Annotated in this window: 34 protein-coding genes (2 of these 34 cut by a window edge); 6 read left to right on the top strand and 28 right to left on the bottom strand. The window is 42.9% G+C overall.

Translation table 11 applies throughout. From position 1 onward, the window contains the following. From HUJ21_RS24030 to HUJ21_RS24010, 5 genes are all read right to left on the bottom strand, one after another. Nucleotides 1-939: the 5' end (the start) of a PVC-type heme-binding CxxCH protein gene (locus tag HUJ21_RS24030; protein WP_291373511.1), read on the bottom strand. It extends 2178 nt beyond the left edge of the window; only the first 939 of its 3117 coding nucleotides appear in the window; the start codon lies at nt 937-939; its stop codon lies off the left edge, out of view. Beyond that, entirely contained in the window at nt 893-2476 is a 1584-nt protein-coding gene (locus tag HUJ21_RS24025) for a SusD/RagB family nutrient-binding outer membrane lipoprotein (protein ID WP_291373509.1), read from the bottom strand. The genes HUJ21_RS24030 and HUJ21_RS24025 overlap by 47 nt, the downstream gene beginning before the upstream one ends. Nucleotides 2477-2539: 63 nt before the next feature. Continuing rightward, on the bottom strand, nt 2540-5848 hold the full coding sequence (locus HUJ21_RS24020) for a SusC/RagA family TonB-linked outer membrane protein (protein WP_291373508.1): 3309 nt from the start codon (nt 5846-5848) through the stop codon (nt 2540-2542). A gap of 193 nt (nt 5849-6041) precedes the next feature. Continuing rightward, nucleotides 6042-7037, bottom strand: coding sequence for a FecR domain-containing protein (locus tag HUJ21_RS24015; RefSeq protein ID WP_291373507.1), 996 nt, complete (start codon nt 7035-7037; stop codon nt 6042-6044). 264 nt (nt 7038-7301) lie between these two features. Then, the gene (locus HUJ21_RS24010) at nt 7302-8048 is read right to left on the bottom strand and encodes an RNA polymerase sigma-70 factor (protein ID WP_291373505.1); all 747 of its coding nucleotides are present in this window, start codon (nt 8046-8048) and stop codon (nt 7302-7304) included. 310 nt (nt 8049-8358) lie between these two features. Between HUJ21_RS24010 and HUJ21_RS24005 the strand changes: the two genes are divergently transcribed. The 5 genes from HUJ21_RS24005 (at nt 8359) to HUJ21_RS23985 (ending at nt 13171) form a co-directional block, all read left to right on the top strand. After that, nucleotides 8359-10110, top strand: coding sequence for a histidine kinase (locus HUJ21_RS24005; protein ID WP_291373503.1), 1752 nt, complete (start codon nt 8359-8361; stop codon nt 10108-10110). Then, entirely contained in the window at nt 10107-10880 is a 774-nt protein-coding gene (locus HUJ21_RS24000; RefSeq protein WP_291373502.1) for a LytTR family transcriptional regulator DNA-binding domain-containing protein, read from the top strand. Before HUJ21_RS24005 ends, HUJ21_RS24000 begins: the two co-directional genes overlap by 4 nt. Before the next feature lie 73 nt (nt 10881-10953). Then, nucleotides 10954-11280: a hypothetical protein gene (locus HUJ21_RS23995; RefSeq protein WP_291373501.1), complete on the top strand. Its 327-nt coding sequence runs from the start codon at nt 10954-10956 to the stop codon at nt 11278-11280. A 343-nt stretch (nt 11281-11623) separates the two neighbouring features. Beyond that, the gene (locus HUJ21_RS23990) at nt 11624-12760 is read left to right on the top strand and encodes a DUF4221 family protein (protein ID WP_291373499.1); all 1137 of its coding nucleotides are present in this window, start codon (nt 11624-11626) and stop codon (nt 12758-12760) included. Nucleotides 12761-12961: 201 nt separating this feature from the next. Next, nucleotides 12962-13171, top strand: a complete 210-nt coding sequence (locus tag HUJ21_RS23985; protein ID WP_291373497.1) for a hypothetical protein — start codon at nt 12962-12964, stop codon at nt 13169-13171. Between the two features lie 401 nt (nt 13172-13572). Here HUJ21_RS23985 and HUJ21_RS23980 read toward each other — a convergent pair whose 3' ends face one another. Continuing rightward, the gene (locus HUJ21_RS23980) at nt 13573-15354 is read right to left on the bottom strand and encodes an arylsulfatase (protein WP_291373496.1); all 1782 of its coding nucleotides are present in this window, start codon (nt 15352-15354) and stop codon (nt 13573-13575) included. Nucleotides 15355-15418: 64 nt separating this feature from the next. Next, nucleotides 15419-16870, bottom strand: coding sequence for a sulfatase (locus HUJ21_RS23975; RefSeq protein WP_291373495.1), 1452 nt, complete (start codon nt 16868-16870; stop codon nt 15419-15421). A 602-nt stretch (nt 16871-17472) separates the two neighbouring features. On the opposite strand from HUJ21_RS23975, the gene HUJ21_RS23970 reads away from it, so the two are divergent. Beyond that, on the top strand, nt 17473-18834 hold the full coding sequence (locus tag HUJ21_RS23970; RefSeq protein WP_291373494.1) for an arylsulfatase: 1362 nt from the start codon (nt 17473-17475) through the stop codon (nt 18832-18834). Nucleotides 18835-18919: 85 nt separating this feature from the next. Here HUJ21_RS23970 and HUJ21_RS23965 read toward each other — a convergent pair whose 3' ends face one another. From HUJ21_RS23965 to HUJ21_RS23865, 21 genes are all read right to left on the bottom strand, one after another. Then, nucleotides 18920-20323, bottom strand: a complete 1404-nt coding sequence (locus HUJ21_RS23965) for a sulfatase (protein ID WP_291373492.1) — start codon at nt 20321-20323, stop codon at nt 18920-18922. A gap of 86 nt (nt 20324-20409) precedes the next feature. Further along, a complete protein-coding gene (locus HUJ21_RS23960) occupies nt 20410-21777 on the bottom strand; it encodes a Gfo/Idh/MocA family oxidoreductase (RefSeq protein WP_291373490.1) in 1368 nt (455 codons plus the stop codon). 90 nt (nt 21778-21867) lie between these two features. Beyond that, nucleotides 21868-23427, bottom strand: coding sequence for a RagB/SusD family nutrient uptake outer membrane protein (locus HUJ21_RS23955; protein WP_291373488.1), 1560 nt, complete (start codon nt 23425-23427; stop codon nt 21868-21870). Nucleotides 23428-23455: 28 nt separating this feature from the next. Next, nucleotides 23456-26662, bottom strand: a complete 3207-nt coding sequence (locus HUJ21_RS23950; protein WP_291373487.1) for a TonB-dependent receptor — start codon at nt 26660-26662, stop codon at nt 23456-23458. A 963-nt stretch (nt 26663-27625) separates the two neighbouring features. Beyond that, entirely contained in the window at nt 27626-29953 is a 2328-nt protein-coding gene (locus HUJ21_RS23945; protein WP_291373486.1) for a PSD1 and planctomycete cytochrome C domain-containing protein, read from the bottom strand. 281 nt (nt 29954-30234) lie between these two features. After that, nucleotides 30235-31770, bottom strand: coding sequence for an arylsulfatase (locus HUJ21_RS23940; protein WP_291373484.1), 1536 nt, complete (start codon nt 31768-31770; stop codon nt 30235-30237). Nucleotides 31771-31793: 23 nt separating this feature from the next. After that, entirely contained in the window at nt 31794-34400 is a 2607-nt protein-coding gene (locus HUJ21_RS23935; RefSeq protein ID WP_291373482.1) for an alkaline phosphatase D family protein, read from the bottom strand. Nucleotides 34401-34405: 5 nt separating this feature from the next. Then, the gene (locus HUJ21_RS23930) at nt 34406-36040 is read right to left on the bottom strand and encodes a RagB/SusD family nutrient uptake outer membrane protein (RefSeq protein WP_291373481.1); all 1635 of its coding nucleotides are present in this window, start codon (nt 36038-36040) and stop codon (nt 34406-34408) included. Nucleotides 36041-36076: 36 nt separating this feature from the next. Continuing rightward, on the bottom strand, nt 36077-39457 hold the full coding sequence (locus HUJ21_RS23925; RefSeq protein ID WP_291373479.1) for a TonB-dependent receptor: 3381 nt from the start codon (nt 39455-39457) through the stop codon (nt 36077-36079). 106 nt (nt 39458-39563) lie between these two features. Further along, complete coding sequence (locus tag HUJ21_RS23920) at nt 39564-40553, bottom strand: FecR domain-containing protein (RefSeq protein ID WP_291373477.1); 990 nt, start codon at nt 40551-40553, stop codon at nt 39564-39566. A gap of 280 nt (nt 40554-40833) precedes the next feature. After that, nucleotides 40834-42201 carry a sulfatase-like hydrolase/transferase gene (locus HUJ21_RS23915; protein ID WP_291373475.1) on the bottom strand — a complete coding sequence of 456 codons (1368 nt, stop codon included), beginning with the start codon at nt 42199-42201 and terminating at the stop codon, nt 40834-40836. Between the two features lie 21 nt (nt 42202-42222). Further along, nucleotides 42223-42411 carry a hypothetical protein gene (locus tag HUJ21_RS23910; protein ID WP_291373473.1) on the bottom strand — a complete coding sequence of 63 codons (189 nt, stop codon included), beginning with the start codon at nt 42409-42411 and terminating at the stop codon, nt 42223-42225. Between the two features lie 99 nt (nt 42412-42510). Continuing rightward, the gene (locus tag HUJ21_RS23905; RefSeq protein WP_291373471.1) at nt 42511-43101 is read right to left on the bottom strand and encodes an RNA polymerase sigma-70 factor; all 591 of its coding nucleotides are present in this window, start codon (nt 43099-43101) and stop codon (nt 42511-42513) included. Between the two features lie 260 nt (nt 43102-43361). Then, nucleotides 43362-44894, bottom strand: a complete 1533-nt coding sequence (locus tag HUJ21_RS23900; protein WP_291373469.1) for a sulfatase — start codon at nt 44892-44894, stop codon at nt 43362-43364. An 86-nt stretch (nt 44895-44980) separates the two neighbouring features. Next, nucleotides 44981-47806, bottom strand: a complete 2826-nt coding sequence (locus HUJ21_RS23895; protein WP_291373468.1) for a hypothetical protein — start codon at nt 47804-47806, stop codon at nt 44981-44983. A gap of 129 nt (nt 47807-47935) precedes the next feature. Then, complete coding sequence (locus HUJ21_RS23890; RefSeq protein ID WP_291373465.1) at nt 47936-49324, bottom strand: sulfatase-like hydrolase/transferase; 1389 nt, start codon at nt 49322-49324, stop codon at nt 47936-47938. A 218-nt stretch (nt 49325-49542) separates the two neighbouring features. After that, a complete protein-coding gene (locus tag HUJ21_RS23885; RefSeq protein WP_291373463.1) occupies nt 49543-50949 on the bottom strand; it encodes a sulfatase-like hydrolase/transferase in 1407 nt (468 codons plus the stop codon). A gap of 27 nt (nt 50950-50976) precedes the next feature. Continuing rightward, nucleotides 50977-52404, bottom strand: coding sequence for a sulfatase-like hydrolase/transferase (locus tag HUJ21_RS23880; protein WP_291373462.1), 1428 nt, complete (start codon nt 52402-52404; stop codon nt 50977-50979). A 64-nt stretch (nt 52405-52468) separates the two neighbouring features. Further along, nucleotides 52469-53917 (bottom strand): RagB/SusD family nutrient uptake outer membrane protein, encoded by a 1449-nt coding sequence (locus tag HUJ21_RS23875; protein WP_291373461.1) that lies wholly within the window; start codon nt 53915-53917, stop codon nt 52469-52471. 17 nt (nt 53918-53934) lie between these two features. Beyond that, nucleotides 53935-57366 (bottom strand): TonB-dependent receptor, encoded by a 3432-nt coding sequence (locus tag HUJ21_RS23870; protein ID WP_291373459.1) that lies wholly within the window; start codon nt 57364-57366, stop codon nt 53935-53937. Nucleotides 57367-57536: 170 nt separating this feature from the next. Continuing rightward, nucleotides 57537-57671 carry the final stretch of a FecR family protein gene (locus tag HUJ21_RS23865; protein ID WP_291373458.1) on the bottom strand. The gene runs 957 nt beyond the window's last position, so the window shows 135 of its 1092 coding nt (coding positions 958-1092); its start codon lies off the right edge, out of view — the gene reads right to left on this strand; the stop codon is at nt 57537-57539.

Raw genomic sequence — 57671 nt, 5'->3', positions numbered from 1 at the left:
GGAAGATTGAGTAACCTCTGTAATCACCAAATGAGGATTTCTTTGCAGGTATTCTGCGGTAAGAACTTCCTGGATGATATGGTTGCTGTTGTTTACCAAAAACCGGTGTCCGAAGGCATCGGCAGTATGGCCAAATTGGGTCCTGCTACTCAGCAATTCAAGGTCATAGGAGTCAGGCTTAAACCGGATGCTTCGCCCCCCTGCATTTTGGGGAAGTCGGTTCAAGTCCGGCTTCTCCGGGAAATAGACATCGGTACCTTTATCACCGAATTTATCTTCGTAAATGGTGGTGGTAACCGAAGGCTCATGTCCCAAATAAATCCAGTTATCCAAAGCCAATTTAGGGGTATTAACATTGTGCTGGGGATTAGATAAGGCAAAGCCTGTAAGGAGGGTTGATTTGATATCTGCCTTACCGTCTCCGTCACTGTCTTCCAAATAAAATACATTTGGTGGATCTGTTACGATTAGGCCTTGCTTCCAGCGCATGATCCCTGTAGGCATCAGCAAACTATCCGCAAAAATGACACTTTCATCCATTATCCCGTCTCCATTTGTATCTGATAAACGTTTCACTCTGCCTGAACCACTGAGATCCAGCGGGTAACCATGCATCTCTACAACATATAACCTGCCTTGTTCATCTATTTCCATGGCGACGGGATCTGATACAAGCGGCTCACCTGCAATAAGCTCAATCTGGAAGCCTTCTTCCAGAGAAAATGTAGACAAGGCATTTTCCAATGACCTATCATCAGATGGAACCCCGGAATGGCAGGCAAAAACCGTCAGTCCTACCCCCAAAAGTAGAGGTAGGATCCGAAGGTGATAAAGACAAACGTTAATTGCAGGTACACACAAATTCTTTTTTAGCATATTTTTATTGATTCGTTCAATCCACATCCCACCAAAGAGGAGTGAAAATATTATCTTCTCCATTTAAATACAAATTAATTGCTTCGGCTACAGAAGCCTGGCTACTATTGGTAATGGAGGTAGGATAACTTATCCGCTTTATAAATTCTCCTCCTGAAAATTCACTGTAATTAACGGCAACAGGATATAATTTGGGATAGCCTGTCCTCCTAAACTCAGACCAGGCTTCCTGACCATCAGGATACATTGCTATCCATTTCTGAGTGATAATTCTTTCAAGCTTCCTTTCAAAGGAATCATTTTCTTCCCATTTTACGGTAATATCTGTCATCGGAGAGGCATTGTTTTCTGCATTGTAGGGGTCTACATAGGGTAGCTGTTTACCCGTGCTATTATTGAGGTATTCCTCGGCGCCTCCAACACCATTTGCACTAAAGGAAACGCGAATACCCTCCTCATAGAAGTCTTTTGCTGTACCTCCCATGTTCCAACCCCTGAGCGCCCCTTCTGCCCGAAGAAAGAAACTCTCGGCCACATCCATTACTTTCACATACGGATTTCCGAAAAAATTCACTTGAGAAAACCCTAGATAAGGTCGCGGACCAAAAATGGCTCCTGATCTCACTCCTTTGATCTGCCCATTAAGTGCGGGATCTGAAGCAGGTATGGCATAAACGGGTAATCTCGGATCATTATACCCCCCAAGTAATGTTTCAACCATTGCATTTATGCGGGTTTCCTGCCATGCTGAAGTAATTGTTTCCAGAGGATGTATGGTCCCGGTTGACATTTCAAACGAGGCATCACCCGCGGTCAAAACTCCTCCATCCAACAAAGCGCTCTCAGCTTCCTGCTTAGCCCTGTCGGGATTTACTTTTGAAATCCGAATGGCAAGTCTTAGCCGTAAGGTGTTGGCTACTCTTATCCAGGTAGCATAATCTCCTCCGTATCTTGATTTATCAAATTTTGCATACCTTACCTTATCTGCATCCGGATTTTCTTCTTCAGCTTGCTTTAAAACCGCCACAGCTTCTTTCAATTCCGCAAAAAACACCTCATATGCTTCCTCTACCGAATCAAAACTCACATCACTGGATTCACCGTATTTTGAATAAGGAATCGGTCCAAATATATCGGCCAGCCTATGGCCTGCAAAAGTTTTAAAAATAATCGACAAGGCATAAAGGTCCGGGTAGGATTGATCAAAGCCCTTTTTTTTCATCATGACCCATTGATCCAACACCTTTTCAGAGGGTACTAACCAAATTTGATTGTTCCAGCTATCAACCATCGCATAGGTTCCATTATTTCTGTTATCGAAAAATGGTGCCGGTAGACTCATATATCCGCCATAATTATCTGCGTTTAAGTTTTGTTGCATCTCAATTCGCCAGGTGGTGAGGACATCCATTATCCCAAGTTGCATACCTGGAAGGGAAACTCCACCTTCATTTGCATCATGTCTTAGCAATTCATCTGTAATTAACTTTTGATCCTTATTGAGATCCTGCATGTATTCCACACAAGAACCCGACAATAAAAGGATTCCGGCCATCAAGATTGCATTCAAACAGGTTTTATTTATGATATGATTTTTCATCTTTTTTATATTTTAGTTGACATACTCAGGAAAAATTCATTTGAAACGAACGTTTTCGATGAATTAAAATATAGCTCTTAAACTAGCCCCAAATGATCTCGTTTGGGGTTGACTAAAGGAAGCAATACCTTCGGAGGTGGGAGAAGTATTTACACTGATCTCAGGGTCAAATGGAGCATTTTTGAAAAAGAAAAACAGGTTACGTCCGATTAATGATAAGTTTAATTCCTTGATGAAGTCATTGGTTATTGGCAAATTATAACCTATTTGAAACTCCCTTAACCTAACATTTGTCGCATCGTAGAAATATTCAGAGGCTATAGCTGTGGCTCCCGCACCGGTTTGGTTTAAATAAAATTCTTTGGCATCCACTACCTGCCCATTTACCAGAACTCCTCCATTATCCCTTGCGACTCCAGTTCGTTCAGAGAGGCCTTTATAGTCCAACCACACTTCTGTTCGGTTGACTACCCCCCCTCCAAACCTGCTGTCTATCAGGAAAGACAAAGAAAACTGCTTATAGGCAAAGGAATTATTCAATCCAGCCAGAAAATCAGGGTTTGCATTCCCAATGAACTGATCCGGGTTTGGTGAGACCAGGGGAACCCCTGCCTCATTGGTTATAAGGTTTCCTTCATCGTCTCTTTGGTAGGTCCTGCCATACATGTCTCCAAAAGCACCATATTCCCCATCCTGGGGTCTTGTCAGGAAGATGGATACCAGCCTGCTTTGATTAAAACTGGTCAACACAAACCTTTCAGCTTCTAGAAGGTCACTCAATTGCCTGATCTGATTTTTATTGTGTGAAAAATTGAGCGATGAAGCCCATTTGACACTTCCTAAATTTGTGTTGTAATTGATAATTCCTTCTATTCCTTTATTTCGAATAATGCCTCCATTTATCCAGAAATTTGATGCACCTGCTCCGGCTGGAGCCTGAATTTGTAGTATTTGATCATATGTGGTGGCATTGTAATAGTTTAAATTAACAGTCAATCGGTTATTGAAAAACCGAAGCTCCGTGCCGACTTCATAGGACTTCGTTCTTTCGGGGTTAAGGTTTAAGGTATCACTACCATCAAAATAAGGAAGTGTGCCTCTGGGATTAATATTTCCATTATTATCCAAAGACATCGGTGGTGTCCAGTTGGCAATACCAAAAGGAAGACTGTTTCCAACCTCCGCATACGAAGAAGATACTTTTGCAAAGGATAAAACACCTGAAGAACCTGAGCGACTGTTCGATGCATCTTTTAGAATATAAGAAACGCCCACCGATGGGTAGAAGAAGGATTGAGAAACAGTAGAACTCCATTCATTCCTTCCTGTTATATCCAAGTAGACTTTATCCCTGAAACCAAGGGTAGCATTTCCAAATGCCGCCTGAGTCATGCTCTTTCTAAGGCTTTCACTTTTATTAAATAATCCATTTAAAGCAAAAACGGAGAAATAATTGGGAAATGTCAAGGAGGTGGCAACCGTACTTGAAAGATTCAACCCACTGCTGGTAGTTTCCCGATTACTAAAACCCAGTGTCCCTGCCAAATTAAAATCACTGCTAATGTTTTTATTACCAATCAATAACAAATCAGAATAAATATTATTTACAGAAGATCGACTGATTCCGTATCCTCCATTTGGACCAGCTACAGTCGCCTGAGTACTGGCATAATTTCTAAATTCCGATTTATCAAATATCTTATCATAGGTAACTCTCCCTTGTAAATCCAACCAGCTGTAAAGCTCAAGTTTGGCTGTAATGGCAGAAATGGTATGATCCCTTAAAAAATCGCGCTGATTTCTGTTCTGCACCCAGTAAGGATTTTGATTGGGAAAGGTTTCATTCCGGATGTAGGGCCAATTTTGAACATACATCGCCCGAACAGGATCCCAAACTTCAAAATTGTCCTTGTTGTATTTTGAAAAATCATCCCCTACCGGAAAGGAATATATTCCTGGAAGCGCACTATAGCCCCCTGCTGAATTTTGATTATAGATCTTCTGGTCGGTGTAGTTTATGGAAGCATCAACTGATAATTTATCATTAAAAAACTGAGAGGTTAACCTTACCGTAAAATTGTTCTGCTCTAAATCATTTTCAGGAAGTATTCCGCTTGCATTGGTATTTGAATAGGACATATAAATCTGACCAATTTCACTCCCATTAGAAAATGAAACCGAATTGATCATGGTTTGACCCGGCTCAAAAAATTCCTTCAGATGACTGTCGCTCCCGTTACTGATTCTCTCCCCCCAACTATCATTAAAATTTGGATTTGTCTGACCGTATGAGGTTTGTAGTTTTGGCAAATCCACAGCATTTTCTACAGTAAAGGTTGATGAAAACTCCACCTTAGAAACACCATGCATTCCTTTCTTTGTATTGACCAGAATAACTCCGTTGGCTGCTTCACTTCCATATAAAGCCGCAGCAGATGCTCCCTTTAACACCTGAATACTTTCAATATCTTCAGGATTATAATTGGAAAGGATGTCTGTGCCGCCAATCATGGGTACCCCGTTTAGAACAAACAAAGGTTCACTATTGCCCGTTAGTGATTTATTCCCGCGCAAAAGGATTCGTGGTGCACTTCCCGGCCCAAAATTACCTTTGGTAATAACTGCTCCTGCTACCTTTCCTGCCAGGCTATTCATGAAATTTGGATCTTTCACTTTTATCGCTTCATCAGGAGAAACTTTCTGAGTGGCGTAAGTAATGCTTTTAGGATCCTTTTCCACGCCTAAAGCAGTTACAACCACTTCATTTAAACCTTGAATATCTTCTTCAAGAATTACATTTACGGTAGATGTTTCAGAAACGCTAATCTCCTTTTCTTTAAACCCGATGGAAGAAAACACTAATATTACTCCGCTACTGCCCGGAACTTCCAATTTGTATTCTCCATTGATGTCGGTGACAGTCCCATTGGAGGTTCCTTTCACCAAAACAGTTACTCCGGGTAATAGCTCCCCATCTGGAGAAGTTACCTTCCCCGAAATAATCATTTCAATTAATTTAATTTGAGAAATTTTACTTTTTATATCACTAATATTGGATTGGTTTAAAATGATTTGTTTCCCCAGCACAAAGTACTTTACGTTTCGTGGGGAAAAAATCTGATCCAATACCAAACCCAACTCCTTATTTTTAATGTTTAACGAAATGGTCTCTTCAGGCTTTACCATCCCAACCGAATAAGCAAATTTCACATCAGCTATTTCTTCAATTTGCTCCAAAACTTCCTTTATAGGCCTCTCATTAATTTCCAATGAAAGATTGATTTTCAATACATTCTGTGCGCTAGAAGGGCCAGCAAATGAAACCCCTGTAACTATCAGCAGAATAATCAGTTGAACCAATGATATTCTCATTATTTTTGTAAATAATGCAGTGTGGTGTATTTGAATTTTCATACATTTGTAAAGTTTTTGTTACACAATAATTAAGGCAAAAACATCCCTTTAGGCTATATGCCTTCGCAGTAGGGAAATAATTAGGTCAAAAGTGGCTCAAACACTTTTGGCCTATTTTTTTTTCATTTTAATTCATTCACATATACTTTTTTTAGTTTAAACATCCCTTTCCATCAAGGTAAATTTGATCTTCTATTTGGTAATATTTGGCATTTAATGCCCTCGATATAATTTCAAGGCAAACATCTAATGTTTCGTAGGTCAAATTAGCAGTAATACGGCAACCATATAATGCTTTATTCTTTATACGAATGTCCACCTCGTGTACCTGATTCAATTTGTCAATAATCTCCTGTATAGGATCTTCCTCGAACTTCAACTCCCTGGTAGTCTCAGGAACAAAGACAGGAGAATCATTCTTTTTTATCCCCATCCCTGAAGGGGCTGCCTTATTGAAACTTACCTTTTCCCGGGATTTTAATACCACATTTTCCCGACTTCCATCTTCCCGACTTAAGGACACCCTGACACTTCCCGTTAATACTTCAACAGCCTTTTCACTCTCCTCTTCGTAATCCCTTACATTAAAACTGGTGCCTAATACTTTGGTAACCATGTCTTTTGAATAGATGATAAAGGGTCGATTCTTATCTCTTACCACATCAAAGAAAGCTTCTCCTTCCAAATGAACCTCTCTGCTATCACGGTCAAATTGATCCGGATAGTATAACTTGCTGTCGCTCTTTAGCCAGACAATACTTCCGTCTGACAAATGGACTTCATTAACTTTTACATCCAAATGAGAAATGGTGTCATTTTTAAGTTTTGAATGATTGTTCACCAATAGTGAAACAGTAATCACACTTATAATTAAAACAGCTGCAATTCGAAGAATATAGGTATATCCAATAGGTATTAAACCCTTACTGATAGGACTTGCAGCATATTTTGCATCCTCTTTTGCATCTATTTTACCATTTATCCTCTTCAAAATACTTTGACCTATGCTACTTAGCTCCTCTTTGGTAAAATTCTTCTTCCGATTATTTAACGAATCATACCATTGGTCTATAACCTGATCTTCTCTGGCTGATGTACGACCAAATCGATAATTCCTTAAAATTTCTTTAATTTTTTTTATTCTCAATTCCGGCCTGATCTATAATATAAATTCCAAATAAAACTGACTGATATAGTAAAGTCAGTTAAATACCACCGGAGTACTATCGATGGCAAAAAAAAATAATATCAAAACGGGCAAAAACCCAAGACAACTATATGGTATAAAAGCATTTTTTAGAAATATTACGATTATTCTTTTTGTAAAAAAAATATATTGTACTGTTCAATGGCAATCTTTATTATGGAATTAGAATAAAATTGCCTTTTACACCATAAAGATAAAATGAGATTAACTAAATATTAAATAAATAAAAGTGGCAAAAATGATCCATAAATAACTATGGTTAAGGTGTGCTTTGAGTATTTTTAGCGCTTTTGATATTTGATTTTTAACGGTCTGTTTTGAAACCTCGAGTCTTTCAGCAATTTCATCCAAGGATAAATTTTCATCACGACTTAATTGGTAAACCAGCTTTACTTTTGGAGACAATTTATTAATACCAACCTCCACCCTTTTTTCCACTTCTTCTGCAAGCAATGTATTGGACGTTCCATTGTCAAGCTCACTAAATGCGTCCTTTAAGGTGGCAAGATGTTTTCTCCTGACTTTTTTAAATTCAAAATGGTTAATAATTTTGTATTTTAATGCGGTAAACAAATAGGCTTTCAAAGAAGAACTAATTTCAAAATCTTCTCTTTTCATCCAAATTGAAACAAATAAGTCCTGAATGAGGTCTTCTGCTTCTTCTTTTTCTCCCAGCTTCTTAAGCGCACAGAAAAACAATCCTTTCCAATACCTGTTGTAAATGCAGTTAAAAGCATCCCTATCCCCCTTTTTTAAAAGAACTAATAGGTCATCGTCGGTATGGTTGACTAGATTTTTGATAATGGTAACGTGAATAAGGTGATGAAACGGCCGTAGTGATAAATTTATCAAAGAATTCGCTATTTCCAAAATAGATTTTTCAGAATGCAAATTGTATAAAAATGAGGATTTACAAAACAAACCATTGCTTTGCGAAATATGACCGACCATCCTTTTTACCTTCTTTTCATCAATTTTTTAAGCTCCCGACAGAATGCACGCTCGTGAATAATAATCCAAATTGGTTCAAACTGAGAAACGCTATCTGACATTTTAAGGATAAAATGGCAAACCTAACTGAATAATGATTTACCTGCGACAAAGGAAAGCCTAGGCGGAATATTCCATAAATTAAGCACTTCATCGGAAAAAGCTAAATTATTATTTGATAACCCTGTTTATTTGAACCGAACTTTTAAATCCAAAAATCATGCAACAGTTGTTATTTAGCTTAATTGTCCTGGTAGCCACCTTCAATTCAATGCAGGCAAACCCAACTACAAAACCCTATGAAGAAACCACCTGGAATGTAATTCGGGAAAGACTTTTTAATGGAGAAAACGCAAACGCCTATAGGTTTGAAGAGGATATTCGTTTACAAGTAATAGGCCTGAAAACACAACAGGATTCTTTGATCATCACAAGAATGATAAGCGAATTAAACGGGCTACTCGAAACCGTAAAAATAAAAATGGTAAATGAGAACCCAAATTTCAAACTAACACTAATGCAGGAACCTGGAGGTATTTCATCAAATAATTGGAAACGAACCTCCGGTTCTAAAATAGTATTTGTCAATTTGGACATTGGGATTCCCGATTTAACTGACACCATACCTGCGAACGTAATTTATTTCCATACCATTCGCAACTTAACCAAGTTATTTATGCCTCAGCAAGGCGAAACCGGATATGGCGGTATTTTTGATTCTTCTGATGCCTCCAAAGCTGAATTCAAGGAAATAGATAAGGACTTGCTAAAAAAGTTATACTCCAGCGATTTCTATGAAAAACTGAAAAAAAGCACTGTAGAAAAATTCGGCTATCAATACTATTTAGATTTGAGGTACCAGAAGCTAACAAGTAACCTTTCCTATTTTTTAAAGGCAATTTTAATTCTATTCGGATTCCTGTTTTTTCTTTCAAAAGAATCTAAAAGGAAAAAAAACCCAAGCTTACTGATGTATATTAAGCAGAGAGCAATTATCCTATTTATCCTTCCCTTTTTTCATACTATAGTCACAACATCCGAAGGTTCTTTGTCCTTTTTAGTCAGTAGCCCAGGTGCTTTTATCGCCAACATCATGGGAACGGTTTTACAAGCGTTGTTGGTTCTCGTTTTTCTGTATTATACAGAACCGGTATTTGTTAAGAAGTTAGATAATTTTGTTGGAAAGCAGGCTTTTATCTTTCTGAGCACCCTTTTTGCCGGACTTATAGTCCCAATAATTTTGGTTTTTCCGTATTTACTGATTTTCTATCCGAACTTAATTTCAAGTTTAACATTTTCTACTTTCTTGCTCCCAAACACAACCTATTTTTTCCTGATAGCATCGGTTGCGACACTCCGTGTATTCTATAACTTTGTTAACTATCGCATCCAAAGCATGGTAAACCAAAAAGACGTAGAAATTGCCAAAATGAAAGAATTAAAAAATCAGGCAGAACTGAATGCGATTCATTCGCGGATTAACCCACATTTTCTTTATAATTCGCTAAATTCTATAGCCAGCCTGGCACATATCGACGCCGGCAAAACCGAGGATATGGCTACAGGCCTTTCAGAACTTTTCAGGTATTCGATTAATAAGGAAAACAAAAACTATGTTTCGGTTGCTGAGGAACTGGATATGGTTAAAAACTACTTAGAAATCGAAAAAACTCGTTTTGGTGATAATCTTGAATACGAAATAAATGCTGATGAAAATACGCTTGAAAAACAAATTCCTAAATTTTTAATTCAACCCCTTGTCGAAAATGCGGTAAAACATGGGGTTTCACAAATAAAAGCCAAGGGAAAAATTGTAGTGGTGGTAAAACAACATAAGAAGGAATTATGGATTTCGATTTATGACAACGGTCCCGACTTTCCTGAAGAACCCGTAAGCGGATACGGTCTGCAGAACCTGAATGATAAACTGGAAATTATATATGGAAATAATGCACACATCAATTGGGAGAACGGAGCAAATAAACATTTTAAAGTCACACTGAAAAATCAATTCAATTCATGAAAATTAACCGACCCTATAAAACTATTATTGTCGATGACGAACCTCTGGCACGATTACGTCTTCAAACATTAATGAGGGAATATCCGGATTTTTTTGAAATAATTGCCGAAGCGGCAAACGGAGAGGAAGCCATAGAAAAAATCACCCAAATGAAGCCGGAATTACTATTTTTAGATATTCAGATGCCAGTAATCAGTGGGTTTGATGTACTCAAAAATTTAAACTATTCCCCTAAGGTAATATTTTGTACTGCTTTTGACGAGTTTGCATTGAAAGCTTTTGATACCAATTGCCTCGACTATCTGGTAAAGCCACTCACAAAAGAGCGGTTTGCTAAAACCCTTGAAAAGCTCGACCAACCCATCAATAAAATCAATTCCGAAATTAATCTCAACAAACTCATTGAGCAGTTTGCCCAGGAATATAAGAAAAACGAAGCCTCCTCCATTCCGGTAAAAGTTGGTGATCGCATTATTTTTCTGCGGCTGGAGGAAGTTTCTTACCTACAGGCCGACGAGAAATATGTGTCTATTGTTACCAAATATGCTAAATCGTATATTTTAGATTCGAGTTTAAAGAAGTTAGAAGACAAATTGCCCGCTTATTTTATCCGGGTACACAAGTCATATCTCATTAATAAAAATTTGTTAAAGGAAATCCGGAAACACTTTAATAGCCGTTTTTTATTGATTATGGATGATTATTCTCAAAGCGAAATTACCAGCGGACGTAGTTACTACCAGACAATAAAATCTTTATTTGACTACTAATTTTGCTGTCTGGCCCATACACCAGATAGGTTTTTTTCATACAATGCTATAAATTGTAGGACCTACAATCAACATGAAAGCATTAGCCAAAGATCTTAATGTGCCTAACAAGTGGACCACTGCCCTCTTTGTTATTTATTTGATTGCATTGGTCTGGATACTGCTTTTAAAGTTAGGGGTGGAATTCTCCTATATGGAAAATAGAAATACCAACTTCAGTCCATTTAATGAACCGATTTTTCTCACTGCTGAAAACATGTTGAAAGCATTGATTTTTGTACCCCCAGGCATTTATGCAGGGGTTTTATTTAGCAGGCCGGACATTTCTAAAGGAAACCTGTTTTCCCCCTTTCGCATTAACCCAAAGCCTGAGATTTTCCTCAATGTAAGGCCACCCTGATAAAGCCCAATTCATCCCCAATATTCGCGAAAATCCAAATATCCCCCTCCCGGACAAAGTACTGCAGGGGATTTTCTTCCAATTGGGGAACGGGTGCTTCAGCCAATAACTCAAAATCAGTAGTAATTTGTTTTTCATAATTATTTCGGTATTAATTGGGGAAGTCGAAATTATACCTTTTTACGAAAAAAATAGGTTAAAAAAGGTTAAAGTACCGAAACCATAACATATTTTAAGGTTATTCTTAGTATTTTCAAAACATTAAATGATTGTAATAAGGTAACATAGTGCGGTATTCCGGCTGTCGGAGAACGATAGGTAGAAACAAAACCAAATCGAAAAAATGAAAAAATATACGATAGTCATTGGCTTGCTTGTCATTTTTGGCTGCTCGGAAAATAAACCCCAATCCGATAGCAATCTGGATTTTGATTTGACCCAGGACACGGTTGTAATTGATCCTAAGGGCGGCATTATAAATCTTAAGTATGGGCTTTCCAGTCCAGAGCTTTCCAGTGATGGGAAATACCTTTATCACTATTCGCATGGAGAAGCTAAGTTTGATAAAATCAATCTGGAAAATTTGGAATTGGAGGAGACGCTCCAGTTTGAAAAAGAAGGCCCAAATGGAATGGGTTCTTACATAGGAGGCTATTCACTTAATTTAAGCGACCAGTTAATGATCTGGTCTAATGGGCTCAACGCTGTTTTTGACCAACTAGGCAAAAAAGTCAGGGACTTAAAATTGACCAAAATTGCCCCAGAACTAAAGGGTCCGGAAGCATTTCCCTTTCGCCTGATGGAGCATCCCAGTGACCCGAATACGATTTTCGGCCTGTATGTTCAAAATCTTGAAAACCAGTATTTTTTAGCCAAGGTTGATCTGGAAAACGAAACGTACGAAAAAATATCATTGCCTGAAACGGAGAAACTCGATAACTACCGGATGGAAATAGAACAAGGTGGAAGGCCGGCCGGAGCTTTTAGACCGGTACCTATGGCAACTAAAATCCGGGATAATAAAATTGTACTGACCAACGGCGCTTACAATGAAGCTTATGTCTACGATATTTCGATGGATTCTCTCTACCTGATTTCGTGGGACAGTAAGCTCACTGGAAACCAAAATGAGTATAAACTCCCAAAAACCGTAGAGCTGGAGCAAGCAGAAGAACACAGAAGAAAATTCAAGGAGTCGATCAATTTTTTAGACCCTATATGGGATCCTATTTCCGAGCGATATGTTCGACTTTCATTTAAAACCAAATTTTCCGCAGACCTCAATGAATATGGCGAAGCCGAAGAAATTGGTGCTGAAGTTTTTCTAACTGTTTTGGACAAGGACCTGAATATTATTAAAGAGACCTTCCTGGACCAGTATCAAAAAAACCCTCGAACCCACTTTTTCATCGACAACAAAATCTGGTTGTATGAAAATATAGCTGATGAATTGGGCTTTGTGAGAATTACGGTAGATTAAAATCCGCATCGAAAAAATTAATAAGGTGTTAAGGGTGGCTTTTCTATATTAGCTCTTTATCTGGTGAATTGACCCTCCTTTCCTCTTATTTTTGTCCCTGAATCGGTTAGCTACCCGGGTCAGGCTTTGAAACAAAAAAGGTCCAGAAATTTTGATTTATGGTCCTTTTTCTGACGTTTATATTTAGTCAAAACACCAGATGTGGGATATAAAACCAAAGTCCAGCTTATCAAAAGGCTGAAAAGCGAACAATCCTATGTGAATTTTCCGGCAGCCCTTGCGCAGGCAATGGAATTCACCGCCGGTGCAGAGGTTGAATGGCTCGTTGACGACCATCAACGGCTGGAGTTAAGTAGAAATGATGCTGCCGTGGCAGCGCTGAAAGAAAAACTGAAGACAAAGCCAGCATAACATCAATACCTGGTGCGGTGGACTTCAACAACAATAACCCTGGTTTAAACCCGGGGATCACGAGTCTATCTATCCTGCCCACAACCCCGGAGTGGGTTGAACCTCGGCCGGTGAATCCTCTTCGCCTTCCACCTATACCACTTCAGAAGTTGACCATGAACCGATATTAAGGAATCCTTATTGAAACTCATACACGGCATATTCAACCCCTTCAGGGGTTGTGGGTTTATCGTTTCCTAACGGCCGTGGGCTGCACCCGCGGTTATTGTTGTTCAGGCCGTTCAGGCCTGGGTTCTCGTTAAACGGAGAATCAAACGAATAGTACCGGTTTATCTTTTCAGGTTAGACCGTGAAGCCGATACCTCACCTGGAAGAAGACACCGTATCCGAACATCCGAATTTCATGGACCAGTAATCTTTTCCAGCTCCACCCACAGCGGAAAAATACTCTTGCCTTCCGTCACATAGTGGGGAATCAGGTCCACTTCCATTTCCGGCAGGTACACGTTCTTCATGGTAATTTCATCTGTCGGAACCTCCTCATACTGCTCCTGAACAATAAGCGAGTTGGTCTCAAGGACCATTTTACCATTCGTTTCCAGGGGTTTGATAAATTTGAAACGGATATTGTACCTGCCCTCCAGGGTTTTTACCTTCCACATCCCAAAAACTTCCTCCTGGGTCCAGATTCCCCGCTCTCCGTCGGCATCGTTTCGGTTGAGATAAACGGGGTTTTCATGTTCGCTGCCGATTATCATTCTTTGGGCCACATTGAGATTAGCCGATTGCGTCAGGTCCGCAATTACTTCGTCCATTTCGGATTTAAGGTCTTCCGCTATAGCCCTATTTGAACGTACTATGTTTTCTTGTTCGTAAGGATCTTCTTTCACATTAAAAAGACCAAATGCCTCCAGGGACGCATCATGATCTGTATTTCCTACCAATTTAAAATCTCCCTTATGCAGGGCAATGTTATTGTACAACTCGGGATACCGTCTGGTCCAGTAAAAAAACAGCGGTCTGTCCTCAAATTCAACCGCTGTTTCTCCCCTAAGCAGGGCATGAAAGCTCTGGCCATCTATTTTTGTATTTTTGGGAAGGGGGGCATCACAGATCTCCGCCAATGTAGGCAACACATCAATATGGGCCAGGTTAGCTTCTATGTCCTTATTTCCTTGCAGGCGATCTGGCAACCTGAGGAAAAAAGGCACCCTGACACCACCTCTGAACACATTGCCTTTTCTGCCCCGCATCCCGGCCACATACCTGGGTTGCTGAGGCCCATTATCAGTCATGAAAATAACCAGGGTATTGTCGGCAATTTCCAGTTCATCCAACTTCTTTAACAATCTACCCACATTGTCATCAATATTGGAAACCATGGCATACACTTTCCGGGCATCTTCCTTGTTCCTTTCGTTCATTTCAGGAAATGGCCGCCCATCTGCTTCAAAGCCTGAAGCTGGATCAATATCCTTGTACCTTTCATAATATTCGGCTGGTACCTGAAGCGGGGTATGCGGGGCATTGAAAGAAAGGTAAAGGAAAAAAGGATCGGCCCGGTTTTCTTCCAAAAAGCCAATGGCCTCATTGGTGAAAATATCCGAACAATAACCCGAATAGGCCTCTTGTTGGCCATTGTGCCAAAGTACCGGGTCAAAATAGCTGCTGTCTCCTTTAAAGAAGGTAGTAAAATCACCCGGCTGGCCCATTCCTCCCGAGAGGTGGATCAGGGATTCATCGAAACCCTGATCTCCAGGCCTGAAAGGATAATTATCTCCCAGGTGCCACTTTCCAAAAATACCCGTGTTGTATCCCACTTCCTTTAACATTTCAGCAATGGTCACTTCTTCTGTAGCCATAATCGCACCACCATTGTAGGTATCCCTAATACCTGTACGCAGGGAATACCGTCCTGTCATCAGACTCGACCGGGTTGGGGCACAGACGGGTGACACATAAAATTGGTTCAACCGGATACTTTCCTTCCCCAATCGATCCAAAACCGGAGTCTGTACATGGGGGTTACCCGTAATGCCAAGATCTCCATAGCCCTGATCGTCTGAAATGATTAATACCACATTGGGGCGATCAGTTTGCTGATAGGCATGCAAATTCACCATGCACCCCATTAGCAGAATAATGAAAAGCAGCATTCTACTACCAATAAAAGATAATTTCATTTTTTGATGGGTTTACTTTGTAAGAAAACTTGTCTGGCAGAATACCTACGGGACCTTCAATAGCTTATTTTTCCAATTGGTTTTCCACCGGTTCTATACCTGCTTTGTGCGCCTCTACCACAGCCCTGATTTCAGCAATGATTTCAGGATGGTCTGCCGCGATATCAAATCGCTCGCCCGGATCGACATTTACATTATACAATAGCGGTGTTTCCAGCACGGTTGGTGTATTTTCCAGAGGCACCGGAGGTTGGGTCACCGGGTGGGCGGTGGGATTGCCGTATTCCAGTTGGGTGATAAAATGGGCTTTGTAATCTCCTTTTCGAACAGCATATACCTGCTGCCCGCGGTAGTAAAATACCGTCTCCCGTTCACTCTTCCCCGTTCCGCGCAGAAGTGGACTGATGTCGTATCCATCATAAACCCTGTCGTCCGGAAGATCGGTGCCGGTAATGGCACAAAAGGTTGGTAATAAATCCATGGTTGTTGCCATATCTCTAACCACACCAGGTTGTATTCCTTCAGGCCACCAGAAAACGGTTGGTTCCCGCATACCACCCTCAAAAGTTCCACCTTTTGCTCCCCTCAGTGGGCCAGCCGTACCTCCATGAGTGCGGAAAACATGCCAGGGTCCATTATCGGAGGTAAAAACCACCAGTGTGTTTTCAGCAACACCTTCCGCTTTCAGTGCTTCCAGTATTTGCCCCACCGACCAGTCGATCTCCTCAATGACGTCTCCATAGATGCCCGCCAGCGATTGGTCTCTAAATTCCGCCGACCGAAACAAAGGAATGTGAGGCAGGTTATGTGCCAGGTAAATAAAAAAAGGATCCTTTCCGAATTCCTTTATTTTTCCTACGGCCTCCTCAGTGTACCTGCGCGTAATGGTACGTTGGTCCGCAGGTCGTTCAACAATTTCCTTGTCTCTCATTAGCGGAACATTGTATGCCTGATACCTTTCCTCTTCGGCAAGGGTATAATGATCTGTTTTCTCCACCTTATCCATATCATTGGAATAAGGAATGCCAAAATAACTATCAAATCCATGATCTGTGGGCAAATGGGGAGATAAATGCCCCAAATGCCATTTTCCGATGGCAGCAGTTTGGTAGCCGTTTCCCTTAAGGGCCCTGGCAATGGTAATTTCCGATTGAGGCAGGCCTCCTTTGGAATCTGGAAATAACACCCGTCGTTTATCACTGCTCATGCCTGACCTAATGGGAAGCCTTCCGGTAAGCAGGCCTGCCCGGCTGGGGGTGCAGACCGGGGCTGCTACATAGAAATTGGTCCACTTCTGGCCTTCAGACGCCATGCGGTCCAGATTCGGTGTGGAAATAGTGGGATGACCGAAGACACTCAAATCCCCATAGCCCAGGTCATCGGCAAATATGACAATGATATTTGGAGGATCGGCTTTTTTATTTTCCTTACCAGTGATGGCATGACCGGGAAAAGAGGACATGCCAACTAACATCAAACAAATAAGGACAAATGATTTTGGGTTAAATTTTTCCATAAATACTTTAAGGTTAAACAACAATTTCTGCTTTAAATGGATAAAAACCTGGTGGATAATCCAGTTGGCCTGGATAAATGCTTCATTTCCCGAAAATCAGGATCAGTTACATTTTGTAAATTGGCAAAAAAACAGTTTAAAATGAAATCAATTTTACTAAAGATTATGGCCTTCTGTGAAGAAACAAAATTACCAACCACTATTTTCTACAATAAAAAAAAAACCACCCTTATTCCTCTTATATGTTCTTCTATATATGGTTCCCCATTTTTTTTAACCATAGAAGGCATATAAGGAATTATAAGGCTTCGCCAGACTATAAAAAAAAATTCATTAAAATCTTTGCCCTTCTGTGGTGAAACAAAATTACCAACCACAATTTTCTACAATTAACAAAAATAAAAACCACCCTTACTCCTCTTATATGTTCTTCTATATATGGTTCCGCTTTTTTTTAAACCATAGAAGGCATATAAGGAATTATAAGGCTTTGGGTGGACCCATTAAAAAATCCATAAAAATCTTTGCCCTTCTGTGGTCAAACCATTGCCAACATTCCAATTCTTATGTAATTTGAATGTCCATCAATTCATAAACCCAAGATGATATTCCTTAAATTCCTTTTTATCCACATTTTCCCCATGCTGGCAGCTTCCTTGATTTGGTCTGAATCAGGCTTTGACAAGAAGGCAAGCCCCCCTGTCAAACCTAATATCCTGTTCATCTTACCCGATGACCTGGGTTGGGCTGATGTGGGCTATCATGGTTCTGATATCAAAACACCGAATATTGATAGGCTGGCCAGGTCGGGGAAGATTTTGAAGCAGCATTACGTCATGCCAACCTGTACGCCTACCCGTGTCAGCCTGATGACGGGAAAGTATCCGAGCAGGTATGGGGTGCTGGCCCCAGCCTATGGAGAGGTGATTGATCTGGGTGACCCTACGCTTGCTTCCCTGTTGGCCGAAAATGGGTATTATACTGCCATTGCCGGAAAGTGGCACATGGGTTCCCCGCCATACACCCCTTTAAAATACGGGTTTCAATCTTCCTATGGCTACTTTGATGGACAAATAGATCCTTATACCCATGAATACAAAACCGAAACCGAACTGACAGAACGCAGGTCCTGGCACCGCAATGATGAATACCTGGATGAAAGTGGCAGCCATGTGACCGACCTGGTCACAGCGGAGGCCATCCGTATTATCGAGGAGGATAGGGACCAACCCTTTTTCCTTTATGTAACTCACCATGTCCCCCATTCTCCACTATCCGAGCCTGAGGAATACCATGACCTCTATAAGGACGATGTGCTGATGCACCCCTCCCGCCGGCTGTTTGCAGCAGCGGTCAGCCACCTGGATGAAAGCATAGGCCAGATCATCGATGCCCTGGAACGTACCGGCAAAAGAGAAAATACCTTGATTGTATTTGTCAGTGACAATGGTGCCCAGCAAAGCTGGCAAAGTAAGACCGAATACGAGGGCCGGTATGCAGATGATCCCCATCTGGTATTGGGCAATAATTATCCGCTGAGGGGATGGAAAGGCAGTTTACACGAGGGTGGCATAAGGGTGCCTGGTTTTGTCAATTGGCCGGGGCAATTGGAACCGGGCATCATTGATTTTCCCGTCCACGTTTCCGATTGGTTGCCTACGCTTTGCAAACTCACAGGTTTCGAAAATGGAATACCCCGGGATGTGGACGGCAAGGACATTTGGCAAAATATTGTCGATGAGGGGAAAGAGCAGGTACGGGCGCAACCCATGTATTGGAAAATCAGGGGGACACATGCAGTCAGACGGGGCGATTGGAAATTACTCCTTCATGGGGTAGATAAAAAAGAACTTTACAACCTGAAGGAAGATTTCAGAGAGAGCAATAATCTCAGTGAACGGCATCCGGAAAAGGTGGAAGAAATGATGTTATTGCTGGAGGAATTTAAAAAAGATGACCGGTAAAATTCAGACCTTTATAAATCCGATTCTTTCATTAATGCAGATCCCATTTCTTTGTCAGTTTTGGTTAAACTAATTGGTGTCAAAATTACCTGAATGTAGTATCCATACGCTTTTTCAAATTACTTTGGATTTCCTGATAGTCAGGGTGCCCTGCCAGGTTGTTGTACTCCCTGGGATCCTGGTCATGGTCATATAGCTGTGTACCTTTCTCACCACCATCCCATTCAATGTATCGCCAACGTTCGGTCCTTATGGTTCTGCCCATATATGGCCCGGAGTTCCGCCTTACCTGCGTAAATCCGCCATGGTCCCAAACTTCATTTGGATTTTCCAACAAGGGTGAAATGTCATTGCCTTGCAAATATTCAGGAGCTGCCAAGTCACATAGGGCTGCCAAAGTGGGGTAAAGATCCAGTAACTCAACAACCCGATCTGTAACCATGCTGTTACCCGCCTTGCCCGGTGCCGCAATCATCAGGGGAACCCGGGCGGACTCCTCAAAAAGGCTTTGCTTTTTCCATTGGCCATGTTCGGAAAGGTGGTATCCATGATCACTCCAGAATACGACTATCGTATTTTCTGCGAGTCCCAGATCTTCCAAGGCATCCAGCAATTTTCCAACCTGAGCATCTATAAACGTCACTGCGGCATAATAGGCCCTGATGACCTGTTTGCGTTCATGTTCGTCCAATCCCCAATACAAAGGGTTGGTCCAGAAGGCAGCTTCCGGAATGTCCTTGAGATGATCAACAGGTTCATCAGGCAAAGAAATACTTTCCAAAGGATACATGTCAAAGTACTTCTTCGGAGCAATATATGGACAATGTGGTCTGTAGAAGCCGGCGGCAATAAAAAATGGCTTATCCTGATTTTCTTGCATTAATCGGATCGCTTCATTGGCTACCATTCCATCCGTCTGTTCCTCATCCGTACCGGCGGCCTCCAGCCAGCTTAAGGATGAACCCAGCCCCCTGTTTGGAGTCAGGTTGATAAGCTTATCCTCTTCCCTTTTATCCCTGCCAATGGGATTGATGACCTGATTCCAGGATTTTGCATCATCCAAACCATTCGTGCCAATGTCCCCGGGCACCCCATAATGATAAATTTTCCCCACCCTTGCAGAAAAATATCCATTTTCCATGAAAAGTTCGGGTAATGTCGTGACAGTGGGAATAATGTCTCTAAAATCTGTTTTAAGATCAAAAACCTGAGTAGTGTCTGGTCGGAGTCCCGTCATTATCGACACCCTACTTTGGCTGCATTGAGGGTATTGACAATAAGCTTTATTGAACTGAACACCTCTTTTTGCCAACCTTTCCAAATTGGGTGCCTTTACCATTTCATGTCCATAGCCACTGATACCATTGTTGAGATCATCCGAAGCGATAAACAATACATTCATTTTTTTGGTCTCCCTGGTTTCCTGAGCTTTCAAGGGGCCCAAAAATCCAATTAAAACCAATAGCTGAAAGCCTGCTTTTAAAGTCATAAGGCAATTTATTCACTATAATCAATAACCGCCATGGATAATCGGGGAAAAACCAAGAATCCCCCAGGCATTCATTGTTCCATTGTCTAAACTTTCAGTTCCCAGCCATTTCTGTATTCCCTGGACAAATATTGGTTGGCAGCATCATGATTCAGGATTTTCAAATTGCTGGTATCCCATTCCAAAACTTCATTGGGTTGCCTGATGGCCACGGTACCCAAAATCACCGTTTCAGACATGGGGCCGGAAATGCCGAAATGACTTTCTGTATTGGTTTTTCCCAAACAGGCGTCCACAAAATGATGGTAATGATCTCTTTCTTCCAGGTTTGGTGGAGTAACCTGCTCGAATTTCTCTGCTGGCAGCAAAACAGGCATCTTGGTGTGCGGGATCAAAAGAGCTCCCTCAGTTCCAACTAGCATGGCAGATTCAGCAGGATAATCTTCCACAGAAAACATTGCCCTGACCTCCTCAGGGGGATAAAATTCTCCATCGTACCAGTGAACCTTAAATTCGTTTGCTGCAGTATGCTTATTTCCGGGAAATACCCAGGTGATATGATTGCTTTGGGGCCAGGTATCCGCCCTTCGTTCAGGGGAATTCTCCCAGGAATCCTGCACTTTGGCCACCACCGATTTCGGAGCTTTCAAATCCAAACCTTTCCAAACCGCATCCAGGATATGGCATCCTATATCACCGGACCATCCGGTACCAAAGTCCTGCCAGGCCCTCCATTTGGAAGGATGATAAATGGTTGGTGCATAAGGCCTCATCGTAGCTGTTCCAATAAACAAATCCCAATGAAGGTGCATGGGGGGATTCTCACCTCCATCAGGCCTGGGCCCTTCAAAACGATAGGCCTCCGTTGCTCCAGGTCTGTTGGAGCAGAGGTAAACCTCCTTTATTTTACCGATATGGCCCTCTTTGATCCATTGAACGGCTGTCCGGTCACCCTTTCCGGAAGCATGCTGGGTACCCAACTGACTTACTATTCCAGCTTTTTGTGCTGCTTGTGTAAGTTTTCTGATTTCTGCCACATCATGGCACATGGGTTTCTGGCAATATACATGCTTGCCCATTTGAATGGATTGCATGGCAATGGAAAAATGGTTGTGGTCCGGGACACTCACATTGATGGCATCAAAATTCTCAGCCTCCTTTTCCAGCAATTCTCTCCAATCCGTATATTTTTTGGCATTAGGGACTGCTTCTGCTGCCCTGTTCAAGTGGTTTTCATCCACATCACAGATGGCTACAATGTCCACATTCGGATGAGCTTTGAAACGGTTCAAATCATGCCAGCCCATACCTCCTACTCCTACACAGACATGCCTGAGTGGATTTCTTTTGATTTTTCCCATACCGGCATGGCTAAACAAAAGGGGCTGCGCCAATGCTGCCGTTGCTGTAGTGATTAAAAATTTGCGCCTGGAAACGGAATTTTCTTTTCTCATTCTTGGTTTATTTTGGGTTGGAATTAAAATAAAGAATAGCTTCTCCAAAGAGAAGTTATTCTTTATTACATTTAATTATGGTATGAAATCTCAATATCCCGGATTATTTGGGGTAAGGTTGGGGTTGTTTTGTGTTTCAGGTAACGGGAATGGCATCAGGTAATGTCTTTCCTGAAGTGTCTGATTGGAACTCAGGTTTTCGTGGCCGACGAAGTTATCAAAGCCATTGGTAATTTCATTGTAGACTTTGCGGAGCCGCAACATATCAAACCAGGTAATTTGCTCATAACAGAGTTCATGCCAACGCTCTCTCCAAATTGCTTCCCTGAAGCTCTCAGTTGTAAATTCCCCTAAAGCAGGCGTTTCGAGTTCTGCACGATCCCGGATTCTTTTCAGGCTTTCAAGCGCCATGGCGTTAGGACCTCCCACCTCATTCTGGGCCTCTGCATAAATCAACAACACCTCCGCAAATCGAATCAGAGGTACATTTAAATTATTGGCTCTGTTTCCAGGGTTTCCTTCAGACCCCAAAGCCCTTTGATTGAAATGTTTGAAAATATATGGTGCGCCCAAATCAAAGGGTTCTCCACTTCCATTGGTAAAATAACTGGTGTAGAAAAAACCTTCCTGATTGACAGCCCTCAGATCACCTTGCTCATAGGAATTGTAAAACTCATTGGTAGGTACCGTGCTACCTGTACCAGATGGTCCCTGAAATGTAACTGGCTTGAAATTGGGAAACATGTTATTCATGGGATTACCGGCCACTACAATATTGTATTGCAACATAAATATATGCTCCAATAAGTTGTCATTGGTTTCATCATGAAGATCTCCATAGGTGGGAAATAAATTGATTTGATTGGGATTTGCATTGGCATAATCAATGACTTCAGCTGATTTTTGTGCCGCCAACTGATAATATTCGCTACCCATACTTAAGGGGAATCCAGCCATAGTCAGGTAAACTTTTGCCAATTGACTTTTTACGGCCGCAAGCGAGGCCCTTCCGCTAGCATCCATCCAGGGAAGACCTGCTGCCTCTGCCGCTTTCAAATCATCCACAATCAGTTGATAAACCTGCGCTTGTGGAGACGGTGAAGGCCTGAAATTTTCTGAACTTGCGGTTTGTGGAGCAGTGATCAGGGGAATATCGCCCCAGAGTCTAACTGCATAGAAATAGGCCCATGCCCTCAAAAACCTTGCTTCACCAAGAATTTTTGTTTTTTGCGCTTCATCCATAGGAGTGATGGCAGGCACCTTGTCCAACACCAAATTCGCCTGGGCGATCACTTTGTACAAGCCATTCCACCAATTGATCACATGTTGGGTCCGACCATCATAGATCAAACCATACAGATTATTTAAATCCGAATTTTGAGCAGTCTCCGTAGTTGAAGTTCCGGTGGGAGCCTCCAAAAGCTGCCAGGTAGAGGAAAATATTCCTGCTCCGTCTCCAATGAATCTGGTATCAGCGTAAACAGCGGCCAGGGCTGCTTCGGCATGATCCGGAATGGTATAAAAACTTTCCGGTGTAAGGTTAGAAGGATCTTCCTCGCTTAGAAAATCCTGACAGCCCGTCAATACAGCCATGCCAAGCAAACTTATGCCTATATAGATCCAAAATCTTTTCTTTATAATATTTTTCATTTCTAGTTTCGTTAATGATCACCTTAATTTACAATGCAACCTGAATACCCAATAAATAGGTGGTTGGCTTAGGATAACTGTGCCAATTCATACCCTGAGAAAATACATTGTTTCCGTCGCCTCCCCTGATCGGTGCCACTTCAGGGTCACCAATGATTTCATCTCCTGTGATCAGGAAGAAGTTTTGGGTCGAAGTATACACCCTCAACCTACTCAAACGAAGTCTATTTGCCACCTCAACGGGAAAGGTGTATCCTAATAGCAGGTTTCTTCCACGTAGAAATGACGCGTCTTTAACCCATCTGGAATCCACATTGGTTACATAACCTGCGCGGGTGTCTCTGATTTCCGCCACCATGGAATTCTGGTTGTCCGGGGTCCAGGCATCCAGCACCGTACGGTAGCTATTGGCCAGGGCTTGCCGGTCCTCACTTGGGTGCAGGTTCATGTCCAAAAGGTCATTGCCATACATGTATTGCAGATCAATGGCCAGATCCCAGTTTCTAAACCTGATATTATTGGTCAAGGCACCCCAGAATTTTGGGTTTCCATTTCCGATAATCATCCTGTCCGAATCATTGATGGCCTTATCTCCATTTACATCCAGGTACTTAATATCTCCCGGAAGAATAGTCAATCCATTTCTATAACTTACGTACTCAGCGGCTTCACTTCTTTCGGATTCATTCCAGGTTCCAAGCCTTACCAAACCCCAGAAAGATCCTACGGGCTCACCTACCCTGATAATATTGGTTTGGTTGGTGAAATTAGGCCCGCCTACACCGAAAATATCTGCAGGTGTAGCCAATGACAATACCTTATTCCGATTGGCAGAAAAATTAAAGCTACTATTCCAGGTGAAATCCGCTTTTTCAACAACCACTGCATTTAATGTGAGTTCAACCCCTTTGTTTTCCATTGAACCTACATTTCTTCTTATAGTGGCATACCCACTTGTTCTTGGAACCGGAGAATCCAATAACATGTCAGTCGTTTTTCTGTAATAGTAATCAAATTCCACGGTGAGCCTGTTTTGAAACAGACCTAGTTCTAAACCGACATCGGTCTGAGCCGTTTTTTCCCATCTAAGGTCAGGATTGGCCAATCGGTTGATACCTGTACCTCCTACCTGTGTCTCATTCCAAATGGCCGAATAATTGGAGCTCAATAGGGAAAGTGAGGAATAGGGCGGGATCTCTGAGTTACCGGTAAGACCATAACTGGTCCTCAATTTCAAATTTGAAATGGTACTGTTTCCCTTAAGAAAAGCTTCTTCGGACAACCTCCAGGCCAAAGCGGCAGAAGGGAAAATTGCGTATTTGTTATTCTCACCGAATTTGGATGCCCCATCTGCCCTACCGGTTGCTGTAAATAGATATTTATCGTCCAGAATATAATTTATCCTCGCAAAATAGGAATTTAAAGCATGTCTTGAAGCATTGGAGCCAACCCGGGGAAGTTGTGAACCGGCTCCCAGGTTATTGTATGTAAAGAAGTCCGTTGCAAAATTCTGGATACTGGCACTCATGCTGGAGTAAGTGTTTTCCTGCCAGGAAATACCCAATAAACCGGTAAAAGCATGTCTTTCTCCAAATACTTTATTATAGGTAAGGTAATTTTCCAAGGACCAGAAACTGTCCCTTTCCAAACTTTTAGACGCCGTGCCTGACTGGGCAATGGCTAAGGTCCGGGTGCTGGATTGGTTATTTTCCTGGGTTAAAATATTCACTCCTAACACGGTCCGCATTTCCAATCCCTCTGCAAATTTTATATTTGAATAAGCACTTCCCAAAGTCGTTTGGGTATTCAAAATATACTTTCTCCCGTATAGTCGGTGCATGGAACTCATCGTTCCTTCTGCAAAAGGATAATCCCTGTTGTTGGCAAAAGTGCCATCCTCATACCTTACCGGTAAAAAAGGAAAATCCTCCACAATTTGTCTTGGTACTGCATCACTGACATCTACCAGATTTTCTGATTGGTTATTATAACTGATAGTACCCCCTATTTTCAACCATGGTTTAACCTGATCATCAATGGTGAAGCGGGTGGAATACCGGGTAAGGTAGGATGTTTTTAACAAGCCCTGATCATCCCTATAACCCAAAGACAAAGAATAAGTCGTCCTTTCGTTTCCTCCTGTAAATCCCAACTGATGGTTTTGGGACAATTTATTTTGAGTCGTTTCATTCAACCAGTTGGTGTCGAACAATGGGTTTCCCTGGCTATCAAATACCCTGGGATCAGTTCTTCTAAGTGCAGGGTTCAGATAGGCCCATCTACCGGCATTCCAACCTTCCGGGTCGTATTTTTCCATATTTCTCCAGGCAAGATCTTCCACAGCCATGTATTCTGCTGCATTCAAAACCTCAGGTCTGTTAGGACCGATGGTATTCACGCTGAAATCTACATTATAAGTCAGCGTTCCCTCACCAGATTTACCTTTTTTGGTGGTAATTAGGATTACTCCATTGGCACCTCTGGATCCATAAATGGCAGTAGAGGAGGCATCTTTCAATACCTCAACAGACACGATGTCGTTAGGGTTAATGTAATCAATGGCATTACTGGCCTGAGCCTGGTTACTCATAGGAAGCTGGACACCATCCACCACATATAGGGGGTTATTTGAAGAGTTAATAGAACTGAATCCACGGATACGGACATTGGTTCTACCACCGGGGCGTCCTGAATTCACGTTTACCTGAACACCCGCAACCCTGCCAGCCAGTGCCTGATTCAGAGATGGAGAAGGACGCTCGTTTAATTCCGCTTCTCCTACTGAACCCACCGAACCTGTCAGATCTGATTTCTTCTGTGTTCCATAACCAATCACCACAACCTCTTCCAGTGCGGAAGAATCCTGAATTAGCCGAATGGTCAATTCTGTCTGATTGGTTATCTTAATGGTTTGGGACTGATAACCGATATAAGAAATCACCAAAGTGGCTTCTTCAGGCACAGTAATGGAAAACTTGCCATCTAAATCTGTGACTGTTCCTCTACTTGTTCCTTGGATAGATATAGTAGCACCGGGCATAGGAAGCCCATTTTCATCTAAAACCGTCCCTGTTATGGATACGTCCTCTTCAGAAAATTCCGGATTTGGATCATTGTTTGTCATCCCTGAAGCCTGAGTTGGTGGGCCCCATAACAGGATAATTAAGGGCAAATACAGAACATAAACTGCCCTGTGTAGCAGGTTTCTTCCTGCTTTTGGTAATTCGTTTTTCATTTTAGATTGGGTTTATGATAAATGATTAATTGCCACAGTGCCCATTCTCAAAGAAATTGGGCGTCACTGTTAATGGAAAGACTTTGAAAATCTTTCACCTTGAATGGATTCAGGAACTGTTCGCTATACTCATCTGGATAAATTGAATTATGGTTAATAAATAAAAATCAAAACATCCCCGATCCGGTTGAAAACCTGCTCAGGGCAAAATTAAATCCCTCTTTAACCGCCAAACCTTAAAGGTTTCATTTTAATCTTCCTACAGTTAAAACCTTTCTTCTGAAACCCAAAAAGTTTTTTACTAATGATCAACTGGATAATTGAATGTGCTATGAATTCATTGTCTCTGGTCAAACTTTTAGCAATACTACTGCTATCGGAGTTTTAAGGTGGAATAGGTTGCTGGTTGTCAGTTAGTCAGGAGGTTAAATAATTAAAATTGGTAAGTAAAACTCAAACCTGTATATGCGTATTTTACAAACTTTATATTCCATTTAAATTTTAATATGTAAAATATAAGCTTATAAAAATAAAAAATACCAATACAATTTCCAATACTAAACAGCTTAAATATTGATTTTTTTAATGTGAAAAATAAGGACCTGGAATGTTTGTTCCAATTAGCTGAATTTTCTATCAATACCAATAAAGAGCAGTGGCCTTTATTCGGCTCTTCCGGGGAAAATTTTGACCTTGTGGCTTATCTTTTTGGAAAGAAAAATCCCCGTTTGGGGATTTTTTATTCGTTGGGATTTAAGTCCAATTACCTGATAGGATAAACAATTTTAGGCCCGGTCAAATTTATCGTATCCATCCCAAAACCTCAGCACGAGAAAATCCCTGTATCCTTAGCAAAAAAAGGGTTTACCGGGATTTCATTTTCTAAATCCCAAGCAGGGGGGAAAACGGCGGCCCAAGCAAAACTTTACATGCAGGTTTATGTATAAAGAACGTCTCAGGTAATTAGGTCTTCGTTATGGCCTCTTCCAGGTTGTACAAGGCAATGATTACCTGCATCAATGCTGCTGATTCCTGAGCTTGCTGTTCCTTTAACATTGGGAATTCCCCGACTTCCACTGCCTTCTGTGCGACCTTGGGTTCAGCACTAAACCTGAGCAGTTCTTCTTCATAAAATGCCAGCATCATTTCCATTTCTTCCTTTTTAGGGATTCGGGATAAAATTCTGATAAAGGCTTCTTCTATGGCCGATCCGGGATTTTCATGGGCTTTATTCAATTTTTCTGCCAGTACCCTTGAGGCCTCTAAAACCATGGGGTCATTGAGCATGGCCAATGCCTGTAAGGGGGTATTGGTCCTGTTTCTTTCTACCTGACAAATGTCCCGGTTACTACCGTCAAAAATCAACAGGGATGGTGGGGGCAATGTCAGCTTGATAAAGGTATAAATCCCTCTCCGGTATAATTTATCGCCCTTATCCTGACGGTAAACGTTCAATTCTCCCCTTCCCGAACTGGAAGCCTCCCACAAACCGGCAGGTTGGTAGGGTTTTACACTGGGGCCTCCAATCTCGGGAACCAATAAACCACTACTGGACAGCACAAAATCACGAATAAGTTCGGCATGCAGGCGAAGCCTGGGAAATCGGGCCAAATATACGTTTTCGGGGTCCAATTCCATGTGTTTGGGTTCCACCTGAGCAGATTGCCTGTAGGTAGCCGAACTGACAATCAGTCGAATTAGTCTTTTGATATCCCAGCCATGCTCCCTGAAATCCACTGCCAGCCAGTCCAAAAGTTCAGGATGGGTGGGTAATTTCCCCTGCATGCCAAAATCAGCTGATGAAGGCACCAATCCCTTTCCAAAGATCTCCTGCCAGATCAGATTGACAAATACCCGGGAAGTAAGCGGGTGGTCATCTGCAAATGCCCATTTCGCCAAACCCAATCGATTCCTTGGTAATTCAGGATCAAAAGCCTTGATAACTCCGGGTGTGCCAGCCACTAAAGGCTCTCCAGTAGGCGCATCATAAACCCCCCTGTCCAAAACATAAGTCGGCCGGATAGAATCTTGCAAGTCCGCCATGATAGAAACAGCAACGCTGCTGGTGTCCGGGTGATTGACAAACGACAAAATATTTTTAGTATCTTCTTCCTCCACCCATATCAGTGGGGTTTTTGCCCTTACAGGTGATCCGGCTCCTCCTTCAAATCCCTTCTCTGGAGTATTGTTAAAAAAAGCATAAAGACTGAAATAATCCTTTTGCGAAACAGGATCATATTTATGATCATGGCATTGGGCACATTCCATGGTTATACCAAGGCTTACCTTGCTAAATGTATTGGTTTTGTCAAGGGCATATTCTACCCGGTATTCTTCATGAATGACGCCTTCCTCCTCTGTAATTTTATGATTGCGATTAAATGCGGTGGCCAACAACTGCTCCTTACTGGGATTTGGAAGCAAGTCTCCTGCAAGTTGCCATGTCAAAAATTGGTCATAGGGCATGTTTTGATTAAAAGCATGAATCACCCAGTCCCTATAGGGCCATTGCGTCCGAATATTGTCATTCTGATAGCCGAATGAATCAGCATATCTCGATATATCCAACCAAAGTAAAGCCATCCTCTCCCCAAAAGCTGGCTTTGCCAAATAATGTTCGATCATCTCTTCCCAGCTTTGCTCATTGTTCAAAAACCCTTTTACCTCTTCCACCTGCGGAGGAAGGCCTGTGAGATCCAAACTCAATCTTTTCAGCAAATACGACTTGTCCGCTTCAGGGCTGGGCGAGAGACCATTGGCTTTCATTCTGGCCAAAATAAAAGGATCAATTGGATTTTCAGACCAGCCCTCTCTGTCATTCTCGGGAAGCTCCTGTTTTTCAGGAGGAACAAAGGCCCAGTGTTTTTCATATTTCGCTCCCTGATCGATCCACTTTTTGATCAGGTTTTTATCATGCTCCGTAATTTTGAGATTGGATTCCGGAGGAGGCATCATTTGAGCGGGATCTGTTGAAAAAATTCGTTGGATCAACATGGATCCCCTGGGATTTCCAGGAATAACAGCGTGTTTACCGGGATTCTCTTTCAGTGCTGCATAGGCGCCCTCTTCCGTATCAAGGCGTAATCCAGCCTCTCTCTTATTGGCATCCGGACCATGGCAGGCAAAACAATTATCAGATAAAATGGGTCTGATATGAAAATTATAACTGACTACATCCGGAATTTCAGGATTGCTTTTGGCTCCACCTTCCTGACAACCGTAAAGTAAAATACTGGCCATTAATGGGGCAATCAAGCCCGCCAGCAAATATTGATACACTTTTAAATGCATGAGGACATTTGGTTAATAAGCAGCATAAGGTACCAAATATCCGTTAAATTCCCAATACAGTAATCGATTAGTCAGACAATACATAAAAAAATAAAATATACTGCCTGAAATAGCCAGTCCTTTCATCTGTTTATAATTTGTTTTTAATAGGTTACCCCGATTAGTCGGGGAAGGCTATCTGAGCAATAAAAATCAAATTATTAATAAATAAAAACCATGTTTTGCGAATTTGGGACAGGTTTAAAATTCGTATTCCATAATTGGCCCTTTGGTAGCTTTATCTATTGTTCTTCTCCCAATGCTGCATACCTCCAGCGGGGATTGGAGGCCGGCACATGTGCTTCAGCAACAATAGCTTCCACTTTTCGGATGATCTCAGGGTGATCGGCAGCCAGGTCATTGCTTTCCAAAAGATCATTAGTCAGGTCAAATAGTTGCCATTCCGATTCCCCTTCGTGTATGTTTAGCCTCAGGGCTTTCCAGTTTCCTATCCTAACAGCCATCTGACCACCATAGGAAGGGAATTCCCAATACAAGTATTCGTGCTCTTTTTGATCTTCTCCAATTAAGGTTGGCAGGAAGCTGACACCATCTGAATCGTAGGTTTCCTCTGTTCCGGCAATTTCCACCAAAGTAGGCATCACATCGTAAAATACAGAAACATGGTCACTTTGGGTTCCTTTCTCGATTTTTGCTGGCCAGGAAGCAATCATGGGTACCCTGATTCCTCCTTCATACAAGTAACCTTTGCCATAACCCCTTTCCTCTCTGAAAACCCCTGCGCTATTAAACCAGGGAGAATCCGTACCCCCATTGAAGGTGGGGCCATTGTCTGAGGTGAAAATAATCAGGGTATTGTCGTATACCCCCTGGTCTTTAAGCTGTTGTACCAAATTACCTACCTGCTCATCCAGGTAGCTGACCATGGCCGCATAGGTAGCCCTTGGATGTCGGGCCGGAAAATAAGACCTTTCACCCAGGTAGGGTTCCTCCTCACCAAACTTGTCCACATAATAATCGATCCATCTTTCTGGGGCCTGCAGGGGAACATGCGGAATAGGTGTAGCCCAATAGAGGAAAAACGGATGATCGGTCTCTTCCTTTACAAATTCCTGAATGCGTTTAAACATCTCTTCTGGTGCATAATCGGTAAGAAAGTAATCAGCATAGCTTTCTTCGACATAGGGATCCGCCCCTTCAGGCAAGCGGGTATTTGGTGGAATGGTATCATTGTTTAAATATACCCGCCGATCATTTTCCCAAAGGTGTACAGGGTATAAGGTGTGCGCCTGCCGTTGGCAATTGTAACCGAAAAAATAATCAAAGCCTTGCTTATTGGGTACCCCAACCGTATGTGGGGCTCCTAAACCCCACTTTCCAACAACGGCCGTGGTATACCCTGCTCCCTGCAGGAGAGAACCCAAAGTAGTGGTTCCCTCCTTTATAGGGCGCTGCCCTTCCAGGGTAGAATCGGCAAGCATGGCCATGTAATTCCATACATCACCCCTATCTCCCCATTCGTCATTTCCCCTCACCTGCGCCCTGCCACTGTGCTGGCCTGTAAGCAGTACCGCCCTGGCAGGTGCGCATACCGGAGCGCCTGAATAATGTTGTGTAAACAACATCCCGCTGGCAGCCAGGGCATCAATGTGAGGGGTCTCGATCTTTTCCTGCCCATAACAGCCCAAATCCCCATAACCCAAATCATCGGCCAAAATGTAAATGATATTGGGTGGGCTTTGGGGCCGATCCTTTTCGGGTGAACAGGCAAAGAAAAGGACTGCAATCAAGGGTAAGATGATCATTCGGAATGTCATGGAATATTTAAATTTGGCAATAATTAAACCTGATAATTTACAAATAAGGTCTCTTTTTGATTCAGATCCAAAGCCAATCCCTGAAATAATTGTGTCCTATCCTGTCCATCTTCCCATACTTTTACCTGGTATTTGCTATCTTTAAATACTTTGGGCCGGAAAGTTTTTTCCCTTACCCTGAGCGAATAGACCAGTTCACCGCTTTCTTCATCCACCACCTCGATTATGGGATTGTGGCAGTTGTTCAGGTCCAGGACAGGCAGGGTACCTGCGCTTGCTTTGGCAAAATTATCCTGCTGGGTGATAGTAACAGGCCAACCTTCGAATTGACCATCGGGTTGTTTTTCAGGATCTACATACCTTGGCCAGCACTCCAGGTTAATTTTCTTTTGGGCTTTATCAAAAGTGACCAGACCATAGCCGGTGGACCGGTCATGAATCAGAGCCGGCTCCTGACCTGTTTTTCTGGGATTGGCCACCGCATGCACCGTCATTTTATTTCCGAAGCCATCATGAAAATTGCCTGTATAGGCAGGCTTACCTGGAAGCCCTTCATGTTGATCACCAACAGGCGGCCACCAACGCCTGGGAAAGAGGTTATTTAATGCCGGACCGGCAAAGGCATAACCCGCATCTCCAAATTCATCCACCCCATAGTGAACTACAGAAGCCAGGTGTTGGTCACCCGCCACGTGTAGTGCAAAGGCTTTCCGAATTATTCGCAAAGCTTCATCCCGGCCTTTTTGTGGCCAGCCATTGGAGTCCATATCCGTGGTAGGGGCGTCGCCAGATACATAAACACCGGGTTCGGGAATAGGAAGCCGGGGAACGATACTGTCAATGATGCTGCCTTCCGGCAGTGTGGCAACCGTGCAAAAATTTGTTTGAGACAGTACTGCCTTCATTTCAGCACCTTTGCTCCAATCGGTGGACCAGTGTTCTAAAAATTCCAGCTGTCTTTCACCCAAAAGCTGCGCTTCTACATCGTAGTGGGCTTTGATATCAAATTCACGATTCTGAATAAACCCATTCGTCACCATGGCCTCCTCAGGCAAAACATTCTTGGGTGCGGATTTGAATTTCCGATCCTCCAAAATCGCAAAACTTACACCTCCATAAACCCAATCGGTATAATAGGTACCTATGCCCTGTTTGACCGGGGTAGGGTCAAAAGGATCCGGCAGGTGGCCGGTCTGGGTCAGTTGCACCATGTTCACCCATTCAGGCGGCATTTTGTATCCACCCTGGTCCTGGGCCACATAGCCCCATCCCTCATCGGTGGGGGCATTTTTGCCGGCTTCTCCCCAAACATTTCCATGGTACACATCATGGTCATCTGGAATAAAGGCACTTGGAATGTGTCGGAAAATTTCCCGGTAAGACCAGCCAAACATGTACCATTTTCGCAGGTAATCGAGGCTGGATTTTTCCAGGGGAGCGGTCTGAATGCCGAATCCGCCAGTACTTTCATAAAACTGATCGCCCAGAAAAACAGCCAGGTCGGGCTGGTGTTTCAGGGAATGGATGCTTACCTCCTGATCCGGAAACCCATAATCTGCATTACAGCTGAAAACTGCCATCTTGACCTGATCCATATCCTTTGGCTCTTTGGCAATGGTGCCGGTATAATAATAGGAACTGTTGCCAGATTTCAGAGGCAGGTCCAATTTGACCCTGTATGGGGTAGCCTTTCCGGCTTGCCAATTTTCCTGCCTGAAATGGGCCACTCTGCCCAAAGGATCTGGCAAGGCTTCCTGCAAGGTTTCCCACTGGCCATTTTGCCAGACCTGAAGGCTGAGCTGAAGCCCGCTGATTCCATCTACCGGCGTCAGCTGGGCAGCCAATTTAAGTGTTCCGTCATGCAGGGTATACTGGGCAAAACAGATTGGTCCAAAAGCCTGCGCTGCGTCTGCTGCAATTTTGTCTCCGGATATTTGCCATCCGGAAAAGGCCACCGATGGTGAGCCTGTGTTTTCCAAAGGAAAATGAGACACCAGAGCCAGATTCCCTTCCCATGTAGCCTTGGGTTGGGTATAGGTCAACATGGCCAGCAATTTGCCATTCCCTGAATGCTGCGCTTTCAATTGGAGTTCATTTCCGATTCCTTCCAGTTTGAGGGTGATTTCAGCATCAAGGGAGAGTTGTTGGCTGCCTGTTTTTTCTCCAATAAAAAGGTAGCCCTGTCCGTTGATCCCAGCATCGAGTCCCTGGCCAAAAACTGCGGCAGAGCGATAATCTTCAAACTTTCCTTTTGCTGCAAGCCGAAAACCGGCATAGGCTTCCTGTATTCCTTTGGCTGCTGCATTCAACCAATCCATGTTGACCTGTAGGGAAAAATTTCCGGAACCGGAACCCATTTGATGGGTAAGGCAATGAAGCGAGCGATTTTTGTCGGAGATGACACAAACGGCACGTCCCTGACGGATTTCCCAATCCTGCAACCTGTTGCCCCAATATTCCGGCCCTACCCAGGGCATATCCGGCCATTGCTGCCATTGACTGGCAAAATTGGAGGGAGCTAAATTGCCTTTTACTTTTGGTGCCGGCACAAAACCTGCTGTGCCGCCCAACAGCAGGTGGGGTGTAACAGATCCCAGGGCGATTGCTTTTACTGCATGTCTTCTTTTCATGATATCTATTCTGCCAATTTTGGGTTAATGTTGGTTTCTGACTCAGGAATAGGCCATTGGTAATCGCCTGGCCTGAAATTTTTGGTAGTAACATACCACCTGGATTGAGGGTCCAATTTAATGGAAGTAGTTGGATACCTTACCGAATTCGGAAAGGGTGCCCCCCAAAAATCACCATTTAACACTTCCTCTCCTATTTCCCAACGGAAAATATCCCATAACCGGGTACCTTCAAAGGCCAATTCAATTCTGCGTTCGCTTCTTAGAATTTCCCGGAGAACATCCGGGTTGGTTTCTGTAATAGGAGGCAAATTTACTGATTCTCTTCCTCTGACAAGATTAATCGTTTGATCCAGTAAGTTTTGGGTAATGGGGTTTCCTGCTTCAAGTTCAGCTTCCAGATAACTCAACAGGACCTCCGCATACCTGATAATCGGGATATTTCCGCCATAGTCATTTCTTAAATTACCATTAAAAGTTTCATCAAAATATTTTCTAAACCCAAATCCGGTACGTGTCGCTTGTTTGGAATAGGTAAGCTGATCGACGGATTGGGTGGAATCGGGATGACATACATATCTTCTTCCTAGGAAAGTTGATTCATTCCAAATAAAGGTATCCCTAAATCTCTGATCCCGGTTGGCTCCCATATCCTCCTGGACAAACTTTGGGTCATCATAGGAAAAGGGCGTTCCGTCCTCAAATCCATATTCCTCTGCCAGGCTTCCCAGTGGATTGATAATATGCCAGCCGCTTGAGGCAGCAGGAAATGCATGCTGGGGCATGGCATTTGGGGCTAATCCTGAAACAAATTGCACGCTGAAAATATTTTCTGCACTGTTTTCGTTTTCTGTGGTAAAGAGCGGCCCGTATTCCGAATCGATTATATTATCTCCATAATTGATGATTTGTTGGTATACTTCAGAGGCCTCATCAAATCTTTTCTCAGCCAGGTATAATCTGCCTAAAAAAGCCAGGGCCGCTTGTTTGCTTGCTCTACCAATTTCGGAATCAGGAATTTCGGAAAATCTGGGAAGTCCATTTACTGCTTCCGATAATTCCTGTATCACAAAGTCCACAATAACCGTCTTGCTTGATTTTTCAACGTTATTGGCTTCATCCGGTGTGAGTGTATTGGTAACCAAAGGAACATCTCCCCAAAACTGAGACAAATAAAAATACTGCGTTGCCCTAATAAACCTGGCTTCGCTTTTCATCCGCTGCATTTTTACTTCTGGCATATTGACATTATCAATATTTTCCAGAAAATCATTGGCAATGGCTATGCGCCTGTAGGAACCCTGCCAATAACCGTTTACCACATTATTGTTTGGAAGCAGTGTTCCATCCGTCAACCGGTTATAGGTAGAATTGTCTCCGCGCCTGTCATAGGAATTATCTGTGGCGAATTCCAAAAAAACGATTCCACAGTAAGTCCACCAGTCTGAGGGTACTACCTGCGTTCCGTAATTTATATTTCCTCTGTACATTCCTGTTAAAGCTATCAAAGCATTGGATTCCGAAGTCCAGAATGTCCCACTGGCAAAAGCATCGGTGGGAAATTGCTCCAGTTTATCATCGCAGGAAATACCCGAAAGCAACAAGAGCGCGACGAACAATGGCTTATATATCGTTTTCATAAGATTAGTCCTTAAAATATTTGTATTCATTTTTTCTTAAAATCTAGCATTAATACCCAAAGTATAGGTTGCCAAAATGGGATAATAGGCTCCTCCCGTGTTGATTTCAGGGTCCCAACCTTCCATGTAAGAAGTAAAAGAAAGTACATTCTCTCCACTAAGGTAAAGCCTTAGGTTTTGAAGGCCTATTCTTTCCAGCAGTTGCGGATTTAAGGTATATCCCAACTGAAGGTTTTTAACCCTGAGGTAAGATGCATTAGTCACCCAAAAATCAGAAATGACGGTATTTGGTGTTCCACTGTTGGTGATGACTTCCAAACGGGGATAAGCCGGATACCTTTCCGGACTCTCCGGATTAAATCTGCCATCCATTTGCCATTTTTGGATGTTTCCAAGATTAAAAAAGGCCCAGCCCGCATAATTATTTAAAAATCCATCTACGCCCGAAACACCCTGCAAAAATACAGATATGTCAAAATTCTTGTATTTTGATCCAAAATTGAGGCCATAGGTATATTTAGGAATTCTACTGCCTAAGAAGGTCCTGTCGTAGGTCGGGTCCACTCTGCCATCAGGCACCCCATCAGGGCCGCTAATATCTTTGTATCGGATATCTCCTGGCATTGGGTTGGGGGTAATGGCAGATTGTGTGGGCCAATCAGCAATATCCTCTTCACTTAAAAAGACTCCATCAGATTCATATCCATAATACATTTCCATAGGGAAGCCTACAAACAAGCTGGAACCATTTCCGACCAAACCATTTGGCTGTTCTACATTCCCAAGTCCCAGAGAAACCACTTCATTATTGATAATGGAAAAATTTCCCGTAACAGAATATTGAAAATCATTCATTTGGTTTCGATATCCAAAATCAAATTCCCAGCCTTTGTTTCTGGCTGCTCCGGTATTGATTTCTCCGATCCCCACTCCCAAAATGGATGAAACACTTGCCGTAGGTTGAAAAAGAATGTCGGTAGTATTCCGGTTAAAATAGGTGAAGTTAAAGGACAATTTTCCCTCCAAAAAACTTGTTTCTGCTCCAAAGTCTAAAGTTTCGGTAGACTCCCAGCGGATATTGGCATCCCTGTAGTCCGAATAAGCTGCCCCGGTGGAAATACTTCCTCCAAAAGGATAATTCCTGCCTGAATTAAGAACGGTCTGATAAGGGTAATTGCCAATGTTTTGATTTCCCAGAATCCCCCAGGATGCTTTCAATTTAAAATCCGAAAGCCAGTTCCAGTTTTCCAGGAATACCTCATCGGAAAGTCTCCAACCGAGAGCCATTGATGGAAAAAGAGCATACTTGTAGTTTTCTGGAAACCGGGAAGAGCCATCATACCTCAAAGTAGTTTCAAACAAATATTTTTCGGCATGATTAAATTTTATCCTGGAAATGAGGGATTGAATCGCCCATTCCTCATCAAAACCACCTACTCTTTGATTGTCTGCGCCTCCCATACCAATTACCGTGTAATCATTGCTGGGAAAGTCTTGTCTGTATCCATTGAAATAAGTATTGATTTGGTTTTCAAAAGTATAGCCCACCAAAAAATCCAAATTGTTGTTATCGAAACTTTTCGAATACTCTCCAATAAATTGGGCTGTTTTGAAAATCTCCTTGTTACTATATTGGTTCAGGTACGATTGTGCATGAAAAACATCATCATTTAACCTTTGTGAAGCCAGGTAGGACCGTTGTTCCAGTAAAAAGGAATTATAACCTCCGATAGCAGAAAAAACCAGCCCTTGTACCGGTGTCCAATCCAATTTCATATTTATTCCTGTCCGTGTTCTGGGATTGGTCAAATAGGAATCTGATTGTAGCCAGGAAACAGGTGTACCCCCACTCTCCGGACCTATCCCAAAATCACCATTTGAAGCCTGGCCCAAGTAAACTGCGGGATACCTGATGGCATTTTGTATCAACTGATCATTGAGTTCTCCTCCTTTGTTGGCAGTTGCCTGAGGCTCGTTTCGCTCCTCAATAGATCCAAATAACCTGGTGGTTAATTTGAATTGTTCACCTAGCTTATTTTCCAGATTCAGTCTCAAATTATACCGGTTGTAATTGTTTTTTGGAACAATTCCCTCCTGACTTAATATACCTCCTGAAAGGAAATATTTGTTGTTTTCATCCCCTCCGTTTAAAGTAAGGGTATGGCCGGTCTGAATACCATCCCCTGCAAACACATGGTCCAAAAACCGGGTATTCGGATAATTGTCCGGATCAGATTGTGACCTGTATTTCTCTATGTCTTCCTCTGTATAACTATTGCTTCCTGAGGCAATGTTATACATGGTTGCATAATCCCAGGAGTCCACAAATTGTGGCAACTCAGTTGGCTGGTTGAAGCCAACATAGCCATTGTAACTCACTGTCATTTTTTTATTAGATCCATTTTTGGTAGTCACCAAAATGACCCCATTTGCCGCCCTTGCTCCATATATCGCTGCTGAAGAGGCATCCTTTAACACTGAAATGGACTGCACATCATCCGGATTGATGTCATTCATATTGCCCGGTATGCCATCAATCAAAATCAAGGCGCTTGGTGTTGCTCCAAAGGAGCCAACCCCTCTGACCCTGATATTACCTCCACTTTGACCCGGCCGACCGGATCTTTGGATTACGGTTACTCCAGGCATTTGACCAGTTATGGCTTGAGAAAGTTGTTGAACAGGTCGGTTTTCAATGTTCTCAGCACTTATCTGTGAAACTGAACCAATCACATTCACTTTCTTCTGTGTTCCATACCCTACTACCACCACTTCTTCCAGTGAGGACTGGTCTTCGTTTAAGGTAATGGTCAGGCTCGTTTGGTTACCTACAGTGATGCGTTGAGATTGGTAGCCAATAAAAGAAAAAAGCAGTACAGAACCCTCAGCTGCTTCGATGGAAAAATTACCTTCAATGTCAGTGGCTGTCCCCGTGTTTGTACCTTCTACCAGGACCGTCGCTCCCGGGATGGGTTGCCCGTTCTGATCTACAACTGTTCCACTGATTTCTATAAAATCCAAGGAAATGGTTACTTCCTGACTTTGGTTTATGCTTTGAGAACCTCCCACATAAATGGAGTTATTGACCTGCCTGAACTTCAATTTGGCAGATTGAGCTACCTGTACCAGAATATCATTGACGGATTGTTTTCCGGCCTTTAATGTTACCCGCCCCCTGTCCTTAAGCAGGTCATCCGGAAAAATAAAAACATAGTCTGTTTTGGATTCAAGGTTCTGAAAAACTTCTTGTACACTCCAGTCCTTATTGGCCATGCGGAGAAATGTTTCGTCGATCGGTTTGATCTGGGCTTTGGAATCATTGGCCAGCAAGGTAGTCAAAAACAAACATTGCAGTACACAGCCATATAACAGGTTTTTGGATACCATCTTTATTAGGTATAGTATTTTTCTTTTCATAATTTTAGGTGTTTTATTGAATTGATTTCTTTAAAGCGGGCAGGGTAAAATGTTTCATTTGGCGATGGGAATTTTATCCTGCTTTTCGTTTTTATTTCATAGGCAATCAGAATTTTATGACTACATTTTTTTGATCGATCTGGTATTCGAACCCCAGGGAGAAACTCAAGCCTGTCAGTATGTCTTCCAGGCTTTCATTGTTGAAAAGGCCCGTAACTTTTCTGTTGTCAAAAGCTTTCGTTTCGAAACGAACACCGTACCATGTTTCCAAAGATTGAAGAATTTCCCTGAGGGGTTTGCTTTGAAACCGGATCTTCCCTTCCTTCCATAAGGTGGTCCGGTCCGGATCAAATGTTCCTTTGGTTAAACCGGAAACGGCATCAAACCGAACCGAAGCCATTTCTCCGGGTAAAAGGGAAATTTCTTCTGCCTTTTGAGCTACATGGACGCTTCCCTCAGTAAGCGAAATTTTAACCTCTTCTTCTCTGGCATAGGCATTGAAAGCGGTACCCAGGGCGGTAGTCACCACAGTGCCTGTTTTTACCTTAAAAGGCTTGTTTTTGTCGGGAGCAACCGAGAAGAAGGCTTCCCCTTCCAGTTCTATTTCTCTATTATTGCTGCCAAAATCCGAGGAAAAGTTTAAAGTGGATAAGGAATTGACAATTACCTCAGACCTGTCAGGTAGTGTTAACCTCAATTTCTCCCCTGCTGCGGTTTGTTTCGTGATCTTCGTAACCGGAATTTCCGCAACCGCTGTTTCATTATCCTTAAAAACTATAGCTTCATAAAGGAAATAACCTGAAAATAGGAACAATAAAAAAGTAGCGGCAACCTTGCCGAATTTCAGGAAGTAATGAAAAACCTGTTTTCCTTTCAGGCTATTCCGGCTTTTCAATGTGGCCTGATGAATATGACCCAGTATTTCTTGCTGCTTTAATTTGCTTACCTTATTGGCCTTCCCGGAATCCCAGTCCTTTTTAAGCATGTTCAGAAACTGATCTTCCGAACCGGCTTTTTTCAACCAATCCATCACTTCCCTATTTTCTTCGGGTGTAGAAAGGTTATTTAAGAATCTTATTAGCTTTTCCTTCTTCAAAATATCATTTCATTTTAAGCAATACACCTGGCACCAACTTATTACTTAAAAAAAATGAAAAAAAATTTTATTCTGCCAGATTTGAGCAATAATTTTATGTGCCACTTAGGCCTTATGGCAAGATTTCTTATTGTTTTACGGCAATGAGCATGTTCCCTGATTCCCGTACGATATACCCAATAATAAAGGTAAAAAATACAGAAGGCTGAATTTCAAATGTTTCAAATCGAAACCAAAAAGCGAATTCCTTTTCCCGAATTGGGTTAATACCGGCTCGATACTATTTAAGCTTTTGCCAGGGAGTTTTGCCTCCTTCCTGAATATGGGACATCAACAAGGCATTTAATTTTTGATAAGTTTTCTGATTTTGCTCTATGACATTATTTTCCTCCTTCGGGTCTTCCTTAAGATTATATAACTCCATCGGTTGGTAAGGGTTGTTTTGGAGTAATTTCCAATCACCCAGTCTAAGGGCATGGTAAGCTTTTCCGCCATATCGTGTTCCCCCTTCTCTTCTGACAAAATAAAGGGGTCTTTCTTTTTCCTCCATTATTTGGCCCATAAGGGTCGGCAAAAAACTTCTGCCATTAACCCCATGTTCCAATTTAACACCTGCAATATCCGCAAGGGTAGGGAAAATGTCCATTGACAGATTAACCTGTTCCGAAACAGACCCAGGCTCAATTACTCCTGGCCAGGAAATCACTGTGGGTACTCTTAATCCCCCTTCATACATGCTTTGTTTCCCATCTCTTATAGAGCCATTATTGGCCGAAGACGGTAAATGTCCCCCATTATCGCTGGTAAAGATGATGAGTGTATTTTCATACTGCCCGCTTTCCTTTAAAGCCTGTATCACTTCTCCTATCCCATTGTCCATGTGTTCAATAAAAGCAACCAATTCGGCTCTTGTATCCTGAATGCCTGATTCTCTATCCTTTACTTTTTTTAGCCACTCCTCAGGAGGCTGAACAGGAAAATGAGGGGCATTATAGGCCAGGTAAAGAAAAAATGGATCCTTACTTTCCTTGCGTGATTTGATGTATTCCACAGACCATTGGGTAAACAGATCAGTTGCATGCCCCTCCGGATCAATAATTTCTTCGTTGAGGCGCATGTAATTTCTTCCATGCCTTCTATGGGTCCAGTAATCGTCCATCATGTCTTCCAGCCAGCCTTGAAAAAGGTCAAAACCATGATCATTCGGAAGATTCGGTTTTTCCAAACCAAGGTTCCATTTCCCGATATGTGCCGTATGGTACCCTGCCTTATTAAGCAGGGCTGGTAATAGCACCGTGCCGGGATCCAAATATCCCCAGTTGTTATCCGGAATAGACCTTATCAATCCGGGAACCCCAACCTGATCCGGATAACGGCCTGACATCAAAGAAGCCCTGGTGGGTGCACAGACTGGAGAATTGGTGTAGAAAAAGTCCATGCGCATTCCGTCGCTTCTTATGCCATCTATATGAGGGGTACGAATGTCTTTTGTTCCATAATAAGACACATCATGGTACCCTTGGTCATCTGTAAATATGAGTAAGATATTGGGTTTTTCTACATTGGTATTTGATTGGCCTGAAACCTCCAAAAAATTCAAGAGTAAGCAAAAAACCCACAAAATCTGTACGTTCCGGTATATCATCATTTGGTATTTATCATTTTAAATTTATTCTTCCTGCCAGGAAAACTCCCTCCAGTCAATGGCTTCATGGACTATTTCCTGGTGCAACTGCATCATTTTTCTTTTCATTGATTCAAAAATTTCCGGATTCTCAGATGCAACATCAGTGGTTTGTTTGGGATCATTTCTAAGGTTATACATCCTGAAATTTTCCAATTGAGTGGTTTTGATCATTCCGATGTAATTATCCTGAAAACAAAATCAGTATAGAAAATAATACAAATTTACGCTTCATCACGAACTATAGATATGGATAAGATTAGAAATCAAGATTTAACCGGCAATTAAAACCAGGATCAGTGGTCCGTACAGTGAAGCTCTTTGTGTCAACTCTCCCTTTAAAAACTTTGTTGCTAAATAAATATGGTGTTCCACGGTTCTTTTGGAAAGACACAATTGGGCAGCGATTTCATCATGGGTCAATCCTTCTATTTTGCTTAAAATAAAAACTTTTTGCTGGGTTTTGGGAAGGTTATTAATGAGTGCTGTGGCTGTATTTTCCAGTTCCTTATAGGATAATTTTTCGAATACATCTTCTGAACTGACGAAATACCTCTCTGGAATTTCTTCCAGGGTACAGTTTTTCTTTTGATTCCTAAGCTTATTGAGCAATTGATTTTTTACAGATTGAAACAAATAAGATTTGAAGTTTTGGTTTTCGTTCAGGCTTCTTCTTTTTTCCCAAATTTTTATGAATATCACCTGTACCGTTTCTTCTGCCTCCATGTCATCACTAAGGTACCTGTAGGCAAAACCGAGTAGCTTGGGCAAGTAGCGGTAATATAATTCATCAAAGGCCTTCATATCCCCTTGCCTCAGGGAACATACCAACTCCTTCTCACTTTTGTTAATCAGCAGTCTCAAAATCCGGGTTTAAGTTAATTGATGGTATACACTTCAAATAAGCTAGATTTGAAAGATAGTTATTTTACCCAAGTCGGTTGTATTGGATTCAATTATAATAATCCAATTTATAAAAAATAAATGAATAAAATAAAAACACCGCTAAAATCTACCGGCGGCAATTCCTGTTTTGTTAGGCGAGTCGGTTGCTGATGCAGACCCCTTGATGTTCAGGATTGCCAAAAACGACCCTAATGTCCCAATAAAATATATTTCTTTAATTATCGAAGTGATTTAAATCCATGATCATGGTCTGTAGCAGCTCTCCGCTCTTCACTTTTTGCTGACAGGCTTGCTATTACCTCTTGGTATTTCTCCTCATCAATGACATTCCTGGTTTCTCCCGGATCAGACTGATGGTCATAAAGTTCTTTTTCCAAAACCTCACCAGTGTTTAGTTTTACCCATTCCACATAGTTGAAGCGGCCATCTTTTACAGCATATCCCATTATGGTCTTATCGTACTTCCAACGATTTTGTGGCCAAATGGTAAACGCATATTCCTTTGATGCCGGTTGTTGTTCAGGATTATTCAAAATAGAAATTAAACTTTTTCCTTCAAGATGGGATGGTTCGTCCATGCCGCACAATGCTGCCAGGGTAGGATAGATATCTAAAGCTTCGACCGGTCTATCAGCAACTTCCCCCTTTTTTCCACCCGGGACACTGAATATTAACGGAATACGGGTATCAATATCCATATTCGACCATTTGCACCAGTTGCCGTAATCACCCAATTTATAGCCATGATCCCCCCATAGCACCACAATAGTATTTTCCCGCAATCCCAATTTATCGAGTTGGTCCAGCAAATATCCTACCTGGGCATCTGCGTATGAAACACAGGCATAATAAGCCCTTCTCAAAATAAGTGTGGTCTCGTCTTCAATATCTTCGTACCTGCTGGGCATACCATAGTAATTGCCCAGTTCACCAGCTAACCGCATGGTATATTTACCGGAGTTCCCGGGCATTTCTCTGATTTCAGGCATCGCAATGGACGCCTCAGGATACATATCCCAATATTTCGCGGGAGCAACAAAAGGCAGGTGAGGCTTGGAAAGGCCCACCGCCAAAAAGAATGGTTTGTCGGACTTTTCCAATTCTTCCAGCTTTCTCACTGCATGAAGGGTATTAATACCATCCTTATAAATGGTATCATGCACATCTGCCCTTTCATAGGCAGGCCCACGTTGATGCGTCGTATTGAGGGATATTTGATTGATCGCTTCCCCGGTCACATAGCCCCTTCCTGTCCAGGATTTTTTGGGAATGATATAATCCTCTCCGAATTGCTTTTCATGGTCAATACCATGATGATAAATTTTTCCTGCTGCCGCGATATTATACCCGTTTTCTTTAAAAAACATATTCATGGTCAGTACACCGGGCATTAAATCCGCTACAGATTCCCCTGTATAAATACCCCGCTTCTCAGGTCTGATCCCTGTCAGGATGGAAGCGCGGGAGGCCATACATATGGCTTGTTGCACATGAGCCTCCGTAAACCGAACTCCCTCAGAAGCAAGTCGATCAATATTCGGAGACTTAATATGGTTTGCACCATAACAATTCAGTTCTGTACGCAAGTCGTCAACAGCAATAAAGAGCACATTGTACTTTTGCCTCACTTCATGTATATCTTTTGGTTGACAGCAAATCATCCCCCCTATGACCACCAAAAAGCCAATAAAATACCTGGCGTGGTATAAGGTTTCTTCCAAACCTTTTTTGGTATTAATCAGAAGAGGCATTTGTTTAGCAGAAGCTGTAACTTTTAAAATTATCCTTAAATACCCGTTCAGAAATCCTTTCATCGTTCGAACAATTTATGGACAGTTTATTTTAAAACAAAATACCGGTATCCCCGCTCAGGGATGGTGACTTCGACTGGCAGGCTAAAATCCCGGTTTACAGCAACCGACTGTGATTTCCCCCATTGGTCTTCCAGCAATACCTCTTCATGCAGACCCGTATAGTATACCGGAACCCTAATGGTTCGTGTAATCTCTTCGTTCAAGGGATTGTAGAGCATGAGCAAGCCCTTTTCCTCTCCCTTGGGATTTACGTGCAAAATACCATCCCAATCGCGGCCATCCGGCCGGCGTAGATGGATGATGTCTGCATCCAGCACCTCCCGGTGCACTTTGTAAAAACCAACCCATTTTTCGACCAATGCCTTTGTTTCCGGAGCATCGTACAACTGCGGCCCGCGGTAACAGGCTTGTACCCCTGCACCGAAGAGGTTGGCCAACCGCTGCTCGTAATGGGGCAAATGTGCTTTTAGTGGTTCGATTGTGGCGGCCTCCCCTCCCCCATGGTATTGTACCAGGGGCACAAACATCCAGCCCATGGACGGTGTCTTGGTCCAGGTGCCGTCGTATATATTTTGACGTTCGATGATTTCCTGCTGGGCCCTGGGCAGCGACCAATTGGTCTCGCGATAACCCATCCCTGTTTTATTGCTGCCCGCAAGAAAATAATAATCGGGCACGTTCAGGTAAATCCCTTTTGAACGCGCCCATTGGTAAAATTCAGCAATCCGCTGGTACTGGTTCCATTGCGAATCGGCCAATCCCTTGTGTCCGGGGTGATCAGTTGCCGCGCACACATCCCCCGGATAAGACCCGTCATGCTCCAGGATATCGAGTCCGGTTGTGCTGTATAAATGATAAAGGGATTCAAAATAATCGTGTCCCCATTTACTTTCCAGGCAGGGTGAATTACCAAAACGAGGCGTCATGCCTTCTGGCATCAACACGTCGTTTCCACCGCCAACCTTCCGGCTGGCCAGCAAAGAATAACCGCCCAGTGCAATACCCTTTCCATGGGCGTAATCGGCCAGGCCCTTCATGCGGTCCAGGTTTTCCCTACTCGCATCTTCCGCATTGAATCCACTGCCAAATGTCATGATCACCATTTCAAATCCCACTTCAGCACTTTGGTCTATGGCTTTTTTTACCGCCTCGGTATCAGCAGATCGTACATGCATCAATATGGGGTTTTCGGTCACCCAGGGAGCCAGTGAACGCATCATTCGCCGGTGCTCAAGCCCTTTTCGTTCCCGATCCCAACTATCGTGCAGCAGTTCCCATACCCGATATGAGGAAAAGGAAGCCCCTGGATGCAGCTCCTGCTCCGGGCCATACTTGGGCGAAACTTCCAGCAAAACCGGCATCGTTCGCTCGTAATTCACCTGGGTTTTATACTGCGGATCCGGTTTCCAGTCAATGCTGGAACGCAAGACATTTTCGGAGGTCATGCCGCCAAAGTTGTAATCGGTTTCGATCGTTATATTGGGAAGCATCCATTGCTCCCGGCTGTCGACGGTACTTTCGGGCTCGGTTACCGCCAGGATTTCACTTGTAAACGAATTGACGGTTACCGGCTGGCCGGAGCGATTCTCAACGGTAATCCATTTGCTGAATACAGGAAGCCCATCGTACAATTCGTAATGTACATGCACGGATATATCCAACAAGTATTGGTAGGATGCCAAGCCGGCAGCTTTTGCAGATGGAGAAATTTCTCCCAGCATGAAAAATTCTTCGATTTTGCTGCGCCCTAATTCTCCCTTTTCATTGTGGTCACTGTTTTTGCCTGTTCCATCCATCTTGCCAATCCGGACTCCTTGCGGGGCTTGTTGAAGCGGAATATCTCCAGCCTGCTGCCAATCATTTTTGTCATAGGACCAGGAAGCCAGCAGCCGGTCCTCCCCCAATTCCATCCGCAGCCAAACCGGCTTTCCCCCTTCCAGGCCCGACCTGAGGTATTCCTGCTGTCCATCGTAAAAACCAATTTCATTGCCACCAGGACGAATGTTGAGTTTGATTACTTTGTCTGAAAACACCAGTCCAAGCCCCGGCCCCCAACTGCTGCTCTTGTCTGTGCCCGGATTGATCTTTGCCAGAAAAACTCTTGCTCCCGGAAGCACCGGCTGCTGGGCATAAACCGCCGTATTGGCCAATGCCATGATTTCACCGGCTTTCCCTTCGTTGATAAAGGAATTAAGGGTATGTGCCTCTGATTCTACCCGCTTCCAATTTTTATGCATGGTATCAAAGGAATCTCCAAATAGGGTTTCACGGCTTTCATCGGCGATTGATCGTTCCAATATGACTTTTACTGCCTCCTCATCCAATTGATAGGTAAAAACAAGTTCCTTTCCCGGTGCCGGCCAAGGCATGTCTTTGGGCATCCATTCGGCTCGTTTCTTCCAGGCAAAACGCTCCCTGGTGTTTTCCACGGTATGGCCCACCAATTTGAAGGAACCCGGATTTGCCTGCATGGATGCGATCCATTCCGGAAGCAAATAATTGTGGATGGGTTGGCCGGTAAGTCCACCCACGTCAAAAGCAATGCCGTTCAGTTGAATGACTGCTTCCGGACGCACTGAGCGCAAAAAGGACTCCCCGGTTTGCAGGTGTTCCAGTCCGATGGTCGCCCCATTGGGCGCCGTTGCGAAGGTTCGGCTAACCAGTCCATTACTTAGCACCAGGTGTCCGTCCTTGTTGGTTTTGAACCCGGCTGGCTGATCGGAATGGTACAGCAGCCAGTCATTTTCCGTAACCACCGGTACGGTTTTTACAGGGGATGCACCCTGCTGTGCCTTGCCAAAGTGAATACTTACCAAGGAAATGAGAAGGACAAAAAAGCTTGTTTTCATCTGCTTATAATTTGATTTTAAATTGCCAGATGGAATCTCGCATGGTTGATAAATCATTAAAAAAAACAAATTTATTGACTAGTGAAAGGTTAAGCATTAAATAGATTGCTCCGCAACTCTACTCATTTGCTAATAATCCGATTCCCTGAGTTTCGAAAAGACATCACCGAAAGGTGCTTCCGGAAGGGTAGCTTCCCAATCTTCCAGCATGGCGAGAAGATATGCTACTGTTTCTGGTTTCTCCGCATATAAGTCCTTAGACTCAGTTACGTCTTGGGAGATATTATAAAGTACGAATCGGGAGTGTTCACTATTGGTGACGAGTTTCCATTTATCGTGCACAATGGCAAAGGCAGCCCAATGATCAGAACCATAACGAGATCCGGGATGGATCTTCCAGAAAAGAGGCTTTTTTCGCTGGAGCATGGGATCTCCCAACAAAACGCGAGTAAAGCTTACTCCGTCTGGTATAAAATCATCAGGCAATTTAGCCCCTGCAAGTTCACAAAAGGTAGGCAGAAGATCCACGGCAGATATAAGAGATACCTCATCGATCTCACCCGCCTTGATTTTTCCTGGCCATCGGGCGATAAAAGGAACGCCAATACCCCCTTCGAAAACTGAAGCCTTGAAACCACGGCGACCACCTGTGATTCCCCTCGATGCAGCAATATTCCAGCCAGCTCCAGTGGCGTGCCCATCCATTAACAAAAGTTCAATACCGGACTTGGCACGTTCCGGACCGTTATCGGAGCTAAATACAACCAGTGTTTGGTCAGTGATCCCGAGACGGTCGAGCGTGTTGAGCACCTGACCGATACGGTCATCAGCATGAGCCAGCACCGCCGCATAGATTTGATCCTCCCGGTTTTCAAGATGGTTGAACATTCTCTCGTATTTCGGCAGCGAATGATGCGGGGTGTGCGGTTCATGAATCCAAAGGTTGATAAAGAAGGGCTTATCCTGTTGGATGCTTTCTTCTATGAACGCATTCGCCAAAATAGTGTCTTCAAACCAAGGCATCTCCTCTCCGGAGCAGTTAAATGCAGCGTAATCGTCATAGCCATAAGCATCGGGTCTAGGTGAATCCGTAACAGGGCTGTTGGACAAATGCCACTTGCCATAGAGTGCGGTCTCATAACCTGCTTCCTGTAGAAATCGGGGCAGGGATGGCGCATCAAGCGAAAGCCAGTCAGGCATTCCGCGAGCGACATTATTGGCAACCTTGTCAAAGTGCTGGATAATGCCCTGACGGGCAGGGAACTGACCGGTCACAACGGCAGCTCGGCTAGGCGAACAGACACCTGAGGCCACTGTGAAGCGGGTAAAATCGGTTCCTTCAACCGCAAGACGGTCAATATTGGGGGTTTTTATATAGGGATGGCCATGACAAGATAGATCGCCCCAGCCCCAGTCGTCAGCAAAGATGAATATAATATTAGGCCGCTCGCCCACCGAACAAAACCCATCATAATCAATAACAAACAGTATAAAAATTAATGTAATTAGCTTTTTCATTTGTTTAAAATTTGATTTCATCGGTCATAACTTGTCCTGAGTAATGGGATAACCTGTCACGACTTTCGGGAGAATCTCACATGGCATAAAGTGATGCTTTATTCATGCTCAATTTCATGAAAATTTACAGATAAATAAAACAAGTAATTATCTTTAGAACCGATAAATACTCTTTAAATCTGATATATAGTATCATATCTGACCACACTATTTTATTCTCACCTAATCGGATCATTTAACTGCTCTTGCTGCTCAGCGAGCAGGACCAACAATTGCTGTTTCACTCCCTGATATAGCAGGTCAGCCGAACGGTCTCTAAGTTCTTCAGGATCCTTTTCCAGGTCGAACAGCAAGGTTTTATTCAATTTTGGATAGAAAATCAATTTGTATCGATCCGTCCTCACCATTCGTTGAAGGTTGAGGTAGCAACTGTAGATGCTCGGATAAGCACTTGGCGCATCTTCATTAATATAAGGCATCAGGCTATTAAATACCGTACTTTCCGGCTTTTCCACTCCTGCCAGATCCATCATGGTGGCACTTACATCCTGCAGGTATACCTGTTGGTGAAATTGCTTGTTCTCCGGTATACCTGGTCCGGCAATGACCAAAGGCACCCTTACGCTGTGATCGAACATGTTTTGCTTGCCCATCAAGCCATGATGGCCTACAGCAAGTCCGTGATCTGAGGTAAAGATGATATAGGTGTTATCCATTTTTCCGGTTGCTTCCAGGGCACCCAGGATTTTGCCGATCTGTGCATCCATGTGGCTGACGATGGCATAATACTCCTGTATGTTTTTTCTAACAGCGTAGGCTGTCCTGGGAAAAGGTGCCAGGGCTTCGTCCCGCAGGGATTCGCTCAAACCTATGCTGTCTTTGAACGGGTACATGTCCATATGGCTGGGGGGCAAAGCAATGCTTTCCACCGGATACAAATCAACAAATTCCTTTGGAGCCTGCCTGGGGTCATGGGGGGCATTAAAGGCCAGGTACATCATAAAAGGGGATTCGCTTTTGGCAGCCTGATCCAAATAGCCCTGCGCATCGTCTGCCAGCACTTCAGACCAATGTTTGCCTCCTTTCCAAAATCCTTCAAAGCTTTTGTCCCAGGGTTGCCAGGTGGTATCTGCCTTGCTTTTGGGACGATCGTAGCCTTCGGGGGTCTGATTGGGCATGCCTGGTCGTACATGCACCACGTTTTGAAAAATGCTTTCTGCATCGGCTTTTACATGCCATTTGCCCGTCATATAGGTTTCATAGCCGGCTTTTTCCAGCAATTGGGGCCAAAACCTGCCCTCATCAGCCATTTCCTGAAATTCACTTTCCTGTTCCCGGGCATCCCATACCGAAAGGCCGCTGATCATCATGGCCCTGCTGGCCACACAGACAGCCCCGTTCCATGCCCCCATATTGTAGGCATTTGTAAAGGTGGATCCGGATTTCACCAGCCTGTCCAGATTGGGGGTTTGCACCTGTGGATTACCCAGGGCATGTACCAGGTTGTATCGCTGGTCATCGGAAAAGATAAAAAGAAAATTGGGCTTTTCTTCTGTGCCCCTTTGTGCCTGGCAAATTCCTGACAGGAAAAGAAGCATTCCAAGAATGGGTATTTTGAGTGTCATATATAGGTAATTTATCGAGCTAATATTTTACTTTAGGTAGTCTTTCTCCCTGTTGCTTTTTTCACAGGAAATCAGCCACTCGGCCAACTCCCTGGATAAGCGGCTGGTAACTTGTGGATGAGCTTTGGAAATATCCTTCTTTTCCCCCGGATCATTGAACAAATCATATAAGACGAAATTTTTTCCATTGTCAGCAGAGTACAATTTAAATTGGTTGTCCATAATGGCCCGTTGCTGCTGAAAATTAAAAGCGATATTTCCTTCCCTTTTTTCAATGTTTCCCTGAATTAATGGAAAAATATTGATACCATCCAGCGGTTGTACCCCTTTTTTCGCATCCAGGTCCAATATACCCAGAAGGGTCGGAAATATATCACTGGTAGAAACCGGTAAGTTGGTTTTTTGCCCTTTCTTTATTTTTGCGGGCCACTCAAGCAGGGCAGGCACCCGGATGCCTCCTTCGTACAGGCTTCGTTTTCTCCCCCTAAAAGGACCTGCTGAGCCCTGTGTCCGCTTGATCTGCTCCGGTCCTTCCGGTCCATTGTCACTGCAAAACAAGATAATGGTATTCTCTGCCAGTCCTTTCTCCCGGAGGAAATTCCTCAACCTACCGATTTGTTCGTCCATGGCAGTGATGCTGCCAAAATAGTGTTGCTTATCTTCAGAAAAATCGGCATACATGCTTCTGTAAGCGGGCCCTGCCACCACCGGCAGGTGGGGCGTATGAAACCATATTACAGATAGAAAGGGTTTTTTGGCAGCTGCCGCCTGATCGATAAAAGGAATTACCCGATCCATGATAATTCTGGAATCATCCCCTGAGAGGTTATCGGTGACCTTTTCATCTTCACCCGTCCAGTAATAGGTCCCAAAATGTGCTCCGGGTACCCGGTTACCAATATCCTGTGCATCCGGTTCCGGTGTCACCATGGGATCCCATGTTGGAACTTTGGATTCTGTTGAGAAACTAACGTCAAAGCCATTTTCCCATGGGGGGGAGTAATGAGCAGCTCCTTCCGGCCCTCCCCTGTTGGCGTCTTTCTCGGTTACCGTTAAGGTGCCCAAATGCCATTTTCCAAAGTGGCCGGTGCTGTATCCCCGGCCTTTCATTACCTCTGCGATGGTCCGTTCCTCCGGTTTCATGTGACCGGTATTGGCGTGGGTGATGCCGTACCTTTCCGGATGCCTGCCGGTAATGAAGCTTCCTCTGGTCGGAGAGCAAACGGCCGAAGCGGCATAAAAGCGATTGAAGGTAATCCCATTGCGGGCCATTTCATCCAGTTGGGGCGTCCGGAGGTACAGGTTTCCATTAAACCCCGTATCTCCCCAACCCAGGTCATCGGCCATGATCAGGATGATGTTGGGGGGATCCTCGTTAGCATTCTGACTAAAAGATTTTTCATTGATGGTTAAAAATACCAAAACCACAAACATCAATCTAAATAAGTATTTCATAGTAGAAGGAAAATTAAAAAAATAGGGGCAAGCAAAATTGCATCCCCCTATTTAAATTAAAATGTTACCAACCCGGATTCTGTTCCAGATTGGAATTCAGTTGGGTTTGTAAATCCGGAATGGGAAAGAGCGTCATGAAATCTTCCACATTTTTACCTTGAGCCCTCATTTTTTCTAAAAATAGATTTCTTCTTTTTAAATCCCATGCCCTTTGATTTTCGAAGGCTAACTCGAACCTTCTTTCCTCCATTACGGCTGTTCTGAACTGATCCTGCGTCATTGAACTTAAGTCCGGCAAATCGGATTCAACACCATTTCTAGCTCTTTCACGAACCCTATTTATCCACTCGTATTTCTTTGGATTGTCCGGGTCTATTTCATTTAATGCCTCTGCAGCGATTAACAGAATATCTGCATACCTAATAATTGTATAATTCACACCACTTTGCAATTCCCCTTCTCTATCGTCAAATTTACTGATGTAATAGGGAAAGCTCCCACCGTACACCTCCTGCATGGTAATGGTCCCGGAAACACCATCTATGTGTTCATACTGATCGGCAATTGTAACGGACCTCCTGTACGATTCTGGATTTTGAGATACAAATTCTGCAGATGGAGCATAGGACCCAGGAATGGTCGTTCCTGCCCAAAAGGAATTTCCGTAGGGACCTGAAGGAGCCCTTGGACCATACCTACCAGGAAGTGGGTTATTGGTTTCTCCACTGAGGTATTGAATTTGAAAGATGTGTTCAGGGCTATTATCATTTTCAGGCTTGAAAAGGTCTGCATAGTCATCTAGTAACCTATACCTATTGGAATTAATCACGGTCTCAGCATGAGACAGTGCATTTTGAAAATCCCCTCTATATAAATAAATCCTTGCCAGCAAGGCATTAGCGATATCTGCATTTATTCTTCCTGCCGGACTGGTAGCACCTAATTTATCAGCTGCTTCTTTCAAATCTTCAATGATAAAGTTGAAGACTACTTCTTCAGTGGATCTTGGTTCATATATATTATCAAAACCAACTGTAGGGGAATCATATAATGGAACTCCTCCCATTGCCCTGGCCAAATGAAAATAATATATAGCCCTTAAAGCCCTTGCTTCTGCTATTAAAGCTGCTTTTCTGCCAGATTCGAAATCTATTCCTTCTGTGTATAGAATCACTTCGTTGGCACGATTTATCGCAGAATAACACTGAGACCACAGCCCACTAGTGACTTCACTGTTGAAATTAAATTCATCCCATTCAAAGGCATCGGGAACAATTGGGGAGATGGTCATGTCGTCAGCAATCATTTCTCCATAATTGGGCTCTTGGGATACCAATCCATATAGATTACTATAGGCACCGTATAATCCTACAAGGGCATCTTCTTCTGATTGATAAAAGTTTGCCAAACTGATATTACTTGGTGGATCTTCTTCCAGGAGGTCATTGCATCCCTTTAAAGGAATTATCAACAGAATAATGATATAGATTCTAAGTTTATGTGTATTTTTCATGGTGTATTCATCTTCAATTAAAATCCTATTTTTACGCCTATCCTTACACTTTTTGACATGGGGTATGCGCCATTGTCAACACCTATTTGCACGTTACTTGAAGCATACAAATCTACTTCCGGATCAAAACCCGTATAATTTGTAAAAGTGAAGAGATTATCTCCTGCTACATATACCTGTGCATTTCTTATGCGGTTCGATCCTATTAAGTTGGATGGGAGATTGTAAGATAGATTGATGGTTTTTACCCTCAAAAACGAACCATCCAACACATCTCTGTCACTAAAATTTTTCCATTCCCCGGCATTGGTTATTGGTGCCTCGATAGTATTACTTGTACCTGGTCCTGTCCACCTTTCCTCGAAAAAAACCTTATAAACATTATGTTTTTGGGGTTGGGCCAATAACCCAATTCTGTTCATATCGGCAATTTCATTTCCATATACACCATGGATAAAAACAGAAAGTGTTAGGTTTTTATAAGAGAAATCATTAGAAAACCCATAAATAAAATCTGGATTGGGATCTCCAATTATCTCCCTGTCATCATCATTCTGTCGAAAACCATCCCCATTCAAATCGGCATATTTGGGTAATCCTGGTCTATTGATGCCCCCCACCGTATTTCCAGCCGCAATAATTTCTTCTTCTGTCTGCCAAATACCTGCAAACCTGTAACCATAAAATAAACCTAACGGTTGCCCGGGTAGCGCAACTGAACGGCCATGAGCGGATTCTCCTCTTCCAATTCCAAAAAGAAGTCGATCTGTTCCTTCTGCTAAAGAAAGCAACTTATTTCTATTGAAGGAGATGTTAAAAGAAGAATTCCAAACCAGTTCTCCAAATGAATTGTTTACCCCAACCTGGAACTCAAAACCCTTATTTTCCACGGATCCAATATTCTGGACTGATGTTCCGTAACCTGATTGATTAGGAATAGTAACATTTAACAATAGATCCTCTGTTTTTTTGATATAGTAGTCAGCCGAGAAATTAACCCTTCCCTCTGCAAATGAAGCATCCAAACCTACATTGAATTGGGCTGTTTTTTCCCATTTCAAATCCGGGTTAGGGATTCTATTAGGCACCAAACCAATTACAGGAGTCCCATCGATGATTGGCCTTGTAGTATTATATAGGGCCAATGAAGAGTAGGGACTGATATTTTCATTTCCGGTTAATCCGTAAGAAGACCTTATTTTTAAATCATCGATGGTATTTAATTGTTTAAAAATTTCTTCATCACCAATCCTCCATGCAAATGCTGCCGAAGGGAATACCCCCCATTTATTTTCAGCACCAAATTTAGATGACCCATCCCTCCTTACAGTACCAGTAAAAATATATTTATCATTATAAATGTAATTTAATCTGCCAATGTAAGATAACAAAGCAGTATTTACCGCATTACTTTCAGAAGGCCTGGGATTAGCTCCAATTCCTAAATTATTGTATTTAAGCTTATTGGTAAAGAATTCGTCTGTTCTGCTTAATACACTTTCGGTCTCTCTGGTTTGAATTGTATATCCCAAAAGCGCATTTAACCTATGCTTTGAGCCAAAATCACTATTGTATGACAAGGTATATTCCTGAAGCCAGTTGTTACTTTGAATGGTTCCAATTGATGCAACTCCCAAATTGGGAAGCGCTTGTGTTTCTGCAGTATTGGGAATGTATACATCACGTTTGGAATTGATCACATCTGTGCCGAAATTGGTCTTGAAGTCAAGACCCTCAATAATATTGAAAACTACAAATGCATTACTTAATACCCTGGTGGTTTCGGTGATATCTGTACGTGTTTTTGCGATGGAAACAGGATTTTCCAGTATTTTAACCGTTTCATCATGATTATGAAGATAATTTCCGTCCTCATCAAAAACCGAAATCACAGGAGTAGTCGTCAATGCGTTCCACAAAGGAGAATCATGCTGAAAGCCACTTCCGTCTGAAGGAACGGCATCATTGACAGATTTATTTACATTCAAATTAATCCCGGCTTTTACCCTCTTATTTATTTTTTGGTCTAAATTGAATTTTAAACCTCCTCTCTTGAAATTCGATTCGATGATGATACCCTCCTGGTCAAAATAATTTCCTGAGACAAGGTATTTGGTATTTTCTGTTCCCCCGGAAAGAGAAAGATTATAGGAGTGGGTAAGTGCAGTTCTGAAAATCTGATCTTGCCAATCAGTCCCTTCTCCCAATTCTTCTGGCAGAGGTTTATTTATCCCATCATATATCAGCGGTTGATTATTATTTATTGCCCATTCATTGGTAAGAATGGCCAGTTCTTCGGCATTGGCCAAATCTAGTTTTTTTCTGACATTTGCAATATTTAATGAATAATCAAAGTCAATTTTAACACTTCCTAACTTCCCTCTTTTTGTGGTAATCAACACTACCCCATTAGCACCTCTGGCTCCATAAATGGCAGTAGCAGAAGCATCCTTTAATATTTCAATAGATTCAATTTCACTTGGACTAATGGAGGAAAGAGGGTCTGCAGCCAATGCATTGTTTCCTGCCCCACCTGGCGTGGTATTGATATTATCTATAGGAAAACCATCAATCACATACAAGGGATCACTGGAGGCGTTAATCGAATTGGTTCCCCTGATTCTTATTTTCATTCCTCCTCCAGGTGCATTCGAGGCTGCTCTTATATCCACCCCTGCCGCTCTTCCCTGCATGGATTGAATCAAAGTATTTGCAGGCGTCTTTTGCATGTCTTCACCTTTTACTGAAGAAACCGCTCCACTTAAATCAGACTTCTGCTGCGTTCCATAGCCCACCACCACTACTTCTTCCAGGGACGATTGATCTTCCAGGAGCGTGATGGAAAAATCCGTTTGGTTCCCCACCGTAATGCGCTGGGACTGGTAGCCGATAAAGGAAATCAACAATACCGACCCTTCTTCTGCTTCCAGGCTAAAATTGCCATCGATGTCCGTGGCAGTACCCGTAGTGGTGCCTTCAATCAATACCGTGGCCCCGGGAATCGGATCGCCGTTTTCATCGGTTACTGTTCCCCTTATTTCTACTTCAAATTTAGAAACTGAAACGATGGGTTCTGCCTGTCCCTTCCTGGAGGTCTGTACATGGATATTATGGTTAATTTGCTTGAAATCCAATCCGGATTGCCGGGCTATCGCCACCAATACCTCATAGAGGCTTTGGTTCTTATCCTCAACGGAAACTGGAGGCAAATTCCTGACTTCCCTTGTGAGATAAACAAAGGTGAAATCGGATGCTGCTTCAATCTTCTTGAATGCATCCTTGACCGGGACCCCTTCCAGGGGCAGCCTGACGACTACCTCATCTATGCTTTTGATCTGGGCATTGCCATTCGAGGCTAATAAAAAGCCCATGGTCAAACACTGGAAAAGAAAAGCATAGGTAAATAATTTGCTCATGCGTATAACATGCCTAAGTATAAGATTTTTCATATCTTTACATGGTTTATTTTGGCTATTGTGTAAATGGTTGAATAAACTGGCATCGGGTACTGATTAGCGTCAAATGCCCCGATGTTTAACTACTTCCGAAGGTGTTACAGCACCTTCGGTTTTTTTGATGTTATTTTGAATTAGTTTTCCATAGGCAGTGATTTTTTGGGTTACTGTTTGAATTTTATGCTGACCTGGTCCTTTTCAATTATGAATTCCAGCCCTGCCGTATAGCTCAGGCCTTCCAGCAAGTTTTCCAGTGTCTCATTGTGGAATTTCCCCGAAAGGTTCATCCCGGGCTTAGG

Source organism: Cyclobacterium sp. (assembly GCF_014762705.1).
In the GTDB taxonomy this organism is placed as follows: Bacteria; Bacteroidota; Bacteroidia; order Cytophagales; family Cyclobacteriaceae; genus Cyclobacterium.
The sequence above is the reverse complement of the archived record's forward strand: the minus strand, read 5'-3'. Positions and strand labels throughout refer to the sequence as shown.

What these genes read in the sequence shown, in the direction of transcription:
- HUJ21_RS24025 (WP_291373509.1), bottom strand. Translation starts at nt 2,476, where the DNA reads ATGAAAAATCATATCATAAATAAAACCTGTTTGAATGCAATCTTGATG.
- HUJ21_RS24020 (WP_291373508.1), bottom strand. Translation starts at nt 5,848, where the DNA reads ATGAGAATATCATTGGTTCAACTGATTATTCTGCTGATAGTTACAGGG.
- HUJ21_RS24010 (WP_291373505.1), bottom strand. Translation starts at nt 8,048, where the DNA reads ATGGTCGGTCATATTTCGCAAAGCAATGGTTTGTTTTGTAAATCCTCA.
- HUJ21_RS24005 (WP_291373503.1), top strand. Translation starts at nt 8,359, where the DNA reads ATGCAGGCAAACCCAACTACAAAACCCTATGAAGAAACCACCTGGAAT.
- HUJ21_RS24000 (WP_291373502.1), top strand. Translation starts at nt 10,107, where the DNA reads ATGAAAATTAACCGACCCTATAAAACTATTATTGTCGATGACGAACCT.
- HUJ21_RS23995 (WP_291373501.1), top strand. Translation starts at nt 10,954, where the DNA reads ATGAAAGCATTAGCCAAAGATCTTAATGTGCCTAACAAGTGGACCACT.
- HUJ21_RS23990 (WP_291373499.1), top strand. Translation starts at nt 11,624, where the DNA reads ATGAAAAAATATACGATAGTCATTGGCTTGCTTGTCATTTTTGGCTGC.
- HUJ21_RS23980 (WP_291373496.1), bottom strand. Translation starts at nt 15,354, where the DNA reads ATGAAATTATCTTTTATTGGTAGTAGAATGCTGCTTTTCATTATTCTG.
- HUJ21_RS23975 (WP_291373495.1), bottom strand. Translation starts at nt 16,870, where the DNA reads ATGGAAAAATTTAACCCAAAATCATTTGTCCTTATTTGTTTGATGTTA.
- HUJ21_RS23970 (WP_291373494.1), top strand. Translation starts at nt 17,473, where the DNA reads ATGATATTCCTTAAATTCCTTTTTATCCACATTTTCCCCATGCTGGCA.
- HUJ21_RS23965 (WP_291373492.1), bottom strand. Translation starts at nt 20,323, where the DNA reads ATGACTTTAAAAGCAGGCTTTCAGCTATTGGTTTTAATTGGATTTTTG.
- HUJ21_RS23960 (WP_291373490.1), bottom strand. Translation starts at nt 21,777, where the DNA reads ATGAGAAAAGAAAATTCCGTTTCCAGGCGCAAATTTTTAATCACTACA.
- HUJ21_RS23955 (WP_291373488.1), bottom strand. Translation starts at nt 23,427, where the DNA reads ATGAAAAATATTATAAAGAAAAGATTTTGGATCTATATAGGCATAAGT.
- HUJ21_RS23950 (WP_291373487.1), bottom strand. Translation starts at nt 26,662, where the DNA reads ATGAAAAACGAATTACCAAAAGCAGGAAGAAACCTGCTACACAGGGCA.
- HUJ21_RS23945 (WP_291373486.1), bottom strand. Translation starts at nt 29,953, where the DNA reads ATGCATTTAAAAGTGTATCAATATTTGCTGGCGGGCTTGATTGCCCCA.
- HUJ21_RS23940 (WP_291373484.1), bottom strand. Translation starts at nt 31,770, where the DNA reads ATGACATTCCGAATGATCATCTTACCCTTGATTGCAGTCCTTTTCTTT.
- HUJ21_RS23935 (WP_291373482.1), bottom strand. Translation starts at nt 34,400, where the DNA reads ATGAAAAGAAGACATGCAGTAAAAGCAATCGCCCTGGGATCTGTTACA.
- HUJ21_RS23930 (WP_291373481.1), bottom strand. Translation starts at nt 36,040, where the DNA reads ATGAAAACGATATATAAGCCATTGTTCGTCGCGCTCTTGTTGCTTTCG.
- HUJ21_RS23925 (WP_291373479.1), bottom strand. Translation starts at nt 39,457, where the DNA reads ATGAAAAGAAAAATACTATACCTAATAAAGATGGTATCCAAAAACCTG.
- HUJ21_RS23915 (WP_291373475.1), bottom strand. Translation starts at nt 42,201, where the DNA reads ATGATGATATACCGGAACGTACAGATTTTGTGGGTTTTTTGCTTACTC.
- HUJ21_RS23910 (WP_291373473.1), bottom strand. Translation starts at nt 42,411, where the DNA reads ATGATCAAAACCACTCAATTGGAAAATTTCAGGATGTATAACCTTAGA.
- HUJ21_RS23900 (WP_291373469.1), bottom strand. Translation starts at nt 44,894, where the DNA reads ATGCCTCTTCTGATTAATACCAAAAAAGGTTTGGAAGAAACCTTATAC.
- HUJ21_RS23895 (WP_291373468.1), bottom strand. Translation starts at nt 47,806, where the DNA reads ATGAAAACAAGCTTTTTTGTCCTTCTCATTTCCTTGGTAAGTATTCAC.
- HUJ21_RS23890 (WP_291373465.1), bottom strand. Translation starts at nt 49,324, where the DNA reads ATGAAAAAGCTAATTACATTAATTTTTATACTGTTTGTTATTGATTAT.
- HUJ21_RS23885 (WP_291373463.1), bottom strand. Translation starts at nt 50,949, where the DNA reads ATGACACTCAAAATACCCATTCTTGGAATGCTTCTTTTCCTGTCAGGA.
- HUJ21_RS23880 (WP_291373462.1), bottom strand. Translation starts at nt 52,404, where the DNA reads ATGAAATACTTATTTAGATTGATGTTTGTGGTTTTGGTATTTTTAACC.
- HUJ21_RS23875 (WP_291373461.1), bottom strand. Translation starts at nt 53,917, where the DNA reads ATGAAAAATACACATAAACTTAGAATCTATATCATTATTCTGTTGATA.
- HUJ21_RS23870 (WP_291373459.1), bottom strand. Translation starts at nt 57,366, where the DNA reads ATGAAAAATCTTATACTTAGGCATGTTATACGCATGAGCAAATTATTT.